Origin of the sequence: Bacillus sp. KICET-1, from assembly GCF_027721405.1 — a bacterium.
Taxonomy (GTDB): Bacteria; Bacillota; Bacilli; order Bacillales; family Bacillaceae; genus Bacillus; species Bacillus velezensis.
Genome location: NZ_CP113515.1, coordinates 787,501 through 845,171, shown reverse-complemented (window position 1 = coordinate 845,171; position 57,671 = coordinate 787,501). Strand labels below are relative to the sequence as shown.

The following is a 57,671-nucleotide window of genomic DNA, read 5'->3' as shown; positions in this document are numbered from 1 at the left end:
AAGATGCAGGTTACCCGCGACAGGACGGAAAGACCCCGTGGAGCTTTACTGCAGCCTGATATTGAATGTTGGTACAGCTTGTACAGGATAGGTAGGAGCCTTGGAAACCGGAGCGCCAGCTTCGGTGGAGGCATCGGTGGGATACTACCCTGGCTGTATTGACCTTCTAACCCGCCGCCCTTATCGGGCGGGGAGACAGTGTCAGGTGGGCAGTTTGACTGGGGCGGTCGCCTCCTAAAAGGTAACGGAGGCGCCCAAAGGTTCCCTCAGAATGGTTGGAAATCATTCGCAGAGTGTAAAGGCACAAGGGAGCTTGACTGCGAGACCTACAAGTCGAGCAGGGACGAAAGTCGGGCTTAGTGATCCGGTGGTTCCGCATGGAAGGGCCATCGCTCAACGGATAAAAGCTACCCCGGGGATAACAGGCTTATCTCCCCCAAGAGTCCACATCGACGGGGAGGTTTGGCACCTCGATGTCGGCTCATCGCATCCTGGGGCTGTAGTCGGTCCCAAGGGTTGGGCTGTTCGCCCATTAAAGCGGTACGCGAGCTGGGTTCAGAACGTCGTGAGACAGTTCGGTCCCTATCCGTCGCGGGCGCAGGAAATTTGAGAGGAGCTGTCCTTAGTACGAGAGGACCGGGATGGACGCACCGCTGGTGTACCAGTTGTTCTGCCAAGGGCATCGCTGGGTAGCTATGTGCGGACGGGATAAGTGCTGAAAGCATCTAAGCATGAAGCCCCCCTCAAGATGAGATTTCCCATTCCGCAAGGAAGTAAGATCCCTGAAAGATGATCAGGTTGATAGGTCTGAGGTGGAAGTGTGGCGACACATGGAGCTGACAGATACTAATCGATCGAGGACTTAACCAATTTGAATGTATGCTTACTGTTATCTAGTTTTGAGAGAACACTCTCAATGGTTTGGTGGCGATAGCGAAGAGGTCACACCCGTTCCCATGCCGAACACGGAAGTTAAGCTCTTCAGCGCCGATGGTAGTCGGGGGTTTCCCCCTGTGAGAGTAGGACGCCGCCAAGCTATCATTACGGTAAAGGCAGCTCATCATGAGTTGCCTTTTTTGTTTTTGAATAAAAACAAAACAAACACCGAAATACGGAAACGCCCATATACTAATTGCAAACTTCAAAAAGGTCCAAATTGTGTATACAATCAACAGCTTAAGGGAAGGCTATTCATACGGAGGTGGGCAAAATGAATGAAACGTCCAGCCATGAAGAAACATGTATTGTGTGTGAAACCAAAAAAAGCAGGGGAATCCATATTTATACGAAATTTATATGTTTAGAGTGTGAGAAGAAAGTAGTTTCCACTCCGACCTCTGATCCGAATTATGAATTTTTCGTTCGTAAACTGAAAAGCCTTCATACACCGACGTTATATTCTTAACCCTGAAAAGGGTCTTTTTTTTGCCTGAAATCAGAGGAGTTTTTACACTTTTTATAAAAGAACTGATACGATAAGAAGAGAAACTTGTTTAGACATGGAATGTAATAGATAATACTGATAAAAGTGAATAAATAGGAGTCGATCAAGTATGAAACCGTTTATTCAATATATGAAATGGACGCTTTGCGGCAGCACAGTTTTTGTATTAGCGGGGATAACCTTCTTTACGATAGGGCATCAGCCTTTTCTGTATTCGCTTTTATACGGGGCAGCCAGCGGAGCCGCAGTCAGTGCGGCCGGTCTGTGGAATGCGAAGCGTCTCTTTTTAAAAAAACACCGGCTGACAAGAAAAGAATATGCTTATATCAAGGAAAATCTTGAGGAAGCAAAGGGCAAAATCATTCGATTACGCAGGGCGCTTTTTCGCTCTAAAAGTATACAAATGCTGAAGCAGAATGCAGAGATACTGCGGATAACCCGACGAATATATCTGCTCACAAAGCAGGAGCCGAAGCGTTTTTATCAGGCAGAGCGTTTCTATTATCAAACGCTTGATTCTGTTGTGGAACTGACGGAAAAGTATGCTCTGCTCTCCTCACAGCCGCGAAAAAATAAAGATTTATCAATGTCCTTGAGTGAGACGAGGATGACTCTAGCAGAGCTTTCCAGAAGGCTGGAAGAGGATCTTCATGAACTGATGAAGGAGGACATCGACGACCTGCACTTTGAATTAGATATGGCAAAGCATTCACTGAGAAAATAAGAAAGGAAGAAGGAAATGGCCAAAGACCGTTCCGACGACAGCATGGGCGCCCAAAATGACCAGACTCATCTAAAGCTTGCAGATACGCTGCCGGAAGAAAAAAGAGAAGCGGCACTTCAGGTCGCTGAAAAACTGGATCCTGGGAACATGCAAAGCATTGTTCTGTTTGGTTCACAGGCGCAGGCGAATCTTCTGGAATTTTCCCACACGATGATAGAGCACGTGCAAAGAAAAGATGCAGGAGAGATGGGACAGATACTGGCTGATTTGATGCTGAAGCTTGACCAGGTAAACCCCAATGATCTGCAGATGAAGAACAAAGGGTTTTTCGCCCGGCTGTTTAAAAGGGTATCCGGTTCTGTGCAGGAAGTGCTTTCGAAATATCAAAAGACAAGTGTGCAGATTGACCGTATCAGCAGAAGGCTGGAACATTCTAAAAATGTGCTGTTGAGTGACAATAAATTGTTAGATCAGCTGTACGCCCAAAATAAACAATACTTTTCTGATTTAACTATGTATATAGCAGCGGGGGAATTAAAATTAGATGAGCTGAAAACAAAGCTGATACCCGAAGCGGCAAGAAAAGCCGAATTACAAGAACACAATCAAATGGCCGCGCAGGAAGTGAATGATCTTCGCCAGTTTGCCGACCGTCTGGATAAGAGGGTGCATGATCTGCTGCTGAGCAGGCAGATTACGCTTCAGAGTGCGCCGCAAATCCGCCTGATTCAAAACACGAATCAGGCACTGGCAGAGAAAATTCAGTCCTCCATTGTTACGGCTATTCCTTTATGGAAGAATCAAGTCGCTATCGCGCTGACGCTTATGAGGCAGCGGAGTGCGGCAGATGTGCAGCAGAAGGCGGCGGATACGACAAATCAATTGCTGCTGAAAAACGCCGAACTTCTGAAAACAAGCACAGTCGAGACCGCCAAAGCCAATGAGCGCGGACTTGTTGAGGCAGAGACCCTCAAAAAAGTGCAGGAAAGCTTAGTCAGCACACTTGAAGAAATCATGTCTATTCAAGAAGAAGGCAGGATGAAACGCAGGCGTGCCGAGGAGGAGCTTGTTATCATGGAAGGCGATTTAAAAAAGAAGCTGCTTGATATGGGGACCGGCCGGGATAACGGCTAGATGGCAAAAAGTCTTAGCTTTAAGTTGGCTCGCAGGCACGATATAATAAGAAAGACAGGCAAAGGATTTGTTTAAAAATGGACACACCTTTATATACAGCGCTGATGAAGCATGCGCACCGAAATACGTACTCTTTTCATGTTCCGGGACATCACAATGGAGATGTCTTTTTTGATGAAGCCAAATCTGTATATCAATCTCTTTTATCTATTGATATGACTGAGATCACGGGTCTTGATGACTTGCATCACCCGACGGGGGTCATTAAGGAAGCGCAGGATTTGGTGAGCAGATTTTACGGCTCTCAGGAAAGTTTCTTTCTCGTCAATGGAACGACCGCCGGCAATCTGGCGATGATTTTAGCTGTTTGTGAACCGGGAGAACCCATTCTGATCCAGCGTAATTGTCACAAGTCTGTTTTCCATGCGGCGGCATTGGCCGGAGCCAAGCCGGTTTATTTGTCGCCGGAAATCGATGAAAACATGCATGTGCCGGCACATGTATCCCTTTCAGTCATCGAAAAAGCGCTGGCGTCATATCCGAACGCGAAAGGACTTGTTCTGACCAATCCGACTTACTACGGGCATGCCGCCGATTTGACTGCGGCAGTTAAAAAAGCCCATTCATACGGCGTTCCTGTACTGGTGGATGAGGCTCATGGAGCTCACTTTGTGTTAGGGCAGCCTTTCCCGCCCTCATCATTGGCTATGGGGGCGGACGCCGTTGTTCAATCGGCTCACAAAACGCTTCCGGCTATGACGATGGGATCTTACTTTCATTTAAACAGCACCCGAATTGACAGAGATCGATTAACTTATTATGTAAGCAGTTTGCAAAGCAGTAGCCCGTCATACCCGATTATGGCATCTTTAGATACGGCGCGCGCTTATGTGCAGGACATTGCTGAAAAAGGGAAACTTCCCGTCCATATGGAGCACATTGAGAAAATCAAACGAAGGTTCGCATCAATTTCTTCTATTGAAATAATCGAGCCTTCCGGATATGGGCTGCGGGCGGACCCGTTAAAATTAATACTTCGGTCAAAGCTCGGACATTCCGGCTATTCATTACAACGCATTTTGGAGAGTGAAGACATTGTTGTCGAGCTGGCTGACGAGTACCAAGTATTGCTCGTCCTGCCGATAGGCGGCCGGCGGATGATAGAACAGGCAACCGTAAGAAACATACAGCAGAAACTGGAGAATACACCGCCCGATAAATTGCCGGATGCCGTGAATTGGACATTTCCGTCCATATCGACACTTGAATACCCGCAAAATGAGATGCGGAAGTTTACAAAAGAGCCTGCAGATATAAATAAGGCGGCCGGGCGCTTGCATGCGGGGAACATTATTCCTTATCCGCCGGGAATTCCGCTGATCATGGACGGAGAACGGATAACAGAAGAGATCGTACAAAAGCTTTCCCGTTTAATCGGCATGGACGCGCATATTCAAGGCTTATTAAACGGGGAACAATTACTTGTCTATATAGAAGAGGAGAAATCATGAGCGGTTTATTTATAACATTTGAAGGTCCTGAAGGTGCAGGGAAAACGACTGTGCTTCAGGAAATGAAAGAGATTCTGTCGGCAGAGGGGCTCCCGGTGACAGCGACAAGAGAACCGGGCGGCATCGATATTGCGGAACAGATCAGAGAAGTGATCTTAAATAAAAACAATACACTGATGGATGCAAAAACGGAGGCGCTGCTTTATGCTGCGGCGAGAAGACAGCATTTAGCCGAAAAGGTGCAGCCTGCATTGAAAGAAGGCCGCATTGTGCTGTGCGATCGTTTCATCGACAGTTCGCTGGCTTATCAAGGCTATGCGAGAGGGCTCGGCATTGATGAAGTCCTTTCTATTAACCAGTTTGCAATCGGCGATACGATGCCTGATGTCACCATCTATTTTTCTATTGAGCCGGAAGAAGGGTTGAAACGGATTACGTCGAATGATTCAAGAGAAAAGAATCGTCTCGATCTTGAGGCCCTGCACTTTCACACGAAAGTACGGGAAGGATACCAAAAGGTCATGCAGCGTTTTCCGGAAAGATTCCATACAATCGACGCATCGAAAAAGAAGGAACTCGTCATTCAGGACGCACTTCAAGTGATAAATGAAGCATTGAAAAAAATTCAGTTGTGACCTGTTTCTCATAAGTTGCTATAATGAATGTAACGACAATGTTCTTTCCAACCTAAAGGGGGCCTAGAGAATGAAACTAATAGTGGCAGTGGTGCAGGATCAGGACAGCAACAGGCTTTTGAAAGTATTAACCGACCACAACTTCAGGGTGACGAAGCTTGCGACAACAGGCGGATTCCTTAAATCAGGCAATACGACGTTTATGATCGGGGTGGAAGATATCCGTGTCGATAAAGCGCTCAGCCTCATTAAAGAGAATGGCTGTAAACGTGATCAGATGATTGCCCCGGTATCCCCGATGGGCGGGAATGCGGATTCCTACGTTCCATATCCCGTCGAAGTGGAAGTCGGCGGAGCGACGGTCTTTGTCCTCCCGGTCGATGAATTTCATCAATTTTAAGGATTTGACGACGTGAAAATAAATTCTGACTTACGTACATTTATTGAGAAAAAGCAGCAGCCTGCTTATAAAGCGGCAGAGCTGTCCGGAACGTTTAAAAGTTCAATGGACAGCCAAAGCAGCAAGCTGAAATTTGATCAGCTGAGCAGGTTCTTAACGGATATAGAAACGTTCGGGAAAAGGCTGACGAAGTCGAGAAACTTCAAAGACTTAGCGAAATTCAAAGGATTGGTAAAACGTTTTGTAAAAGAGGCCGTAGACAGCGGATTATCGCATGAGACGGAGAAAAGCTTTGACCTGTACGGCAGCAGCCGGACTCTGGGGCTTGTGAAAGAAATAGATGAAAAACTGCTTCAGCTGACGGAAGAAATGTTAGATCAGGAAAAACCGGCAATTGATTTGCTGGATCGAATCGGAGAAATAAAAGGTTTATTGATTAACCTTTACACATAGAGAGTGATACAATGGCAATATCATGGAAGGAAATGACCGGGCAGCAGCCCAGAGTGATGAGGCTTTTGCATAACAGCATTGAAAAGAAAAGGCTTTCTCACGCATATCTGTTTGAAGGCAAAAAAGGTACGGGCAAATTGGATGCCGCACTGCTTCTCGCAAAAAGCTTTTTTTGCCTTGAAGACGGGACTGAGCCTTGCGGGGAATGCCGGAACTGTAAGCGTATCGAATCCGGAAACCATCCCGACCTGCATGTGGTTCAGCCCGACGGATTATCCATTAAAAAGGCTCAGATCCAATCGCTTCAGGAAGAGTTTTCTAAAACAGGACTGGAATCGCATAAAAAGCTGTACATTATATCCCATGCGGATCAAATGACGACAAATGCGGCAAACAGTCTGCTGAAATTTTTAGAGGAGCCGAGTCAAGACACCATCGCAATTCTTATTACTGAGCAGCTCCATCGAATACTGGATACCATCGTTTCGAGATGTCAGGTTCTTCCGTTCCAGCCGCTTCAGCCGAAAGCCATAGAAGAAAGGCTGATTGAACAGGAAGTGAGCCCTCACATGGCCCGGCTCTTAGCAAATATGACAAATAATATTGCGGAAGCAGTCGAATTAAGTCGAAATGATGAGTTTGCAGAGTCCAGAGCGAAAGTGATAAAATTGTATGAAGTCTTACATCAGCGGAAAGGACATGCCTTTTTCTTCATTCAGGATCAGTGGGTGCCCTTTTTCAAAGAAAAAACCCATCAAGAAATGGGTCTTGATATGCTCTTATTGATATACCGTGATGTATTATCCATCCAAATTGGAAATGAAGATAAACTGATTTATCAAGACTTATTCCAATCAATAAAACAGCATGCGCTGCAATTTACACAACAAAGCGTTACGAACCAAATTCTCGCTGTTTTAGAAGCAAAAAAACGGCTTCATTCCAATGTGAATGTGCAGGGATTAATGGAGCACTTGGTGTTAACGTTGCAGGAGGGATAAGCTTGTACAACGTAATAGGCGTCCGCTTTAAAAAAGCGGGAAAAATTTATTATTTTGATCCGAACGGATTTGATATAGAACAAGACAGCTGCGTCATTGTTGAAACCGTAAGAGGTGTCGAATACGGGCAGGTTGTCATCGCAAATAAACAAGTGGACGAGCATGATGTTGTGCTTCCGCTTCGAAAGGTCATACGCGTTGCTGATGAACGCGATCTTCTCATTGTAGAAGAAAACAAACAGGAGGCCCTGTCCGCTTTTGAAGTCTGTCAGAAAAAAGTGGCTGACCACGGCTTAGATATGAAGCTGGTTGATGTTGAGTTTACATTTGACCGCAATAAAGTCATTTTTTACTTTACAGCAGACGGACGGGTTGATTTCAGGGAATTGGTCAAAGACTTGGCTTCTATCTTTAAAACGAGAATCGAATTGCGCCAAATCGGGGTGAGGGACGAGGCGAAAATGCTCGGCGGTATCGGACCATGCGGGAGAATGCTTTGCTGCTCCACGTTCCTCGGTGATTTTGAACCGGTGTCCATCAAAATGGCGAAGGATCAAAATTTATCGTTGAACCCAACGAAGATTTCCGGTCTGTGCGGCCGTTTGATGTGCTGTTTGAAGTACGAAAATGATGAGTATGAGACGGCAAAAGAACAGCTGCCGGATTTAGGCGAAATGATTACGACGGCAAACGGCCCCGCAAAGGTTGTCGGTCTTAATATTCTGGAACGGGTGCTTCAGGTGGAACTGAAGAATCGTGAAAAAGTGATAGAATATACTTGGGAAGAGCTCTTGGAAGAGGGCGTCGTATCCGCACAAACCACAGATTAACGAGGTGTGGAACCTTGGATAAAAAAGAGTTATTTGATACTGTCATAAACCTGGAGGAACAAATCGGTTCGCTGTACCGTCAGCTGGGTGACTTAAAGCAGCATATCGGCGAAATGATTGAAGAGAATCACCATCTTCAGCTTGAAAATAAGCATTTGCGTAAGCGGCTTGATGACACGACAGAGCAAATTGAGAAATTCAAAGCCGATCAGAAAGAAACAAAAACACAGAAGGCAGAGCAGAGTGATATAGGAGAAGGGTACGACAATCTGGCCCGGCTGTATCAAGAAGGCTTTCATATTTGCAACGTCCATTATGGGAGCGTCCGCAAGGGAGATTGCCTTTTTTGTCTGTCCTTCTTAAATAAAAAATAAGGAAAAGGCTTCCGCTGATGTCGGAAGCCTTTTTCAAAGAGTGCCGAAAGGAATAAGATTATGGTTTCATTACGTGATGATGAAAGATTGGATTACTTATTAGCAGAGGATATGAAAATAGTACAGAGTCCGACGGTTTTCGCTTTTTCATTAGATGCCGTGCTGCTGTCTAAGTTTGCATACGTTCCGATTCAAAAGGGGAACATCGTTGATTTATGTACGGGGAACGGCATTGTGCCGCTTTTGCTCAGCACAAGGTCAAAAGCCGATATCACCGGGGTTGAAATTCAGGAACGCTTGTATGATATGGCGCTCCGAAGCGTGGAATACAACGGGCTGGGCGGTCAGATCAGTCTCATTCATGATGATCTGAAAAATATGCCGGAAAGACTCGGACATAATAAATATGATGTTGTCACCTGCAATCCGCCTTATTTTAAAACACCGAAAGAAGCGGAGCAGAACCTGAACGAGCATCTCAGAATCGCAAGGCACGAAATCCTTTGCACGCTTGAAGATGTGATTTCCGTCAGCAGCAAACTGCTGAAGCAAGGCGGAAAAGCGGCTCTCGTTCATCGGCCGGGGAGGCTTTTGGAAATCTTTGAATTAATGAAAGCGTACCGAATAGAACCGAAACGGGTTCAGTTTATTTATCCGAAACAAGGTAAAGAAGCGAATACCATTTTGGTTGAAGGAATTAAAGGCGGCCGCCCTGATCTCAAAATTCTTCCCCCGCTGTTCGTATACAATGAACAAAATGAATATACGAAAGAGATCCGAACGATTTTATATGGAGACAAATAGTCATTTCTTTTATGTGCTGCTGTGCAATGACAACAGTCTGTATGCCGGTTATACAAATGATCTGCAAAAACGGCTGAAAACCCACAATGAGGGAAAGGGCGCGAAGTACACAAGGGCGCGGAGGCCGGTTTCGTTATGCCATGCGGAATCATTTGAAACAAAACGGGAAGCGATGCAGGCGGAATACCGTTTTAAACAGCTGACCCGAAAGAAAAAAGAGCAATATATAGAAGAAAAACAACGCAGCAAGGAGGCTGTATATGTTAAGACGCCAGATGAGTTTTAACGGAAAATCTGAAATGGGAACTCTGTACCTTGTTCCTACACCGATCGGCAATTTGGAGGACATGACCTTTCGTGCAGTAGAGACGCTGAAATCGGCCGATGTCATAGCTGCCGAAGATACGAGACAGACGAAAAAGCTGTGCCATGTTTATGCCATAGAAACATCTCTCATCAGCTATCATGAACATAATAAAGAAAGCAGCGGCCATAAAATCATTGAATGGCTGAAAAGCGGAAAGAATGTGGCATTGGTCAGTGATGCCGGCATGCCGACAATTTCCGACCCGGGGGCTGAGATTGTGAGAGATTTCACCCAAATCGGCGGATATGTCGTTCCGCTTCCGGGTGCAAATGCGGCATTAACCGCGCTGACCGCATCAGGCATCACCCCGCAGCCGTTTTTCTTCTACGGATTTTTAAACAGACAGAAAAAAGAAAAGAAGAAAGAACTCGAAATCCTGAAAAAACGGCAGGAAACGATGATATTTTATGAAGCGCCGCACAGATTAAAAGAAACATTAACAGCAATGCATGACGTTTTGGGTAATCGAACCATCGCCGTCACGAGAGAATTAACGAAAAAGTACGAGGAATTCATCAGAGGAACCATCGCCGAGGTGATTGAATGGGCAAATGAAGATCAAATCCGCGGTGAGTTCTGTCTCGTTGTCGAAGGAAATCAAACCGCTGAACCGGATGAAGAGGAAAAGCCTTGGTGGACGGAGCTTTCTGAGAAAGAACATGTGGAGCATTACATAAATGAAGGATCTTCTTCCAAACAGGCCATAAAACAAACAGCGGTAGATCGGGACGTGCCGAAACGCGAGATTTATGACGCTTATCACATTCAATCATAAAAAAAACCGTTCTTGTGTCGTAACAAGAACGGTTTTTGTATGAAATAGCTTATTTTTGGTTTTGAAGCTGGTTTTGAATTTCAGAGATGATTTGCTCAGCGCCTTCTTTGCTGAGTACCAATTTGCCGCCGGCAAGTTTAAGGTTATCATCAGAAACTTCACCAGTTACTTGGCAAGTCATGTTTGGTTTATATTTTTTAAGGATGATTTTTTCATCATCAACATAAATTTCAAGAGCGTCTTTTTCTGCGATGCCCAGTGTACGGCGAAGTTCGATAGGGATAACTACGCGTCCAAGTTCATCAACTTTACGTACGATACCAGTAGATTTCATTAACAGTCTCCTCCCGAGAGATAATTATTTGTAGTTTATATTTTTCTTCGTCATTATTCGACAAAATTCCTTACATTCCTAGCATAACAAGGTTTCCAATAATCGTCAATCTTTTTGTTTGCTATTGTTTGTAAGAATTAGTTCTTATAGTAAGTAAAGCCTTGGAAATCCTGAAATAACAGGCTTTTTGACTGCTTTTTCGAACCTATTATCCTACTGAAAATCCTTTTAAATCAAGACTTTCGAACCAAGATGTTTTATATTAGTAGATTATATACGACAAATTTCGACATGTTAAGACTTTTTTTAATTTCAATAAAAATTTTTAATTTTATTTACTCTTTTACGCGCAGTACGTATATATCCTTGATCTTAAAGGCTAAGATGGTATCATAGATAGAGGACAAATATCAATATTGTATATCAAATAAAACCGCTCTCGTCCTTTGGGCGTGAGCTTTTCGACATTCTGAATGGGAGGTTGCAACATGCCGCAAGACAATAATACTTTTTATATTACAACCCCGATATATTATCCGAGCGGAAAATTACATATCGGCCATGCTTATACTACCGTGGCCGGCGATGCGATGGCGCGTTACAAAAGATTAAAAGGATTTGACGTACGCTACTTAACCGGAACGGATGAGCACGGACAGAAAATCCAGCAGAAAGCGGAGGAAGAGAATATCACGCCTCAAGCTTATGTGGATCGTGCAGTTGCTGAAATCCAAAAACTATGGAAGCAGCTCGACATTTCTCACGATGATTTCATCCGGACGACGGAAAGCCGGCATAAAGAAATTATCGAGAAAGTGTTTCAAAATCTTCTTGATAATGGTGACATTTACCTGGATGAGTATGAGGGCTGGTACAGCATCCCTGATGAAACATTCTATACGGAAACACAGCTGGTGGATGTGGAACGAAATGAGAAGGGTGAGGTTGTCGGCGGAAAAAGCCCTGACAGCGGACACCCGGTCGAATTAATCAAAGAGGAGTCATACTTCTTCCGCATGAGCAAATACGCAGACCGCCTGCTGAAGTTTTATGAGGAAAATCCTTCTTTCATTCAGCCTGAATCACGCAAAAATGAAATGATTAACAACTTCATTAAACCGGGGCTTGAAGATTTGGCCGTTTCCAGAACGACGTTCGACTGGGGCGTAAAAGTACCGGGAAATCCGAAGCATGTCGTGTATGTATGGATTGACGCACTGTTCAACTATATTACAGCGCTCGGTTACGATACGGAAAATGATGAGCTTTACAAAAAGTACTGGCCGGCGGACGTCCATCTTGTCGGTAAAGAAATTGTCCGTTTTCATACCATTTACTGGCCGATTATGCTGATGGCGCTTGATCTCCCGCTGCCTAAGCAAGTATTCGCGCATGGCTGGTTATTGATGAAAGACGGAAAAATGTCGAAATCAAAAGGAAATGTCGTTGATCCGGTAACGTTAATTGAACGCTACGGCTTGGATGAACTTCGCTATTACCTGCTTCGCGAAGTACCGTTCGGTTCAGACGGTGTCTTTACGCCGGAAGGTTTCGTAGAACGGATTAATTATGACTTGGCGAACGACTTAGGAAACCTTCTGAATCGTACAGTCGCAATGATCCAAAAATATTTTGACGGCGAGATTGGTTCATATGAAGGAAATGTGACAGATTTTGATTCAGAGCTTTCTTCTGTAGCCGGTGAAACGGTTAAAGCTTATGAAAAGGCAATGGAAAACATGGAGTTTTCAGTCGCTTTATCAACGCTATGGCAATTAATCAGCCGTACGAACAAATATATTGATGAAACTGCTCCGTGGGTGCTTGCTAAAGATCAGGAAAAAGAAAAAGAATTACGTTCTGTCATGTATCATTTAGCTGAATCATTACGTATCTCAGCCGTATTGCTCCAGCCTTTCTTGACACAAACGCCTGAAAAAATGTTTGCCCAGCTAGGAGTTGAGGATCAGTCTCTTAAAGCATGGGACAGCATTCAGACATTCGGCCAATTGAAGAACACGAAAGTGAAAAAAGGGGAACCGCTTTTCCCTCGTCTTGAAGCTGAAGAAGAAGTAGCTTACATCAAGCAAAAAATGCAAGGAACTGCTCCTGCTAAAGAAGAAAAGGCGGAAGAGCCGCAAGAAGCAGAGCATCTTCCTGAAATTACGTTTGATCAATTTATGGATACAGAACTTCGCGTCGCAGAAGTCTTGTCCGCAGAGCCGGTGAAAAAAGCAGATCGGCTGCTGAAATTGCAAATTGATCTGGGCTTTGAACAGCGCCAAGTTGTATCAGGTATCGCGAAGCATTACACACCGGATCAGCTTGTGGGAATGAAGATCATTTGTGTAACGAATTTAAAACCGGTAAAACTGAGAGGCGAGCTTTCTCAAGGAATGATACTGGCAGGAGAATCGGACGGCGTTCTCAAAGTTGTAGCTGTCGACCAGTCATTACCGAAAGGCACTCGAATTAAATAAATAGATGCAAAAGGTGTTTCACGTGTAACATTCCGTCGAACACCTTTTGTTTTTCAACAAGAAAGGAGTTTTTATGATGCTTTTTGATACACATGCGCACTTAAATGCCGAGCAATTTGACACAGACTTAGAGGAAGTCATTGCGCGTGCAAAGGCTGAAAAAGTTGAACGAATCGTCGTTGTCGGATTCGATAAACCCACTATCACGCGTGCGATGGAGTTGATTGAGGAATATGACTTTATATACGCTGCGATCGGTTGGCATCCGGTAGATGCAATTGACATGACAGAGGAAGATTTATCATGGATTAAGGAACTGTCCTCTCACGAAAAAGTCGTGGCAATCGGAGAGATGGGCCTTGATTACCACTGGGATAAATCACCAAAAGACGTTCAGAAAGAAGTATTCCGGAAACAAATCGCTCTCGCCAAAGAAGTGAACCTTCCAATCATCATTCATAATCGTGATGCAACGGAAGATGTTGTCACGATTTTGAAAGAAGAGGGGGCGGAAGAAGTCGGCGGCATTATGCACTGCTTTACGGGGAGCGCGGAGGTTGCCCGGCAGTGTATGGATATGAATTTCTATATTTCATTCGGCGGACCGGTTACCTTCAAAAATGCGAAGAAACCAAAAGAAGTGGCAAAGGAAATTCCGAATGACCGTTTGCTGATTGAAACGGACTGTCCTTTCCTGACACCGCATCCTTTCCGCGGTAAACGAAATGAGCCAAGCTATGTAAAATATGTTGCTGAACAGCTCGCTGAATTAAAAGGGCTGACATATGAAGAAATTGCCTCAATTACAACCGAAAACGCAAAAAGACTTTTCCGCATGAACTGACAGAATGCGCTGTCGTAACGTGTAAAGGCTTGTCCGATTCAGTGGATATGTAAAACCGTTCTACAAGCTTCCTTCTCCTCATAAGATAGGTTGTCGATATGTCTCTCTTCCTTTTTTTGCTTTGTTTTTGCATAATGAGGGATACGCTGAAGGTTTTTCATCTTCGAGATGGGAGGGTTGACAGCATTTTAGATACTCTATATAATCTCTCCGAGGAGAAGGAGGCGTTTTTCATCACACAAAAAATGAAAAAACTGTTTTCCGTAAAGCTTGGTAAAAGCAAGGTTATTCTTATTGCAGCTATTATTCTGCTGGGCGGAACCGGGACTGCATACGGGTCACATGAGCTCTCAAAACAATCAGTTTCTGTTTCCATCAACGGCAAGAAAAAGCAAATACGCACTCATGCAAAAACGGTTGGGGAACTTCTGGAAGATTTACATATAGAGACGAGAAATGAAGACCGGATTACCCCGTCTAAGCAGACAGCATTGGCAGACAACATGAATGTCGTGTATGAAGCTGCAAAGCAGATCCGTGTGACAAGAGGCGGAGAAGAAAAGACTTTATGGTCAACGGCAAAAACAGTCGGCGCATTTCTGAACGAACAGCATACACCTGTGAATCAGCACGATAAAATAGATCCAGCAGCAGATACGAAAGTGACAAACGGCATGAAAGTCACGGTCGACCCGGCTTTTCAGGTCACTGTAAATGATGCGGGAAAGAAAAAGAAAATATGGACGACTTCGACTACGGTCGCTGACTTTTTAACGCAGCATAAGATGGACATGAAAGACGAAGATAAAGTAAAACCGGCATTACACGAAAAGCTCACAAAAAATCAGGCCGGTATACAAATCACTCGTATCGAAAAAGTCACCGATGTAGTTGAGGAAAAAATAGCGTATCAAGTGAAAGAAAAAGAAGATGCGTCTCTCGACAGCGGGAAAGAAAAGATCGTTCAAAAAGGAAAAGAAGGCAAACTTAAAAAGCATTTTCATGTTGTCAAAGAAAATGGAAAAGAAGTTTCAAGAAAGCTTGTTAAAGAAGAAACATCTGAAAAAAGCAAAGATCAGATCATTGCGGTCGGCACAAAGCGGCACAGTCCCAAGATTGAGCAGCTCAGTGCACCTGTGAAGGCATCTTCGGGCGAAACCGGATCTTCCGGTAAAGTGATTACCGTGTCTTCCACGGCTTATACCGCAAGCTGCAGCGGCTGTTCCGGCCATACGGCTACAGGCGTTAACCTGACAAGCAATCCGAATGCCAAAGTCATTGCGGTAGACCCAAGCGTCATCCCGCTCGGCACAAGAGTCCACGTAGACGGATACGGGGATGCCGTGGCCGCTGATACAGGCTCAGCCATTAAAGGAAGACGGATTGATGTCTTTTTCCCTGAAAAATCTTCAGCTTACCGCTGGGGAAAGAAACAGGTCAAAATAAAAATCTTAAATTAATTCCGATTCACTCAGAGGGTTTTGCGCCCTCTGTTTTTTTCGTTATAATAGGTAAAGTGTATTTTCAGTATATTAGACGTGACATGTAAGCAAAGGTTTCGTTTTGGATATAAAAAGTTTTTTTGGAGGAAGTAATGAAAATTAAAGAAATTATTGTAGTCGAGGGACGCGATGACACTGCGCGCATAAAACTTGCCGTTGATGCGGATACGATCGAGACAAACGGTTCCGCAATCGGAGACGAAGTCATCAGACAGATTCGGCTGGCGCAGGAAACGAGAGGGGTCATCGTGCTGACGGACCCGGATTTTCCGGGGGAAAAGATCCGGAAAACCATTTCTGAAGCAGTACCCGGTTGTAAACACGCATTTCTGCCCAAACATCTTGCCAAACCGAAAAACAAGCGCGGCATTGGCGTTGAGCACGCATCCATTGAAAGCATCAGAGCATGTCTGGAAAATGTGCATGAAGAGATGGAGGCAAAGCCGAGTGAGATTTCAGCTGAAGATGTCATACAGGCCGGTCTGATCGGCGGACCGGCTGCCAAAAGACGCCGCGAACGATTGGGCGACCTGCTGAAGATCGGCTATACAAACGGCAAGCAGCTTCAAAAACGGCTGCAAATGTTTCAAATCAAAAGAAGTGATTTTATTGATGCGCTCGATGCTATGAGGCAGGAGGAACAGGATGAACAATAAAGATATCGCGACACCTATCAGAACGAAGGAAATTCTGAAAAAGTACGGTTTCTCTTTTAAAAAGAGTCTGGGACAGAATTTCTTAATTGATACAAATATATTGGACAGAATTGTGGACCATGCGGAAATTACGGATCGGACCGGAGTCATTGAAATCGGGCCCGGAATCGGCGCGCTGACAGAGCAGCTTGCCAAACGGGCGAAAAAGGTCGTCGCGTTTGAAATTGATCAGCGCCTGCTGCCCATTCTCAATGATACGCTGTCTCCGTATGACAATGTAACGATCATTCATCAAGATGTGCTGAAAGCAGACGTCAAATCTGTCATTGAAGAGCAGTTTCAGGATTGTGATGAAATTATGGTGACGGCGAATCTCCCATATTATGTGACGACGCCGATCATCATGAAGCTCTTGGAAGAACATCTTCCGTTAAAAGGGATTGTCGTGATGCTGCAAAAAGAGGTCGCTGAGCGGATGGCCGCTGATCCTTCCTCTAAGGAGTACGGATCGCTTTCCATTGCGGTTCAGTTCTATACGGAGGCCAAAACCGTCATGACCGTCCCGAAAACGGTGTTTGTGCCTCAGCCTAATGTCGATTCAGCCGTCATCCGTCTCTTGCTTCGTGACGGCCCGGCGGTTGACGTCGATAATGAACCGTTTTTCTTCCAGCTGATTAAAGCAAGCTTCGCACAGCGCCGGAAAACCTTGCTGAACAACCTTGTGAACAATCTTCCGGGCGGAAAAGAGAAAAAAGCTCAAATTGAAGAAGTTCTTCAAGAAACGAATATTGACGGAAAGCGGCGCGGTGAATCCCTGTCCATAGAAGAATTCGCGCTCCTGTCCAACGGATTGCATAAAGCCCTTTTCTAAGAGGGCTTTTTGTTTTGCGTCACCACTTGGACTGCCGCTACATAGGCTAGAGGAGAACCTTATTCATTCAACTGCAAGAAAAGCTTGAAACATCAAGCGCCGCAGCGGAAAGAGGTGTATTTGCCAAGACTTCTTTCATGATGAGGCTTAGTCTATTTGTGGAGTGGGTAACGTGCAATTTCAAATAGGAGATATGGTAGCCAGGAAATCCTATCAAATGGATGTTTTATTTCGCATTATCGGTATAGAGCAAACAAGCAATGGGAATTCAATTGCCATCCTGCATGGTGACGAAGTCAGATTGATTGCGGATGCTGATTTTTCTGATTTGGAGCCTGTCAGAAAAGACGAACAGGCCATGAGAAAGAAAAGAGATGAAAGCAGGATGAATGAATCTCTCGAGCTGCTCCGCCAGGATTATAAGCTGCTTCGGGAAAAACAGGAATATTATGCGACAAATCAATATCAGCATCAGGAGCACTACTTTCATATGCCCGGAAAGGTATTGCATCTGGACAGCGATGAGGCCTATTTGAAAAAGTGCCTGAACTTTTATGAAAAAATCGGTGTGCCGGTATACGGAATTCATTGCCATGAGAAAAAAATGCCGGCATCAATTGACGAGCTGCTTGATAAATACAGGCCGGATATTTTAGTCATCACCGGCCATGATGCATATTCCAAGCATAAGGGAGGCGTGAACGATTTAAGCGCCTACAGGCATTCCAAACACTTTGTCGAAACCGTTCAAAGAGCGAGGCGTAAAGTACCTCATTTGGATCAGCTGGTCATATTCGCGGGGGCGTGCCAATCTCATTTCGAGTCTTTAATCAGGGCAGGCGCGAATTTTGCAAGTTCGCCGTCACGCGTCAATATCCATGCGCTTGACCCGGTATATATTGTCGCGAAAATCAGCTTCACCCCGTTTATGGAGCGGATCAATGTATGGGATGTCCTGAGAAATACGCTGACGAGAGAGAAAGGGCTGGGAGGAATTGAAACGAAGGGTGTGCTGCGTGTCGGTATGCCGTATAAATCAAATGGATGAGTGATAAAACCCGCATATATTTCGCTATGCGGGTTAATTATTTTACATATTGATACATAAATTTCCGGAACTTGTGAAAAATAACGCAGAAATCAATAGAATTTTGTCAAAATAATTTTGTTGACAATGACTTATTAACGTTGATATAATTTAAATTTTATTTGACAAAATTGGGCTCTTGTTGTACAATAAATGTAGTGAGGTGGATGCAATGGCGAAGACGTTGTCCGATATAAAAAGATCGCTTGATGGGAATTTAGGTAAACGGCTTACGTTAAAAGCAAACGGCGGCCGCCGAAAAACGATTGAGCGTTCGGGCATTTTAGCTGAGACGTACCCTTCTGTTTTTGTGATACAACTAGATCAAGACGAGAATTCGTTTGAAAGAGTTTCATACAGTTATGCTGATATTCTGACTGAGACTGTTGAATTGACATTCAATGACGATGCGGCAAGCTCAGTAGCATTTTAATGGGCAGTGAACCTTTTGTTTACTGCTTTTTGTTTTGCCTTCTAAAGCTCTTCTAATTATTCCCTCGAAAGTTTCAGCCGATTAAACGGAAGCTATAAGTGTCACATGTTTTATCGTGGCGTGCACGAATGGTGATCAATTCTATAAAAGGGGTTGTTTCGTTTGGGCAGACGTCGTGGAGTTATGTCAGATGAGTTCAAATATGAGCTGGCGAAGGACCTTGGTTTTTACGATACGGTGAAAAACGAGGGCTGGGGAGGCATTCGGGCGCGTGACGCCGGGAATATGGTAAAGCGCGCGATTGAGATTGCCGAACAGCAGATGGCGGCTCAGAACCAAAATAACCGATAATGCAGTGGCCCGGGGGACAATCCGTTCCCCGGTTTTTTCTATCGGCTGTCAAAACCGGCGTCAATTTCGGATAAGTACCTCCGGGTCTCCAAATGTGATACAATGTTCATACTTATGTTTAGATGGAGAAGTAGGTGAAAGCTATGCGTATTTTAGAAAAAGCGCCGGCCAAAATCAATCTGTCCCTCGATGTGACGAGTAAACGCCCGGATGGTTATCACGAAGTGGAGATGATCATGACGACAATTGATTTGGCAGATCGGATTGAACTGACAGAACTGCCCGAAAACGTTATCAGAGTGGCGTCGCATAATCGCTTTGTTCCGGATGATCAAAGGAATCTGGCTTATCAGGCAGCCAAACTGCTTAAAGAACGGTTTCAAGTCAAAAAAGGCGTTTCCATTATGATTACAAAAGTGATCCCTGTTGCGGCAGGCCTTGCCGGCGGAAGCAGCGATGCGGCAGCCACGCTCAGAGGGCTGAACAGGCTTTGGGATTTAAAGCTTTCTGTCGAAGAGCTCGCGGAGCTTGGAGCTGAAATCGGTTCAGACGTGTCCTTCTGTGTATACGGAGGCACTGCCTTGGCAACCGGACGCGGTGAGAAGATCAGGCACATTAGTGCTCCGCCTCATTGCTGGGTCGTGCTCGCCAAACCGACGATCGGGGTATCGACTGCCGAAGTGTACCGCCGGCTGAACTTACAGCAGGTTCGGCATCCTGATGTGCAGGCGATGATTGACGCGATTGAAGAAAAAAGCTTCCAAAAGGTATGCGGACAATTAGGAAACGTATTGGAGTCGGTTACGCTCAGCCTCCATCCCGAGGTGGCGATGATTAAAAATCAAATGAAACGCTTCGGCGCTGATGCGGTGTTAATGAGCGGAAGCGGACCGACTGTATTCGGTTTGGTTCAATACGAATCGAAGGTGCAGCGGATTTATAACGGGTTAAGAGGTTTCTGTGATCAAGTGTACGCGGTGCGGATGATCGGCGAACAGAATGCTCTTGATTAAATCCGTATGTTAAGTTATATTATTTTTAAATTATTCGGATTTTGGGGGTAAGTTCATGAAGTTTCGTCGCAGCGGCAGATTGGTGGACTTAACAAATTATTTGTTAACCCATCCGCATGAATTAATACCGTTAACGTTTTTCTCAGAACGGTATCAATCAGCAAAGTCATCAATCAGTGAAGATTTAACGATTATTAAACAGACCTTTGAACAGCAAGGCATTGGGACGCTGCTTACAGTGCCGGGAGCTGCCGGAGGCGTCAAATACATTCCGAAAGTGAAACAGGCTGAAGCAGAAGCGTTTATACAGGAGCTGGGACAGTCTTTAGTAAATCCTGAGCGTATCCTTCCGGGCGGTTATGTATATTTAACGGATATCTTAGGAAAACCATCTGTCCTCTCTCATGTAGGCAGGCTTTTTGCTTCCGTTTTTGCGGAGCGGGAGATTGATGTGGTGATGACCGTTGCGACAAAAGGAATCCCTCTTGCTTACGCAGCGGCCAGTTATCTGAACGTTCCGGTTGTCATCGTGCGAAAGGACAATAAAGTGACGGAAGGCTCCACGGTGAGCATCAATTATGTATCAGGGTCATCTAACCGCATTCAAACGATGTCGCTTGCGAAAAGAAGTTTGGCTACGGGTTCGAACGTTTTGATTATTGACGACTTTATGAAAGCCGGCGGCACCATTAACGGCATGATCAGCCTGCTTGATGAGTTTAATGCAAACGTCGCGGGAATAGGCGTCTTGGTTGAAGCCGAGGGAGTGAATGAACGGCTTGTCGATGAATACATGTCACTGCTCACGCTTTCAACCATCAATATGAAAGACAAAACGATTGAGATTCAAAACGGCAATTTTCTGCGATTTTTTAAAGAACAGCATTTAAAGAATGGGGAGACAGAAAAATGACAAAAGCAATCCATACAAAACACGCGCCGGCAGCGATCGGGCCATATTCACAGGGAATCATCGTAAACAACATGTTTTACAGCTCAGGCCAGATTCCTCTTACTGCTGAAGGAGAAATGGTAAACGGTGATATCACAGAACAAACGCATCAGGTGTTCAGCAATTTAAAAGCTGTGCTGAAAGAAGCGGGCGCTTCGCTCGAGACGGTTGTAAAAGCAACGGTGTTTATTGCTGATATGGAGCAGTTTGCGGAAGTGAATGAAGTGTACGGACAATACTTTGATGTACATAAGCCGGCAAGGTCTTGTGTGGAAGTGGCGAGACTGCCGAAAGACGCTCTCGTGGAAATTGAAGTCATTGCGCTGGTGAAATCTTAAATCTCAGAAAAGTGGTTCCGGTCTCCGGGATCACTTTTTTTATGCAGTATATGATCCCCAAATATGGTTTATCACCTAATTGTGTATGTATATCCTATATTTTCAAAAAAACTTTTTGAAACGTGCAGGAATTTAAAAAGAATCGTGGAATTGTTAGACTAATGCTTTTATATAGGGAAAAGGTGGTGAACTACTGTGGAAGTTACTGACGTAAGATTACGCCGCGTGAATACCGATGGTCGCATGAGAGCGATTGCATCCATCACGCTGGATCACGAATTTGTCGTACATGATATTCGTGTGATTGATGGAAACAATGGTCTTTTCGTTGCGATGCCGAGTAAACGCACCCCTGATGGAGAATTCCGCGATATTGCTCATCCTATTAATTCCAGCACGCGGGGCAAGATCCAGGATGCTGTTTTAAATGAGTATCATCGTTTGGGTGACTCTGAAGCATTAGAATATGAAGAAGCCGGGGCTTCTTAAACATAACAAAATGTAAGGACTGCTGATAAAGGCTGACACAAGGCCTTTTCCGGCAGTCCTTTTTTAAATCTGATTTTTCAGTAATAAAGCGATTACATAGAAAATTCTTGCACTTTTTGATGTCTTCTTGAAATCAACAGCTATTTAGGATATATTTTTCTATGGATAAAAGGGATATTGGAGGCCATTAAATGGATAAGCGGTTTGCAGTGATTTTAGCTGCCGGAAAAGGAACGAGAATGAAATCGAAGCTTTACAAGGTCCTTCATCCGGTATGCGGAAAGCCTATGGTAGAGCACGTCGCAGACGAAGCTCTGAAATTATCTTTAGCGAAGCTTGTCACCATCGTAGGACACGGCGCCGAAGATGTGAAGAAGCAGCTCGGACAGAAAAGCGATTACGCTCTCCAAGCAGAACAGCTCGGTACGGCTCATGCGGTCAAACAGGCGAAACCATTTCTTCACGGGGAAAAGGGTGTCACGATCGTTATTTGCGGCGATACACCGCTTCTGACGGCGGAGACGATGGAAGCCATGCTGAATGAACATACAGACAAAGGTGCAAAAGCCACGGTGTTAACGGCCGTTGCTGACGATCCCGCCGGATACGGAAGAATCATCCGCAGTGAAGACGGCGCCGTTCAAAAAATCGTGGAGCACAAGGATGCTTCGGAGCAAGAACGTCTTGTGAAAGAAATTAACACGGGAACGTACTGTTTTGATAACGAGGCTCTTTTTCGTGTCATCGAACAGGTTTCGAATGAAAATGCCCAAGGCGAGTATTATCTGCCGGATGTGATCGAAATCCTCAAAGACGAAGGCGAAACTGTTGCCGCTTACCAGACTGGTAACTTCCAAGAGACGCTCGGAGTGAATGATAGAGTCGCTCTTTCTCAGGCTGAAATGTATATGAAAGAGCGTATTAACAAACGGCATATGCAGAACGGAGTCACTTTAATCGATCCGATGAATACGTACATCTCACCTGACGCACGTATCGGACAAGATACAGTTATTTATCCCGGAACTGTGTTAAAGGGACAAGCTGAAATCGGCGATGAATGTGTCATCGGCCCTCACACTGAGATAGAGGACAGCTCAATCGGCAGCCGCACTGTGATTAAACAATCCGTTGTCAATCGCAGCAAAGTTGGGAATGATGTAAATATCGGTCCTTTTGCTCACATCAGACCCGATTCCGCAATCGGCAATGAAGTGAAGATCGGAAACTTTGTTGAAATCAAGAAAACACAATTCGGCGACCGAAGCAAAGCATCTCATTTAAGCTATATCGGTGATGCCGAAGTGGGCACGGATGTGAATCTGGGCTGCGGCTCCATCACGGTCAATTATGATGGGAAGAAAAAGTATTTAACCAAAATTGAAGACGGCGCCTTTATAGGCTGCAACTCCAATCTGGTCGCTCCTGTTACAGTGGGAGAAGGCGCGTACGTCGCTGCGGGTTCAACCGTAACTGAAGATGTGCCGGGCGAAGCGCTTGCCATTGCCAGAGCAAGACAAGTAAATAAAGAAGATTATGTGAAAAACATTCATAAAAAATAATCCTAAAATCGGAGGTTTACCATGTCTAACGAATACGGAGATAAGAATTTAAAGATTTTTTCTTTGAATTCAAATCCAGAACTTGCAAAAGAAATCGCGGATAATGTAGGGGTTCAATTAGGAAAGTGCTCTGTTACAAGATTCAGTGACGGAGAGGTCCAGATCAACATAGAAGAAAGTATTCGCGGCTGTGATTGCTATATCATTCAGTCTACAAGTGCGCCGGTTAATGAGCACATTATGGAATTGCTGATTATGGTTGACGCTTTAAAGCGCGCTTCCGCGAAAACAATCAACATTGTCATTCCGTACTACGGTTATGCGCGCCAGGACAGAAAAGCAAGATCACGTGAACCGATTACGGCAAAACTTTTTGCAAACCTGCTTGAAACAGCGGGTGCGACACGCGTGATCGCGCTTGATTTACACGCGCCGCAAATTCAAGGTTTCTTTGATATTCCGATTGACCACTTAATGGGTGTTCCGATTTTAGGCCATTACTTTGAAGGTAAAGACTTGAAAGATATCGTCATTGTTTCTCCTGACCACGGCGGTGTGACGCGCGCCCGCAAACTTGCGGACCGTCTGAAAGCGCCGATCGCGATTATCGACAAACGCCGTCCTAGACCGAATGAGGTAGAAGTGATGAATATCGTCGGTAACGTGGAAGGTAAAACAGCGATTCTGATCGATGATATTATTGATACGGCCGGCACAATCACACTTGCCGCTAACGCGCTGGTTGAAAACGGAGCTGCAGAAGTGTATGCATGCTGTACGCACCCTGTACTGTCAGGCCCTGCCGTTGAGCGGATCAATAACTCTAAAATCAAGGAGCTTGTCGTAACGAACAGCATTAAGCTTCCTGATGAGAAAAAAATCGACCGCTTTAAGCAGCTTTCTGTCGGACCGCTTCTGGCTGAAGCGATTATCCGCGTTCACGAGAAACAATCTGTCAGCTATTTATTCAGCTAAACCGAAACTTTAAGGTTTAAATCCCAGTTATTGTGGGTATTGTTCTAATAGGACGATAAAACGATAATTAGGATGGTGCTGAATATGGCAACTTTAAAAGCAAATGAAAGAACAGATTTTAAACGTTCGACGCTTCGGAAAATCCGTCATTCAGGACATGTTCCAGGGATTATATACGGTAAAGAAACAACGAATACGCCTGTCTCTTTAGACAGTGTCGAATTGCTTAAAACATTGCGGGACGAAGGAAAAAACACGATTATCACAATTGATGTCAACGGAAATCAGCAATCGGTTATGGTGACTGATCTTCAGACAGACCCGCTCAAAAACGAATTGACGCACGCCGATTTTCAAGTCGTGAATATGAGTGAGGAGCTGGAGGCCGAGGTGCCGATTCAGCTGACGGGAGAGGCGAAGGGAGTCAAAGACGGAGGCGTCATCCAGCAGCCGCTGCATGAGCTTTCGATTAAGGCCAGACCGAAGGACATCCCTCAGACAATCAATGTTGATATTTCAGGACTTGAAATGAATGATGTGCTGACCATCGCAGATCTGACTGCTGACGGCAATTATACATTTACAAACGACCCGGAAGAAGTCGTGGCTTCCATCCTTCCTCCTAAGCAGGAAGCATTCGAAGAAGATGCAGAACCGTCTCCTGGGGAAGAGCCCGAAGGAGAAAATCAATAAGCGCTTTAAGACGTAACCCGCCCGAGGTTACGTCTTTTGTGCTAGAATGAGAAGAATTACAGCGATGTTGAGGGAGGATTTACGATGCTTGTGATTGCCGGTCTCGGTAACCCGGGAAAAACCTATGAGAACACGAGACATAATGTCGGCTTTATGGCCATTGACGAGCTTTCTAAAGAATGGAATATTGAACTGAATAAAACGAAATTCAACGGACTTTACGGAATGGGGTTTGTTTCCGGAAAAAAAGTTCTACTTGTTAAACCGCTTACATATATGAATTTATCAGGGGAATGTTTGCGGCCGCTGCTGGATTATTATGATGCCGATCATGAAGATCTGAAAGTCATATACGATGACCTTGATCTTCCGACGGGAAAAATCAGGCTCCGGACGAAGGGGAGCGCAGGCGGACATAACGGGATTAAATCGCTTATACAGCACCTCGGAACCCCTGAATTTGACCGGGTCAGAATCGGAATCGGCCGCCCCGCTGGCGGAATGAAAGTCGTTGACTATGTACTGGGAGCTTTTACGAAGGAAGAAGCGCCGCATATCAACGATGCCGTCTCAAAAACCGTAAAAGCCTGCGAAGCTTCCTTAACGAAACCATTTTTAGAAGTCATGAACGAATTTAATGCAAATGTATAAGATAAATAATGGGAGACCATACTAGGGAAAAATGATTTTTTCACATCAGGAGGTCCAACGTATGGCTTTGCATTATTTCTGCCGCCACTGCGGCTTTAAGGTAGGGAGCCTGGAATATTCGACGGTGCCGACACAGTCACTTGGATTTCAGCACTTAACAAATGAGGAAAGAAACGATATGATTTCATATAAAGACAATGGAGATGTCCATGTTCTTACAATTTGTGAAGACTGCCAAGAGGCGCTGGAACGCAATCCGCACTACCATGAACACAACACATTTATTCAATAAGAAGCTTTGGTGTAGATTCTAGACCAAAGCGTTTTTCTGTTCTTGCAGAAAATAGAGAGGAGGGCCCATATGGACAACATTCAAACCTTTATTAAAGAAAGCGATGATTTTAAATCCATTGTCAACGGTTTACATGAGGGGCTGAAGGAACAGCTGCTTGCGGGTCTGTCAGGTTCCGCGCGTTCTGTTTTTACCTCCGCCCTTGCACAGGAAACGAAAAGGCCGATTTTCTTTATCACCCATAATTTATATCAGGCCCAAAAAGTGACGGAAGATCTGACGGCGCTTCTCGGGGATCAATCTGTTTTTTTATACCCCGTAAATGAATTGATTTCTTCAGAAATTGCGGTAGCGAGCCCTGAACTGCGCGCTCAGCGGCTTGATGTCATTAATAGATTAACAAACGGAGAAGCGCCGGTCGTTGTGGCGCCCGTTGCGGCAGTGAGAAGAATGCTTCCGCCGAAGGAGCTGTGGAAAAGCAGCCAGCTCGTCATTTCACTCGGAGACGAAATAGAACCGGATCAGCTGTCCGCGCGCCTTGTAGAGGTGGGGTATGAGCGTTCCGATATGGTTTCTGCACCCGGTGAATTCAGTATTCGCGGCGGAATTATCGACATTTATCCGCTGACGTCGGAGCATCCGGTGCGAATTGAACTGTTTGATACGGAGGTCGATTCCATCAGAAGCTTCAATTCTGATGACCAGAGATCAATTGAGACGCTCAAACATGTGGCGATAGGACCGGCGAAGGAATTGATCATCAGGGCGGAAGAAAAAGCCCGTGCGATGGAAAGGCTCGATAAAGGGCTTGCCGACAGTCTGAAAAAGCTGAAGCAGGACAAACAAAAGGAAATGCTTCATATCAATATCTCACATGATAAAGAACGGTTATCAACGGGACAGACTGATCAGGAACTTGTGAAGTATCTCTCGTACTTTTACGAAAAGCCTGCTAGTTTGCTAGATTATACACCGGCAGACACGTTGTTACTGTTAGACGAGGTCAGCCGCATTCATGAAATGGAGGATCAGCTGCAAAAAGAAGAGGCCGAATTTACGACAAGTCTGCTCGAGGAAGGGAAAATTCTGCACGACATTCATTTATCCTTCAGCTTTCAGGAGCTTATGAGCGAAAAGCGGCGCCCGGCTATTTATTATTCATTATTTTTGCGTCATGTCCAGCATACAAGCCCTCAGAATATCGTGAATGTGACAAGCAGGCAGATGCAGAGTTTTCACGGGCAGATGAATGTGCTTGCAGGTGAAATGGAGCGCTTTAAGAAATCAAACTTCACCGTCGTCTTTTTAGGCGCGAATAAGGACAGAACCGACAGATTGGCATCCGTGCTGGCTGATTACGAAATTGAAGCCGCAAAAACGGACAGCTCCAAAGCGCTTGTGCAAGGACAGGTCTATGTCATGGAAGGCGAGCTGCAATCCGGTTTTGAACTGCCGCTGATGAAGCTGGCCGTCATTACGGAGGAAGAGCTGTTCAAAAACCGAATTAAGAAAAAGCCGAGAAAGCAGAAGCTGACAAATGCCGAACGGATCAAAAGCTATTCCGAGCTTCAGGTCGGTGACTATGTCGTCCACGTCAACCACGGGATCGGTAAGTATTTGGGGATCGAAACACTAGAAATCAAAGGCATTCATAAAGATTACCTCAACATTCATTATCAGGGCAGCGATAAGCTGTACGTCCCTGTAGAACAAATCGACCAGGTGCAGAAGTACGTCGGCTCTGAAGGAAAAGAACCGAAGCTTTATAAACTGGGCGGCAGTGAATGGAAACGGGTGAAGAAAAAAGTTGAAAACTCCGTTCAGGATATTGCCGATGATCTGATTAAGCTTTATGCGGAACGGGAAGCAAGCAAAGGCTATGCGTTCTCGCCGGATCATGAAATGCAGCGGCAGTTCGAATCTGCTTTCCCTTATCAGGAAACAGAGGACCAGCTCCGTTCCATTCAGGAGATTAAAAAGGACATGGAAAGAGAGCGCCCGATGGACCGTTTGCTTTGCGGTGATGTCGGTTACGGGAAGACGGAGGTAGCCATCCGAGCGGCTTTTAAAGCGATCGCAGACGGAAAGCAGGTCGCGCTTCTTGTGCCGACGACAATACTCGCGCAGCAGCATTATGAAACCATTATGGAGCGTTTTCAGGACTATCCGATTAACATCGGTCTTCTCAGCCGATTCAGAACGAGAAAAGAATCCAATGAAACGATTAAAGGCCTGAAAAACGGAACGGTAGACATCGTAATCGGAACCCACAGGCTCTTATCTAAAGACGTCGTCTATAAAGATCTCGGCTTGCTCATCATTGATGAAGAGCAGCGCTTTGGCGTAACGCATAAGGAAAAAATCAAACAGATCAAAGCCAATGTCGATGTGCTGACTCTTACAGCGACGCCGATACCGCGTACGCTTCATATGTCCATGCTCGGTGTGCGGGACTTATCTGTTATTGAAACGCCGCCGGAAAACCGTTTCCCTGTTCAGACATATGTCGTGGAATACAATGGCGCGCTTGTGCGGGAAGCCATCGAAAGAGAACTGGCGCGCGGAGGACAGGTATATTTCTTGTACAACCGCGTGGATGACATCGAGCGGAAGGCTGATGAAATTTCCATGCTTGTTCCCGATGCGAAAGTGGCATATGCCCACGGAAAAATGACTGAAAATGAATTGGAAAGCGTCATGCTCAATTTTCTGGAAGGGGAATCAGACGTCCTTGTCAGCACGACTATTATTGAGACAGGCGTAGATATACCAAATGTCAATACCTTGATTGTGTTCGACGGAGACAAAATGGGGCTGTCTCAGCTGTATCAGCTGAGAGGACGGGTCGGCCGTTCCAACCGCGTCGCTTACGCGTATTTTACGTACCGCAGAGACAAAGTGCTTACTGAGGTGGCGGAAAAACGGCTGCAGGCGATTAAAGAATTTACCGAGCTGGGATCAGGCTTTAAAATCGCCATGCGTGACTTGACGATCAGGGGAGCGGGGAACCTTCTCGGCGCCCAGCAGCACGGCTTTATCGACTCAGTCGGCTTTGACCTGTACTCGCAAATGCTCAAGGAAGCGATTGAAGAGCGGAAAGGCGATATTCCGAAAAGCGAACAGTTTGAGACAGAAATCGATATCGAGCTTGACGCGTATATTCCCGAAAACTATATACAAGACGGCAAGCAAAAAATCGACATGTATAAACGCTTCAGGTCAATCGCCACAATTGAGGAGAAAAATGAGCTCCAAGATGAAATCATCGACAGGTTCGGCAGCTATCCTAAAGAAGTTGAATGGCTGTTTACGGTTGCTGAGATGAAGGTATACGGAAAATATGAACGCGTCGAACTCATCAAGCAGGATAAAGACGCGATCAGATTTACCATTTCTGAAGAGGCCAGCGCACAGATTGACGGCCAGAAATTGTTCGAACTCGGCAATAAATACGGCCGGCAGATCGGACTGGGAATGGAAGGGAAAAAGCTGAAAATCTCAGTACAGACGAAAGGCCGCAAAACGGAAGAGTGGCTGGAGACCGTGCTCGGCATGCTGAAAGGCCTTCAGGATGTGAAGAAAGAAACAATCCCGTCTTCATAAAAATTGTTACTCTCTGGTGTATATTACATTTGATGTGACGGATACTAATTTCAAGCGAGTGGCGGAAGCTACATAAAGTAAAGAGCTTTAGTACTTTCCCTTAAATATCATCACATGAAAGAGAGGCACCAGAGAGATGAAAGCTACAGGTATCGTACGTCGTATTGATGATCTAGGACGGGTCGTCATTCCTAAAGAAATTCGGAGAACACTGCGAATCAGGGAAGGAGACCCGCTTGAAATATTCGTTGACCGCGACGGAGAAGTTATATTGAAAAAATATTCTCCTATCAGTGAGCTTGGCGATTTTGCGAAGGAATATGCAGATGCTTTGTATGACAGTCTCGGCCATTCCGTTTTGATTTGCGACCGTGACGCGTATATTGCCGTTTCAGGCAGTTCGAAAAAAGAATTTCTGAACAAAGCCATCAGCGATTTGCTCGAAAAAACGATGGATCAGCGCAGCTCAGTGGTAGAAAACGACGTGAAGTCCGCGCAGCTTGTTAATGACATTGATGAAGATATGAGCTCCTATACAATAGCCCCGATCGTGGCAAATGGCGATCCTATCGGCGCCGTGGTCATCTTTTCCAAGGAACAGGCGCTTGGAGAAGTAGAACATAAAGCGGTAGAAACGGCAGCCAGTTTTTTGGCGAGACAAATGGAGCAGTAGGTCTTATTACCATTATTGAAATAAGAAACGGGGAAAGAACAGCTCTTATACAAGTGCTGTTCTTTTTCATATTCATATGTGCTCTCTATCGGTTCGGCCGTTAGGATTGTGATATAATAAGCTCGTTTTATAGACGTAATTTTCTAGCGGCTGGAAGGAGCTTTTGGATGAACGATTCAGTTGGCGCCAAGCGGCAATCGGCATGGAAAGGTGCTTTTGTGCTCGTCGTTGCGGGCATCGTGACGAAGATATTAAGCGCCGTGTACAGGGTTCCTTTTCAGAATATTGTCGGTGACGTCGGATTTTACATTTATCAGCAGGTGTATCCGTTTTTAGGGATCGCGGTCATGCTGTCAACATCCGGTTTTCCGGTGATCATCTCAAAATTAATGAACGATTATAGCGGTCATAAACAAAAAATAATGAAAATTTCCGCCCTTTATGTCACGGCGGCCGGACTTGTTCTGTTTGCGCTCATGTATGCCGGCGCGGCGCCGTTGGCCGGTTTTATGGGTGACGCCCGCCTTGTGATGCTGATAAGGGTCGCGGCGTTCGCTTTCATACTGTTTCCGTTTACGGCGGTTATCCGGGGGTATTTCCAAGGCGTGCATGATATGATGCCGTCAGCCTTATCCCAGATTACGGAACAGCTTCTTCGCGTGGCGGTGCTTCTCGGTTTATCCTTCTGGCTTTTGAAAAGCGGCCGTTCATTATACGCGGCGGGTGCGGGGGCGGCCTCGGGATCAATAGCCGGGAGCTTTGCGGCCCTTTGTGTATTGGCTGTTTTCTGGTATAAGCGGGAAGAAACAAAGAAAGACGGCGGACATATCGAAACGGCCGTCATTGTAAAAAAGCTGCTGCTTTATTCAGTCACCATCTGTATCAGCAGTGTACTCATGCTTTTGATTCAGCTTGTAGACGCCTTAAACTTATATTCGCTGCTTTCAGACGGGACGGAGAGCCATGCTGCTAAACAGCTGAAAGGCATATATGACCGCGGACAGCCGCTCCTTCAGCTGGGAACCGTGTTTGCCGTCAGTATCGCTGCGTCCTTGGTTCCTTCAATTTCAAAAGCGGTGCATGGGAACAAGCCGTTTATCATAAAAGAGAAAGCGACATCAGCCGTCAAGCTCTGCCTTGCGGTAGGGATCGGTGCATCGGCCGGGCTTTTTTGCATTTTAGAACCGGTGAATATCATGCTTTTCCAAAACAGTGAGGGGACGCAGACCTTACAAATATTCAGCTTATCTATCTTTTTTGCCTCAATTGCGCTTACGGCAGCCGCGATTCTGCAAGGAGCGGGACATACCGTTTTCCCCGCCGTATCCGTTTTGACGGGAGGGGCGCTGAAATGGGTGCTGAATGTTTGGTTGGTCCCCGGCTGGGGTATTACAGGAGCGGCACTGGCGACCGTCTTGGCATTTGCCGCAGTTGCGTGCTTGAATCTCCGGAGAATTTGGTCGAAGGGCTGGCTGACGAATATCGGCGGCGTGATTGTCCGTCTGTGCTGGTGCAGTCTGCTGATGGTCTTCTTTTTGCTCGTATATATGAAGCTTTGGCAGTTATTTGTTCCTGTCAGCAGGGTCGGAGCTGTATGTGAGAGTCTGTCTGCGTCAATCATCGGAGGGCTATTGTTTATTTATTGTATGATAAGAATGAAGATTTTCACGGACGAAGAGCTGAGCGGCCTTCCTTTTGGCAGTGCTTTAAGCAAATTGAAAAAGAGGAGAGAAAAACATGGCAGGTAATATTACGGTCGTCGGCCTCGGCGCCGGAGACATGGATCAGTTGACAGTGGGCGTACATAAGCTGCTGACTCAGGCGAAGCATTTATATATAAGAACGAAAGACCACCCTTTGATTTCGGAATTAGAGCAAGAGACGGAAGCGGACATCCGGTATTTTGATGATATTTATGAAAAACATGATCAGTTTGAAGCAGTCTATGAAGAGATCACGGACATTCTGTTTGAAAAAGCGAAGCAAGAAGATGTCGTCTACGCTGTACCCGGGCATCCGTTTGTCGCTGAGAAAACCGTTCAGCTGTTATTTGAACGCCGGGAAGAACAACAGATAGCTGTTCATACTGCCGGAGGGCAAAGCTTTCTGGATGCCACTTTTAATGCATTGCGAATTGATCCGATTGAAGGGTTTCAATTTACGGATGCGCAAACAATGACGCCGGATGAGCTCGAACTCCGCCATCACCTGATCATTTGCCAGGTTTATGACCAGATGACGGCCTCTGAGGTAAAGCTGACGCTTATGGAGAAATTGCCTGACGATTATGAAGTGGTCATCGTCACGGCAGCCGGAAGCAAGGGAGAAAAGATGACCAAGGTGCCTTTGTTTGAACTTGACCGCAATGTAGAAATAAATAACTTAACAAGCGTGTATGTTCCGCCGATTAAAAAAGAAGAACTCCTTTACCAGGAATTTTCTGCATTCCGAAGTATTATTCGCGAGCTTCGCGGGCCGAACGGCTGTCCGTGGGATCAAAAGCAGACACACCAGTCATTAAAGAAATATATGATTGAGGAATGCTACGAACTGCTTGAGGCCATTGACGAAGAGGACACGGATCACATGATAGAAGAACTCGGGGACGTCATGCTTCAGGTTATGCTGCACGCCCAGATCGGAGAAGACGAGGGGTATTTCTCAATTGATGATGTCATCAGAGACATCAGTGCGAAGATGGTCAGACGGCACCCGCACGTGTTTAAGGATGTTAAGGTTCAGGATGAACATGATGTCGTCGCCAACTGGGAAGAAATCAAAAAGGCGGAAAAGCAAACAACATCCTCTTCATTGCTGGATGCCGTGCCGAAAACACTGCCTTCTCTTGCGAAAGCCGCCAAGCTTCAGAAAAAAGCCGCAAAAACCGGCTTTGACTGGGATAACGTTCAGGACATATGGGATAAAGTAAATGAAGAGCTGAAGGAATTTTCTGCAGAGGCTTCCGCCGAATCAGCAGATGAAATCAGCTTAAAAGCTGAATTCGGCGATGTTTTATTTGCATTGGTCAATATCGGCCGATACTATAAAATTGAGCCTGAGGAAGCGCTCGCCATGACAAATGACAAATTCCGCAGACGCTTTGCTTATATTGAGAAAGAAGCGGCAGCAAAGGGACTTGAATTGACCGCAATGTCACTTGAAGAAATGGACAAATTGTGGGATGAAGCAAAAGAAATGGAGAGGAGATTCTGATATGAGACTTGATAAGTTTTTAAAAGTATCCAGATTAATTAAACGCCGCACATTGGCAAAAGAGGTCGCCGATCAAGGGAGAATCACCGTTAACGGGAATCAGGCGAAAGCCAGCTCAGACGTAAAAGCCGGTGATGAACTGACGGTCCGCTTCGGCCAGAAGCTTGTCACCGTGAAGGTAAACGAATTGAAAGAAACAACGAAAAAAGAAGAAGCCGCGGGCATGTATACAATCGTCAAAGAAGAAAAACTCGGCGAATAGGCTTGTTCTAAACAAGGCTCCCGCCTCATACAATGCAGTAATAATGCTAAAAGTATCGAGGATATGGGGGCTGAATAGATGAATTCATATTATGAGCAAAAAGGTTCTTCTTCTGTTCCGGAACAGCATGATGTAACGATGAAAGGGAGAAAGCATTTAGACATTTCGGGCGTCAAGCATGTAGAAAGTTTTGACAACGAAGAGTTTTTGCTGGAAACAGTTATGGGAATGCTTTCCGTCAGAGGCGAGAACCTGCAGATGAAAAACCTTGATGTGGAAAAAGGGATTGTATCTATAAAAGGCAGGGTATTTGACCTTGTATATTTAGACGAGCAGCAAGGGGATAAAGCTAAAGGGTTTTTTAGCAAGTTGTTTAAATGACACTGACGACCCAATTTTATACGATGCTGGCAATGACCGGTATGGGCGCCTGGCTCGGAGCGTCGCTTGATACATACAGGCTGTTTGTCAGCCGCGCCAAAACGGCCAGATGGCTGTTATTCATTCATGACATTCTCTTTTGGATTGTACAAGGTCTGATGTTTTTCTATGTGCTGCTCAACGTGAATGAAGGAGAACTCAGGGTATACATTTTCTTGGCTGTCTTACTGGGTATTGCGACGTACCAAAGCCTGTTTAAACGAATGTATATAAAAATACTGAAATTTTCCATTCATCTTGCGGTGTCTCTTTACCAATTCGCAAAAAAGCTCATTCAGCACGTGCTGTTCCGTCCGGTGCTTCTGCTCTTTAAGCTGCTCATCGGGCTGATCACGGTTATTTCTTTATACTCCTATCGGGTGAGTGCCTTTTTTGCGAAGTGTCTTTTTAAGATCGTAGCGTTTTTGCTGTATCCGCTGTTCTTCCTGTTGAAACAATTATTGAAACTTCTTCCTGAAAAATGGCGTCTTACTTTCAAACGATATTTTCAAAAAAGTGCAGGATTTTCACAAAAGAGCAAGAAACTAATCATAACAATCAGATCGACCATGATACGTATTTTGAAAAGGTGAAAGGAGGACCGTCTGGTTTGAATCTATCTAGAGAACGTACAATAACTGAAATTCAAAACGACTATAAAGAGCAGGTTGAACGGCAATCCCAGCTTATGAAAAGAAGGCGGAAAGGGCTTTTCAGACGGTTGATCGTATTCGGCGCCCTTGTGTTGTTGACGGCTATTGTCTTAGCGGGTTCTCTGTGGTCACAGACCTCTTCCCTTAGCGCAAACGAAGAAAAGAAAGCTCAGCTGGAAAAACAAGTGAAAAAATTGAACGCGAAACAGGCTGATTTAAAAGATGAAATTTCCAAATTAAAGGATGAGGATTACGTCACAGAGCTTGCCAGAAGAGACTTGTTTATGTCAGGAAATGGTGAGATTCTCTTTAATGTAGAAAAGAAGAGCAAGTAGCCTTGTTGACACTTAAATTTTTATTTAGGTATAATTAAACAAACGATCTTTTTATAAGCCTAAGGAGGAGCACTTTTTTTATGTCGATTGAAGTTGGCAGCAAGTTGCAAGGGAAAATAACAGGTATTACAAATTTCGGAGCATTTGTTGAATTGCCTGGAGGCTCAACCGGTCTCGTTCATATCAGTGAGGTAGCCGATAATTATGTAAAAGACATTAACGAGCATTTAAAAGTCGGCGATCAAGTTGAAGTGAAAGTCATCAACGTTGAAAAAGACGGGAAAATTGGTTTATCAATTAAAAAAGCTAAAGACCGTCCGCAAGCCAGACCTAGAAATGATTTCCGTCCGAAAGAATCTTTTGAACAGAAAATGAACAAGTTTCTTAAAGATAGCGAAGACCGCTTATCATCTTTAAAACGAAACACGGAATCAAAACGTGGAGGGCGCGGAGCAAGAAGAGGATAACTTGCTGCTTTCTATAAATACATGGAGCATCCGTCTATCCCAGCGGGTGCTTTTTTTGTATGCGCGCATGTAGTCAGAAAATTAAAACTTTAAAGTTTCTGTTGACGGAATGAAGAAACCTTTGTATTATATAACTTGTGCTTATAAGCACCTATATGGCGGTGTAGCTCAGCTGGCTAGAGCGTACGGTTCATACCCGTGAGGTCGGGGGTTCGATCCCCTCCGCCGCTACCATATATATATGGCCCGTTGGTCAAGCGGTTAAGACACCGCCCTTTCACGGCGGTAACACGGGTTCGAATCCCGTACGGGTCATCAAGCGAATCGGCTTCTGTTGCAGAAGCCGATTTTTTCATATTTAGACAACTTTTTGAGAAATGTCGGAGGAAATACGAAAGGAAAGGGGAACAAGGGAGAAAGCGTCGAAGAGTTCTTTGGAATTGTTACCTTCTTTTGACAAAATCCTATCTGTGCTTTCATTTATAATGACAAGCAACGAATAAAACAGGTGGGGGATGAGAGCAATGGAAAAAGCGGAAAGAAGAGTGAACGGGCCGATGGCGGGACAAGCTCTGGAAAAACTGCAATCGTTTTTTGAAAAGGCGGCAAAGCTTACAGTCCATCAAGCGCATTCACTTTTTTTCTATAAGGGGTTCATTTATGTCGTGATCGGTTTTTTACTTGGACGGGCTTTCATATTATCTGAGGTTCTTCCGTTTGCGCTGCCGTTTTTCGGAGCGATGCTGTTGATCAGAAGAGATAAAGCCTTCTATGCTTGTCTGTCTTTACTTGCGGGCGCTTTAACCATTTCGCCGAAACACTCTTTATTGATTCTCACAGCTTTGGCCGTCTTCACTCTATTTTCAAAAATCAGTACATATATCGTGCAGGACCGGGTGAAGATGCTGCCGATCGTGGTGTTTTTCTCTATGGCTGCCGCGAGAATCGGATTTGTTTATGTTGAAAGCGGCGCTTTTACCACCTATGATTATGTGATGGCTGTTGTCGAGGCGGGCCTGGCCTTTATTTTGACGCTGATCTTTTTACAAAGCCTGCCGATCTTCACGATCAAAAAAGTGAAGCAATCGTTAAAAATAGAAGAAATCATCTGTTTTATGATCTTGATCGCATCTGTTTTAACCGGGCTTGCCGGTGTTTCATTTCAGGGAATGCAGGCTGAACATATCCTGGCCCGCTATGTCGTGCTGAGTTTTTCCTTTGTCGGCGGGGCAAGCATCGGCTGTACGGTCGGTGTTGTGACCGGACTGATCCTCGGGCTTGCGAATATCGGGAATCTCTATCAAATGAGTCTGCTTGCGTTTTCCGGGCTTCTTGGCGGGCTGCTGAAAGAAGGAAAGAAAGCCGGCGCCGCAGTCGGATTGGTGATCGGCTCACTGCTGATTTCATTATATGGAGAAGGATCTGCCGGATTAATGACCACTCTTTATGAATCTTTGATTGCCGTTGTTTTGTTTTTGATTACGCCCCAATCGATTACGAAAAAGGTGGCGCGATACATACCGGGCACTGCTGAGCACAGTCAGGAACAGCAGCAGTACGCGAGGAAAATCAGAGATGTCACCGCCCAGAAAGTAGACCAGTTCTCCAATGTGTTTCATGCCTTGTCGGAGAGCTTCGCCACCTTTCATCAGACGTCTTCCGATGAGCAGGCTGAAGAAGGGGAAGTGGATCTCTTTTTAAGCAAAATCACCGAGCATTCCTGCCAATCCTGCTATAAGAAAAGCAAATGCTGGGTTCAAAACTTTGATAAAACATATGACTTAATGAAACAAGTTATGCATGAAACAGAGGAAAAACAGTATGCCTCAAACCGCAGATTAAAAAAAGAGTTTCAACAGCACTGTTCCAAATCCAGACAGGTGGAAGAACTGATTGAGGACGAACTTGCCCACCATCACGCCCATCTGACACTGAAGAGAAAAGTTCAGGACAGCAGGAGGCTTGTTGCCGAGCAGCTGTTGGGGGTTTCTGAGGTCATGGCGGACTTTTCTCGGGAAATAAAACGGGAGAGGGAGCAGCATTTTATTCAGGAAGAACAAATGATAGAGGCGCTTCAGCATTTCGGAATCGAGATTCAGCATGTCGAGATATACAGCTTGGAGCAGGGCAATATTGATATCGAAATGACAATCCCGTTCAGCGGAGGACACGGTGAGAGTGAGAAAATTATCGCCCCGATGCTGTCTGACATTCTTGAGGAGCAGATACTTGTCAAAAGCGAACAGCACTCGGCTCATCCGAATGGCTACAGCCATGTTGCGTTCGGTTCGACCAAATCGTACCGGGTATCGACAGGCGCGGCTCATGCGGCTAAAGGCGGCGGCCTTGTCTCCGGCGACAGCTACAGCATGATGGAACTGGGGGCGAGAAAATATGCGGCCGCGATCAGTGACGGCATGGGCAATGGGGCGAGGGCCCATTATGAGAGCAACGAAACGATTAAGCTGCTCGAAAAAATTCTCGAATCAGGTATTGATGAAAAAATAGCGATCAAAACGATCAACAGTATTCTGTCTTTACGGACGACAGATGAAATCTACTCAACTCTCGATCTTTCTATCATTGATCTTCAGGATGCAAGCTGCAAATTCTTGAAGGTCGGTTCAACGCCGAGTTTTATCAAGCGGGGAGATCAAGTCATGAAAGTGCAGGCCAGCAATCTGCCGATCGGTATCATCAATGAATTTGATGTGGAGGTTGTAAGTGAACAGTTAAAAGCGGGAGATCTGCTCGTCATGATGAGTGACGGTATTTTTGAAGGGCCGAAGCACGTTGAAAACCACGACCTGTGGATGAAACGGAAAATGAAAGGGCTGAAAACCGAAGATCCGCAGGAAATCGCTGATATATTAATGGAAGAGGTCATCAGAACGCGTTCCGGCCAAATCGAAGACGATATGACGGTGGTTGTTGTCCGGATTGATCACAACACGCCGAAATGGGCTTCCATACCGGTGCCGGCGGTATTCCAAAATAAAAAGGAGATTTCTTAATCCTTTCGTATAAATCACTTTCCTTCTGGCGAAGATGGGACTAATCGTATCACCGGGAGGAATGTATGTGAATAAGGGACATTTAAATCAAGTTCTGCTGATTACAGATGGCTGCTCCAATCATGGTGAAGACCCGATTGCAATGGCGGCTTTCGCCAAGGAGCAGGGGATTACGGTGAATGTTATAGGAATTATGGAAGAAAATGCGATTGACCAAGAGGCAATGAAGGAAGTTGAAGGCATCGCCATGGCCGGTGGCGGCGTCCATCAAGTTGTGTACGCGTCACAATTGTCTCAGACGGTTCAAATGGTAACGAAAAAAGCAATGACCCAGACGCTGCAAGGTGTCGTCAATCAAGAGCTAAAACAAATCTTAGGGAAAAACGTTGAAATGGAAGAGCTTTCTCCTGAAAAACGGGGCGAAGTGATGGAAGTGGTTGATGAACTCGGAGAAACAGTTCATCTGCAGGTGCTTGTGCTGGTTGATACGAGTGCGAGTATGGCGCCGAAACTGCCGACGGTGAAAGAAGCGCTGATCGATCTTTCCATCAGTTTAAATTCCCGGGCCGGACAAAATGAATTTGCCATGTGTATATTTCCCGGGAAAAGCCAGGAAGTTGAGCTTGTGCTGAATTGGACGCCGAAGCTTGAATCCCTTTCTGCACTCTTTGCGAAGCTGTCGACCGGCGGTATCACCCCTACGGGCCCCGCTATCCGGGAAGCGACGCAGCAGTTTGAGAGAATCCGCTCAAGAAGGAGCATGTTGGCAGATGATGAACGACGCTTTAACGAGTTTGGCATGTAGTCTGGCACCGGGGACGGCAATTCAGGGCAAATGGAACGGCAAATCCTACAGATTGCTCAAACAGCTTGGAAAAGGGGCTAACGGTATTGTATATCTGGCAGAAGCATCAGGCGGACAGGTCGCTTTGAAAATAAGCAGCGACAGCATGTCTGTTACCTCTGAAGTGAATGTCTTAAAATCCTTTTCAAAGGCCCGGTCGCAAACGATGGGGCCTTCTTTTTTTGATGCGGACGATGCGTTTATTCCGCAGCTGAATAAAAATGTCTCTTTTTACGTGATGGAGTACATAGAAGGGCCGCTTCTTCCGCAATATATCAGCAGTAAGGGAGCGGAGTGGATTCCGGTGCTGATGGTGCAGCTTCTTTCCAGCCTGTCAGTCCTTCATCAGCAAGGGTGGGTTTTTGGCGACCTCAAACCGGACAATCTCATTGTAACCGGACCTCCGGCTGCCATCCGCTGCATTGATGTAGGGGGAACGACAAAACAAGGCCGCGCGATTAAAGAGTATACGGAGTTTTACGACAGGGGCTATTGGGGGTATGGAACAAGAAAAGCAGAACCATCCTATGACCTGTTTGCTGTCGCAATGATCATGATCCACTGTGTCCAGAAGAAAGAGTGCAAAAAGTCAGGACAGCCGAAAGAACAGCTTCGTTCTATCATTGAAGGCCACCCGTTTCTGAATAAGTATAAGAAGGTTCTGTTTTCTGCTTTAAACGGCCAATATCCGTCTGCGGAAGCCATGAAGCATGACATCCTGACGGCGGGGCAGAGCGCCGGGAGTAAAAGGAAAGCCGCCGCCAAGCCTAAGCCGCCGCAATCAAAACCGCGGCAGGGCGCTGTATCTCAAACGCGGTATAAACCTAAACAAAAACCCGCAAAGCACAATGGTTTGTTTGAAACAACACTTATTTTAATCAGCGTTCTCGCCCTTTATTTCGCTTACATCGTCTTTTTTCTCATCTAATGCCGGCCGGACGCCTGCGCTCATGCTTCTTCTTTGCTTGGAGGGAATGAAAGTGATAGGATATGTATATCTTTAAAAAACCTGCTCATTGTGAGGGGGACATTGTGAAAAGCGTGGAAGATTTTTTCAAAACATATCATCTTCAGGCGGAGGGAGAAACGATTATTGCCGGGGTCTCCGGAGGCCCTGATTCAATGGCGCTTCTCAGTATGCTGAATAAGCACTTCGGGCATTCTTCCGTTATCATAGCGGCGCATGTCGACCATCAGTTCAGGGGTCCTGAATCTGAAGAAGATATGAAGTTTGTGCAGTCATATTGCGAAGCGGAACACATCCTCTGCGAAACGGTACAGATTGATGTTTCTGCATACGCAAAAAAGAATAAGCTGAACAAGCAGGCTGCCGCGCGTGATTGCAGATATCAGTTTTTCGAAGATCTGATGGCAAAACACCAAGCGAAGTTTTTGGCGCTGGCTCATCACGGCGATGACCAGGTTGAGACAATGCTCATGAGGCTTGCGAAAGGTACGCTCGGCGCAGGGCTCGCGGGAATGCAGCCCGTCCGCGAATTTGCATCCGGCTGGCTGATCAGGCCTTTCCTCTATGCGGCAAAGGATGAAATCCTAGAATACTGCCGTCAAGAAGGGCTCAGCTACAGAACGGATGAGAGCAATGCAAAAGACGATTATACAAGAAACAGATTCAGAAAGACCGTGCTTCCTTTTTTAAAACAAGAATCACCTGACGTTCATAAAATGTTTCAAAAGGTGAGTGAAGCACTGACAGAAGACGAACAATACTTGCAGTCATTAACGAAAGAACGAATGAATAAGGTTATTACAAGCAAGTCTGACACATCGGTTGAAGTCGATTCCTCTCAATTGCTTGCCCTTCCGATACCTTTACAAAGAAGAGGAGTTCAACTAATATTAAACTATCTTTATGAAAACGTTCCATCGTCGTTTTCCGCCCGCCACATACAGCAGTTTCTGGAATGGGCGGAAAATGGAAGCGCCTCGGGAGTGCTTGATTTTCCGAAAGGGCTGAAGGTGGTCAAATCATATCAGACATGTTTGTTTACATTTGAACAATGGCAATGTGAAAAGGTTCCCTTTGAGCTGCAGCTGCAAGGAGCGGAAGGCGAGACTGCTGTTCTCCCCAACGGCTTTATGATAGAGGTGGCCGATCAGGCTGACCCTCATATCAAAAATGGGAATGCTGTTTTTATGACAAGCAGAAATAAGGTGCAATTTCCTTTAACAATCCGGACGAGAAAAATCGGCGACCGGATTAAACTTAAAGGGATGAATGGCTCGAAAAAGGTAAAAGATATATTTATTGATCATAAACTCCCTCTGCGGGATCGGGACGAATGGCCGATTGTAACGGATGCGAGCGGTGAAATTATCTGGCTGCCTGGCTTGAAAAAATCCATCTTTGACGATCTTGTGATTTCAAACAGTGACCGCATTGTATTACAATATAGACAGCATGAAAAGTGTAGGGGGCAAGCATTAACATGAAACAGGATATCGAAAAAGTGCTGATCTCAGAAGATGAGATCCAGCAGAAAGTAAAACAGCTTGGAGAACAATTAACAAGCGAGTACAGCGACACGTTTCCGTTGGCAATCGGTGTGTTAAAGGGAGCGCTCCCTTTTATGGCTGATCTTATAAAGCATATTGATACATATTTGGAAATGGACTTCATGGATGTATCAAGCTACGGAAATTCCACGGTTTCTTCCGGAGAAGTCAAAATCATCAAAGATTTGGATACATCTGTAGAAGGCCGGGACATCTTAATCATTGAAGATATTATCGACAGTGGGTTAACCTTGAGCTATCTCGTAGAACTCTTCCGATATCGTAAAGCGAAATCAATTAAGATTGTTACCCTGTTGGATAAACCAAGCGGAAGAAAAGCGGACATTAAAGCAGACTTCGTAGGCTTTGAAGTTCCTGACGCGTTTGTTGTGGGTTACGGACTTGATTATGCCGAGCGCTATCGCAATCTGCCTTACATCGGAGTATTAAAACCGGCGATTTATGAAAGCTGATCGGCTGCCTGCTTCCGAGATGGTTATCGGTTGTATTGGAATGATTTTCTATGGTACTATTGAACATAGTTGTGCTTACTGTGGGAGGAGGTAAGGAATGAATCGGGTCTTCCGTAATACCATTTTTTATTTACTTATTTTATTAGTAGTAATCGGGGTTGTGAGTTACTTCCAGACCTCAAACCCGAAAACAGAAAATATGTCGTACAGTACGTTTATCAAGAACCTCGATGAAGGGAAAGTTGATAGCGTATCGGTTCAGCCTGTCAGAGGTGTTTATGAGGTAAAAGGACAGCTGAAAAAATACGATAAAGACCAGTACTTTTTAACACATGTTCCTGAAGGAAAAGGAGCAGACCAGATATTTGACGCAATTAAAAAGACGGACGTAAAAGTTGATCCCGCACAGGAAACAAGCGGGTGGGTGACGTTCTTAACGACGATCATTCCGTTTGTCATCATCTTTATTCTGTTTTTCTTCCTGCTCAATCAGGCTCAGGGCGGCGGCAGCCGTGTCATGAACTTCGGAAAGAGCAAAGCGAAGCTGTATACGGAAGAAAAGAAACGCGTGAAGTTTAAAGATGTTGCCGGCGCGGATGAGGAGAAGCAGGAGCTCGTTGAGGTTGTTGAGTTTCTGAAAGATCCCCGCAAATTCGCCGAGCTTGGCGCCAGAATCCCTAAAGGCGTGCTGCTGGTCGGACCTCCGGGAACCGGTAAGACATTGCTTGCGAGAGCCTCAGCCGGTGAAGCGGGCGTTCCTTTCTTCAGCATCAGCGGATCTGACTTCGTTGAAATGTTTGTCGGTGTCGGTGCTTCCCGTGTGCGTGATTTATTCGAAAATGCGAAAAAGAATGCGCCTTGCCTGATCTTTATTGATGAGATCGACGCGGTAGGACGTCAGCGCGGCGCCGGTCTTGGCGGCGGGCATGATGAACGCGAACAGACGCTGAACCAGCTGCTTGTTGAGATGGACGGTTTCAGTGCGAATGAAGGAATCATTATTATCGCTGCGACAAACCGTGCGGACATTCTTGATCCTGCATTGCTCCGTCCGGGACGTTTTGACCGTCAGATTACGGTAGACCGTCCGGATGTCATCGGCCGTGAAGCCGTATTGCAGGTGCATGCGAGAAACAAACCGCTTGATGAGACGGTGAACTTAAAAGCAATCGCTTCAAGAACACCCGGTTTCTCAGGCGCAGATTTAGAAAACCTTCTTAACGAAGCGGCACTCGTTGCTGCCCGTCAAAACAAGAAGAAAATTGATATGCGCGACATTGATGAAGCAACGGACCGTGTCATTGCGGGTCCTGCGAAGAAGAGCCGTGTCATCTCGAAAAAAGAACGCAATATCGTGGCGTACCACGAGGGCGGTCACACCGTTATCGGACTTGTGCTGGATGAAGCCGATATGGTTCATAAAGTAACGATCGTTCCGAGGGGGCAGGCGGGCGGATACGCAGTCATGCTTCCGAGAGAAGACCGTTACTTCCAGACAAAACCTGAACTTCTCGATAAAATTGTCGGTCTTCTGGGCGGACGTGTTGCGGAGGAAATTATCTTCGGCGAAGTCAGCACGGGGGCTCACAATGACTTCCAGCGGGCAACGAACATTGCCAGAAGAATGGTGACAGAGTTCGGTATGTCAGAAAAACTCGGACCGCTTCAGTTCGGTCAATCTCAAGGCGGTCAAGTATTCCTGGGCCGGGATTTCAACAACGAGCAAAACTACAGTGATCAGATCGCTTACGAAATCGATCAGGAAATTCAGCGCATCATTAAAGAATGTTATGAGCGTGCGAAAACCATCCTGACTGAAAATCGTGATAAGCTTGAATTGATTGCTCAGACATTGCTTGATGTGGAAACATTAGATGCGGAACAAATCAAGCATCTCGTGGATCACGGAAAACTCCCTGAGCGCAATTTCTCAGATGACCATCTTCAAAAAGACGATGTGAAAGTAAACATCCTGTCTAAAACAGAAGACGAAAAGAAAGACGAGCCGAAAGAATAGTTCGCTTTCTGATATGAAAACCGCCGGCGTATACCGGCGGTTTTTTTACTGGTTTCGTTTTGTTTACAAAAGAGCCGCAGATCGTGTATGGTATTGTAGAATGTTGAAAATGTTATGATTAGAAACTATTCAAAAGTGGTGATAGAGGTTGTTACTGGTTATAGATGTGGGGAACACCAACACCGTGATTGGTGTATATCATGATGGGGAACTAGAATATCATTGGCGCATAGAAACGAGCAGGCACAAAACAGAAGACGAATTCGGCATGCTGCTCCGCTCCTTATTTGAACATTCCGGACTGATGTTTGAACAGATTGAAGGGATTATCATCTCATCCGTAGTGCCGCCGATTATGTTCTCTTTAGAAAGAATGTGCACAAAATACTTTCACATCGAGCCGCAGGTTGTCGGCCCGGGAATGAAAACAGGTTTAAATATAAAATATGACAATCCGAAAGAAGTGGGAGCTGACAGAATCGTCAATGCCGTTGCGGCGATTCATCAGTATGGCGGCCCCTTAATTGTTGTTGATTTCGGAACGGCGACGACGTATTGCTACATTGATGAAAACAAACAATATATGGGCGGCGCGATTGCTCCCGGCATTACAATTTCAACGGAAGCGCTGTACTCACGCGCGGCCAAGCTTCCGAGAATTGAAATCGCCCGACCGGACAATATCATCGGCAAAAACACGGTAAGCGCCATGCAGTCCGGCATCCTTTTCGGCTATGTCGGACAAGTTGAAGGCATTGTAAAGCGGATGAAATGGCAGGCCAAACAAGAACCGAAAGTCATTGCGACAGGCGGGCTTGCGTCATTAATCGCAAATGAATCAGACTGTATTGATATTGTTGACCCGTTTCTTACTTTAAAAGGGCTGGAAATCATTTATGAGCGAAATCGCGTGGGTCACGTATAGGAGGTAAACGATGGATTATTTAATTAAAGCAATTGCATATGATGGTAAAGTGCGGGCTTATGCAGCCAGAACGACAGATATGGTAAATGAAGCGCAAAGAAGGCATGACACGTGGCCGACGGCATCAGCCGCAATCGGCCGGACGATGACAGCGTCTCTGATGCTCGGAGCGATGCTTAAGGGTGAAGATAAGCTGACAGTCAAAATAGAAGGCGGCGGCCCGATCGGAGCCATTGTCGCAGATGCGAACGCAAAGGGTGAGGTAAGAGCATACGTATCAAACCCGCATGTTCATTTTGACCTCAATGAACAAGGGAAACTGGATGTCAGACGGGCGGTCGGAACTGACGGAACACTCAGTGTCGTAAAAGATTTGGGCTTGCGTGATTATTTTACGGGACAAGTAGAGATTGTCTCGGGTGAACTCGGTGATGACTTCACGTATTACCTTGTTTCTTCTGAACAAGTCCCTTCATCTGTCGGCGTAGGTGTTCTAGTGAATCCTGATAACACGATTCTCGCTGCGGGCGGGTTCATCATTCAGCTTCTTCCGGGGACTGATGAAGAAACCATTTCAACAATTGAAAAGCAATTATCTCAAATCGAACCGATTTCAAAATTGATTCAAAAAGGCCTGACACCGGAAGAAATCTTAGAAGAAGTTCTGGGTCAAAAACCGGACGTTCTCGAAACAATGCCGGTCAAATTTCACTGTTCTTGTTCAAAAGATCGATTCGAAACGGCCATTTTAGGACTAGGCAAAAAAGAAATACAAGATATGATAGAAGAAGACGGAAAAGCCGAAGCGGTTTGCCATTTTTGTAATGAGAAATATTTATTTACAAAAGAAGAACTGGAAGAGCTTCGTGACGAAACAACCCGCTAGCTCTTTAGCGGGTTGTTCTATTTTATAAAAGGGATGGGGTAGATTTTGAAATCGAGAACACTTTTAACGATTATTGTAGCGGCGCTGTTGGTATGCAGTGTGGCAGTGGCGTATAAGTTAACAAAATCCCAAGCTGCAGGGTCATCTGAAGAATCCATCGCGACAATCGGTGATAAACATATCACACGGCAGGACTGGATGAAAAAGATGGAAGACGAGTACGGAAAATCAACTCTGGAAGACATGATTAATGCACAAGTAGTGGAAGAACTTGCGAAAAAGAATAAACTCACAGTTTCAAACACCGAATTGGAACGTGAATTTCTTTTAATCAAAGCGGTGAATAATTCATTTTATGAAGACAGCCATATTACCGAAAAAGAATGGAGAGACCAGATCCGCTACAACATTCTTCTTGAAGAACTGCTGACGAAGGACATCGATATATCGGATAAGGAAATGCAATCATTTTATAATAAAAATAAAGAACTGTACCATTTCGATGATTCCTACAGAATCCGGCACATTGTCGTCAAAAACAAGGAAGAGGCGGACAGAGTGCTTGCTGATTTGAAAGGCGGTTCCGGCTTTGAAGCCGTCGCCGCTGAGCGTTCCACGGACAGATACACGTCTCAGTATGGCGGAGACCTCGGCTTTGTGACAGAAAACCAGGAAAATATCCCGCAGGCATATATCACAGAAGCTAAAAATCTCAAAGAAGATGAGTGGTCCGCTGAACCGATTAAAGTTTCTTCAGGATATGCCGTTATTCAGCTGAAAGAAAAGCTTAAAGCGAGAACTTTCTCATACAATGAAGTGAAGAGCCAAATCAGACGCCAGATCGCGATGGATCAATTAGGTGACAAGGCGACAGTCAAAACGCTGTGGAAAGAGGCGGGGGTCTCTTGGTTCTACGGGGAAAAAAGAACTAAATGATTGACAAAAAATTTTGAAATTGATAACTTATATTTATAATACCAATAAATTTAGTCGGAAATTGAGGTGTCCAACATGGTGCGTATTGCAAATTCTATTACTGAACTAATCGGAAATACTCCTATTGTGAAATTGAATCGCCTGACGGATGAAAACAGTGCAGATGTATATCTGAAGCTTGAATACATGAATCCGGGCAGCAGCGTAAAAGACCGGATCGGAGTGGCGATGATTGAAGCGGCTGAAAAAGAAGGAAAATTAAAAGCCGGCGACACAATCATTGAACCGACAAGCGGAAATACAGGGATCGGTCTTGCGATGGTGGCAGCGGCTAAAGGTCTCAGAGCCATTCTCGTTATGCCTGATACAATGAGTATGGAACGACGCAATCTGCTGCGCGCATACGGAGCGGAGCTTGTGCTGACTCCCGGCGCAGAAGGAATGAAGGGCGCCATTAAAAAGGCGGAAGAACTTGCCGAGGAACACGGATACTTTGTGCCTCAGCAATTCAACAATGCGGCAAACCCGGAAATTCACCGCCAAACGACGGGGAAAGAAATCGTCGAACAGTTTGGTGACGACCAGCTTGATGCGTTCGTGGCCGGAATCGGTACCGGCGGAACCATCACGGGAGCGGGCGAAGTGCTGAAAGAAGCATATCCATCCATCAAAATCTATGCGGTAGAGCCGGCGGATTCTCCAGTTCTTTCCGGCGGAAAACCGGGCCCGCATAAAATTCAGGGTATCGGAGCGGGATTTGTCCCTGAAACATTGAATACGGACATCTATGATCAGATCATTCCCGTCAAAAATGAGGATGCATTTGAGTATGCCCGTAAAACGGCAAAAGAAGAAGGGATTCTCGGCGGCATTTCTTCCGGAGCGGCCATTTACGCGGCACTGGAAATCGCGAAAAAACTGGGGAAAGGCAAGAAAGTGCTTGCGATCATCCCTAGTAACGGAGAACGTTACTTAAGCACACCGCTTTATCAGTTTGAATAGAGACATATACACGGCTCCCGGCTGTATCCGGGAGTTTTTTTGTGCTGAAGCATCGAAAATCCAAAAAACGTTTCGAATTTTATGGTTGGAAGCGAAATTCACTTTTTTCACCAGTGTGATTGCTTTAAAATAAAACTACAGTAAAACGAAGCAGAGGATTGATATGATGGCACAACGCAGACCGGCAGGAAGAAAAATACCTTTTACGAAACAAGCATTTTTACAGCGATATGAAAACCTTTCGAAATCGAGAAAACGGCATGTTCTGCTCGAAAGCGCGAGAGGGGGAAGATTCAGTATAGCCGGTCTAGATCCGATTGCGTCCGTCAGAGGGAAAGACGGAATTACAACGATCAAGCATGAGGGGGAAACACTGTTTAAAGAAGGTGACCCGCTGCGGGCCTTTCATGAATGGTTTGGAACGCTCGGAACGGAAACAAACGTTGAGTTTCCGGACTTTCAGGGCGGTGCGATTGGTTTTATCAGTTACGACTACGCCCGATATATTGAGAATTTTAAAATGCTGTCGTTAGATGATCTGGAAACACCTGATATTTACTTTCTTGTTTTTGATGATGTGGCCGTTTATGACCATGAGGAAGAGGCGTTATGGCTCATTACCCATACTGAAGCAGAAGAAGCGGATCTTGCGGAAGAAAAGCTGTCCGGCTTAGAGGACATGTGGTGTTCCCTCCAAACGGCGGACGAGCCTTTTTCACCGCTGGATCGGAATGGGGACGGATCGTACGCCGCTCCGTTCACTGAAGAAGGATTTTCGCAGGCTGTAGAACAAATTAAACAATATATCGCGAGCGGCGATGTGTTCCAGGTTAATTTGTCCATCAGGCAGTCTCAGTCCTTATCCGTTCATCCGTATGAGGTGTATAAACACTTGAGAAACGTCAATCCGTCTCCTTACATGGCCTATCTCGAGACACCGGGGTTTCAAGTGATATGCGGGTCGCCGGAGCTATTGGTGACAAAGAAGGGGAAGAAGCTTGAAACGAGACCGATCGCGGGTACGCGTTCAAGAGGAAAAGACGATGCTGAAGACAAGGCTTTGGCTGATGAATTAATTCACAACGAAAAAGAACGTGCGGAACACGTCATGCTTGTTGATCTTGAGCGCAATGACCTCGGGCGCGTATCGCGCTACGGCTCCGTGCGGGTTAACGAGTTTATGGCGATCGAAAAGTATTCCCACGTCATGCATATCGTGTCAAACGTACAGGGAGAGCTGCAGGACGGATATGACGCGACAGACATTATTCATGCGGTGTTCCCGGGGGGCACCATCACGGGAGCGCCCAAAGTGAGAACGATGGAAATTATAGAAGAGCTTGAGCCGACAAGACGGGGGCTTTATACTGGATCTATAGGCTGGTTCGGATTCAACGGAGATTTGCAGTTTAACATTGTGATCCGGACGATCTATGCAGCCGGCGGACATGCATTTATGCAGTCCGGAGCAGGAGTGGTTATTGATTCGGTTCCGAAGCATGAATACAAGGAATCGTTCAAAAAAGCTTTTGCGATGAAAAAGGCGTTAGAGCTGAGCGAAGAAGAGACAAAAAATCAGACGAGGTGAGCAGAGATGATTTTAATGATTGACAATTATGATTCATTTACGTACAACTTGGTTCAATATTTGGGTGAGCTCGGGGAGGAACTGATCGTCAGACGGAATGACGAGATTACGATTGAGCAGATTGAAGAGCTGGGTCCGGACTTCTTAATGATTTCTCCCGGGCCGTGCAGTCCTGATGAAGCGGGGATCAGCCTCGAAGCCATCAAACATTTTGCCGGCAGTATTCCTATTTTCGGCGTATGTCTCGGGCATCAGTCGATTGCGCAAGTATTCGGCGGCGATGTCGTCAGAGCAGAGCGGCTCATGCATGGCAAAACGTCAGAAGTTATGCATGACGGCCAGACGATTTTTAAAGGCCTGCAAAATCCGCTGGTCGCCACCCGGTACCATTCACTTATTGTCAAAGCGGACACGCTGCCGGATTGTTTTACGGTATCCGCTCAAACCAAAGAAGGAGAAATTATGGCAATCCGCCATCATGAGCTGCCTGTTGAAGGTGTTCAGTTCCATCCGGAATCCATCATGACCTCCTTCGGCAAAGAGATGCTCAGAAACTTTATAGAGACACACCGCAAAAAGGAAGTGTCGGTGTGATTATATATTTGAATGGTCAATATATAGAGGAGAAAGAAGCGGCGCTTTCTCCTTTTGACCATGGTTATCTGTACGGGATCGGCGCGTTCGAGACGTTCAGGCTTTACAGCGGCCGGCCGTTTCTGCCGGATGCGCATGTCGCCAGGCTCAACAGGGCGCTTCGGGATCTGCAGATTGCATATGAGGTGAACAAACAGGAGCTGCTTGATATGCTTCTGAGACTGTTGCTCCTCAATGACATCAAGGACGGCAGCGCGCGTGTCCGGCTTAACATCTCGGCAGGCGTCAGCGATAAGGGATTTGCCGCGCAGACTTATGAAAAGCCGACCGTCCTTTGTTTCGTCAACCGGCTCAATCCGGAAACTCTGCCTGTTCAAAAAGAAGGCAGGCTTCTCTCTGTCCGGAGAAACACGCCTGAAGGATCTTTTCGGTTAAAATCCCATCACTATTTAAACAACATGTATGCTAAACGGGAGATCGGGAATGACCCCAATCTTGAAGGCATTTTCCTGACCGGTGAAGGAGATGTCGCGGAAGGCATTGTCTCCAACGTGTTTTGGCGAAAAGGAGACAAGGTCTTTACGCCATCTTTGGATACGGGAATTCTCGACGGCGTAACGAGACAGTTTGTCATTGATGAATTGAAACGGCAGGGGACAGAAGTCACCGAAGGCCGATTCCGTTTTCAATCAATGCTTGAAGCGGATGAAGCATGGATGACAAACTCCGTGCTTGAAATCATCCCGTTTTCTAAAATAGAGGAAGTGCCGCTGCCCGGAATGAGCGGAAAAACGGTGCAATTGCTCCGTAAGCAGTATCAGCAGGAAATAAACAAAATGAATGTACAGGAGGAGGAACAAAATGGCGCAGCAAACAATTGAACAGCCTAAACTGATTCATACAAAAAAAGGCGCTCTGTCCTATAAAGAGAAGACGCTCGTTATGGGGATATTAAATGTAACGCCAGACTCCTTCTCTGACGGCGGTAAATACGACAGTACGGAAAGGGCGCTTCTGCGTGCGGTGAAGATGGCTGAAGAAGGGGCGCATATTATAGATATCGGCGGCGAATCGACAAGGCCCGGCGCATCACTCGTGTCGGCTGATGAGGAAATGTCACGAGTCATCCCCGTCATAGAACGGATTACAAGCGAGCTGGACATTCCGCTTTCAATCGATACGTACAAAGCGTCCGTGGCAGACGAAGCGGTCAAAGCGGGAGCCTCTATCCTTAATGACATCTGGGGGGCGAAAGGTGACCCTGACATGGCGTCAGTAGCCGCCGCACACGGGGTTCCGATTATCTTAATGCATAATCGTATGGAAAGAAACTACAACGATCTTATTCCTGATATGCTTGCAGACCTGATGGAAAGCGTAAAAATTGCCGCAGAAGCCGGCGTCACAGATGAAAACATGATTCTGGATCCGGGGATCGGCTTTGCGAAAAACTATGAGGACAATCTGGCTGTCATGAACAAGCTGGAGGTGTTCAGCGGGTTAGGTTATCCGCTGCTCCTGGCGACATCGAGAAAAAGGTTCATCGGCCGTGTACTTGACCTTCCCCCTGAAGAACGTGCCGAGGGAACGGGAGCGACAGTATGCCTTGGCGTCCAGAAAGGCTGCGACATTGTGAGGGTGCACGATGTCAAAGAGATCGCAAGAATGACTAAGATGATGGATGCTATGCTGAACAAAGGAGGCGCACATTATGGATAAAGTATATGTGGAAGGTATGGAGTTTTACGGATATCACGGCGTGTTCGAAGAAGAAAACAAACTCGGCCAGCGCTTCAAAGTAGACCTGACTGCCGAACTGGATTTGAGCAAAGCGGGAAAAACGGATGACCTTTCTTATACCATTAACTATGCGGAATTGTACAGTGTCTGCCGCGGCATCGTTGAGGGCGAGCCCGTTAATTTGGTCGAGACCCTTGCGGAACGAATCGCAGACACCGTCCTTAAGAAATTTGAGCCGGTGCAGCAATGTACGGTAAAGCTTGTTAAGCCTGACCCGCCGATTCCCGGCCATTATAAATCAGTAGCTATAGAAATGACGAGAAAGAAATCATGAACAATACGGCATATATCGGCCTCGGTTCCAATATGGGCGACCGTGAACATTATTTGCGCCAGGCAGTGGCCATGCTCAGCCGGCATCATGGCGTGACGGTGTCAAAGGTGTCCTCCATATATGAAACAGATCCCGTCGGCTATGAGGATCAAGATCAGTTTCTCAATATGGCGGTTGAAGTGAAAACGTCGTTATCTCCTTTTGAACTTCTTGATGTAACGCAGAGCATTGAAGCTGAATTAGGCAGAACGAGAGAGATTCGCTGGGGACCGCGGACGGCAGACCTTGACATTTTGCTGTATAATCGTGAAAATATTGAAACAGAGCGGCTGATTGTTCCGCATCCGAGAATGTTTGAGCGCTTATTTGTCCTTGCGCCGTTAAAAGAAATATGTCCGCAGGCGGATCATATCACGATAAGCGCTGAAACAAACCAAGAAGGTGTAAGAGTATGGAAGCAGAAATCTGGGGTAGGCGAATTCGTGCATTCAGAAAGCTGAAAGGTTATACTCAAGAAGGATTTGCAAAAGCATTAGGTATATCAGTTTCTATTGTCGGTGAAATTGAACGCGGAAACCGATTGCCGTCAGATGCCATCATTCAAGATGCGGCAGATGTTTTAAATATAAGTGCGGACGAATTGGCCCCGCCTGAAAAATAGACAGATGAAAGGAGGGGAAAAATGTTTAAAATCGGTGATATTCAATTGAAAAACCGGGTTGTGCTTGCCCCTATGGCCGGTGTCTGCAACTCAGCGTTCAGATTGACTGTAAAGGAATTCGGAGCCGGATTGGTATGCGCTGAAATGGTCAGTGACAAAGCGATACTTTACAACAACGCAAGAACAATGGGGATGCTTTACATTGATGAACGTGAAAAACCGCTCAGCCTTCAGATTTTTGGAGGAAAAAAGGAAACCCTTGTGGAAGCGGCGAAGTTTGTAGATCAAAACACGACTGCTGATATTATTGATATTAACATGGGATGTCCCGTACCAAAGATTACAAAATGTGATGCGGGCGCCAAATGGCTTCTCGATCCTGATAAGATTTATGAAATGGTATCCGCAGTAGTAGATGCTGTTGATAAGCCGGTTACAGTGAAGATGAGAATGGGTTGGGACGAAGATCACATTTATGCCGTGAAAAACGCCCAAGCCGTTGAACGTGCCGGCGGAAAAGCCGTTGCCCTTCACGGCCGCACAAGAGTGCAAATGTATGAAGGCACTGCGAACTGGGATATCATTAAAGAAGTGAAGCAATCCGTCTCCATTCCCGTCATCGGAAACGGTGATGTCAAAACGCCTCAGGACGCGAAACGCATGCTTGAGGAAACAGGAGTTGACGGCGTCATGATCGGCCGGGCCGCACTCGGCAACCCGTGGATGATTTACCGTACGGTGCAGTACCTTGAAACCGGTGAGTTAAAAGACGAGCCGAAAGTCCGTGAAAAAATGTCGGTATGCAAACTGCACTTAGACCGCCTGATTAAGTTAAAAGGCGAAAATGTGGCAGTCAGAGAAATGAGAAAACACGCCGCCTGGTATCTGAAAGGTGTCAGAGGCAATGCGAATGTACGCAATGAAATTAACCAATGTGAGACGCGTGAAGAATTTGTGCAGCTTTTAGATGCATTTACCGCCGAAGCAGAGGCAAAAGAGCTTCAAGATGCAAAAGTAGGTTAATATACACCCTCTATTGCTGCTCACTGCCAGCTTACCGCTGGCAGTTTTTCTGCTTTTTCGTGAAATCAAAATGTAACGGAGTGATACCAATGAGTCAAGAAGAGCAAAATCATGAGGAATTGAACGACCAGCTGCAAGTCAGACGAGATAAAATGAACCAGCTGAGAGAAAACGGCATTGACCCTTTCGGCGAACGTTTCGAGAGAACGCATCAATCTCAACAGATCATAGAAGCCTACCAGGAGCTTTCTAAAGAAGAACTGGAAGAAAAAGCGATCGAAGTGACCATTGCAGGCCGTATGATGACAAAGCGCGGAAAAGGGAAAGCCGGCTTTGCGCATCTGCAGGACTTAGAAGGTCAAATTCAAATTTACGTAAGAAAAGACAGTGTCGGCGAAGAACAATATGAAATCTTTAAATCTTCAGACCTCGGAGACGTTATCGGCATCACGGGGAAAGTTTTTAAAACAAACGTAGGCGAGCTTTCTGTCAAAGCGACATCTTTTGAACTGCTGACAAAAGCACTGCGTCCTCTTCCTGATAAATATCATGGGTTAAAAGACGTTGAACAGCGTTACCGCCAGCGCTATCTTGATCTCATCGTAAACCCTGACAGCAAACAAACGTTTATCACACGCAGCAAAATCATCCAAGCGATGAGAAGATACTTAGATGACCATGGATACTTAGAAGTTGAAACACCTACGATGCACAGCATACCGGGAGGAGCGTCTGCACGCCCGTTCATCACGCACCATAACGCGCTCGATATGCCTCTTTATATGCGTATTGCGATTGAACTGCACCTGAAACGCCTGATTGTCGGCGGATTGGAAAAAGTCTACGAAATCGGCCGTGTGTTCCGTAATGAAGGTGTTTCTACACGCCATAACCCTGAATTCACGATGATCGAGCTGTATGAAGCGTACGCCGATTATAAAGATATTATGAGTCTTACGGAAAACCTCGTAGCACATATTGCGCAGGAAGTGCTTGGAAGCACCACAATCCAGTACGGAGAAGAGCAGATTGATCTGAAACCTGAATGGAAACGACTCCACATGGTAGATGCGGTCAAAGAAGCGACAGGCGTAGATTTCTGGAATGAGATGACTGTTGAAGAAGCGCGCGGTCATGCAAAAGAGCATGGTATCGAGATCACAAACTCAATGACGGTGGGTCATATCATCAATGAATTCTTCGAACAAAAAATTGAAGAAACACTCATTCAGCCTACATTTATTTACGGCCACCCTGTAGAGATTTCTCCTCTTGCTAAGAAAAATCCGGAGGACCCTCGCTTTACAGACCGTTTTGAGCTGTTTATCGTCGGCCGTGAGCATGCTAATGCGTTTACGGAGCTGAATGACCCTATTGACCAGAGGGAACGCTTTGAAGCGCAATTAAAAGAAAGAGAAGAAGGAAACGATGAAGCGCATATGATGGATGAAGACTTCGTTGAAGCTCTTGAATACGGCATGCCGCCGACCGGGGGATTGGGTATCGGTATCGACCGCCTTGTCATGCTGTTAACAAATGCTCCGTCTATCAGAGACGTTTTATTATTCCCTCAAATGAGACAACGCTAATAAAAGGGAAGGCGCCGTTTCTGCTTATCGCAGTACGGCGCTTTTTTAGAAACAAGCCACTCGTAAAACTTTTTTGATTTTCTTTTAAAAAACTATTGCACTATTATTTGTGAGGTGGTATATTATTATTCGTTGCCGCTAAACAAGGCGCTGACGAAAAAAAGAAATTCAAAAAGTTGTTGACTTCAAGAGATTGATAAGATATAATAATAAAGTCGCTTGAACGAAAGACAAAATGATCTTTGAAAACTAAACAAGACAAAACGTACCTGTTAATTCAAAGTTTTAAATAAATCGCACAGCGATGTGTGTAGTCAGTCAAACACTTTATCGGAGAGTTTGATCCTGGCTCAGGACGAACGCTGGCGGCGTGCCTAATACATGCAAGTCGAGCGGACAGATGGGAGCTTGCTCCCTGATGTTAGCGGCGGACGGGTGAGTAACACGTGGGTAACCTGCCTGTAAGACTGGGATAACTCCGGGAAACCGGGGCTAATACCGGATGTTTGTTTGAACCGCATGGTTCAGACATAAAAGGTGGCTTCGGCTACCACTTACAGATGGACCCGCGGCGCATTAGCTAGTTGGTGAGGTAACGGCTCACCAAGGCGACGATGCGTAGCCGACCTGAGAGGGTGATCGGCCACACTGGGACTGAGACACGGCCCAGACTCCTACGGGAGGCAGCAGTAGGGAATCTTCCGCAATGGACGAAAGTCTGACGGAGCAACGCCGCGTGAGTGATGAAGGTTTTCGGATCGTAAAGCTCTGTTGTTAGGGAAGAACAAGTGCCGTTCAAATAGGGCGGCACCTTGACGGTACCTAACCAGAAAGCCACGGCTAACTACGTGCCAGCAGCCGCGGTAATACGTAGGTGGCAAGCGTTGTCCGGAATTATTGGGCGTAAAGGGCTCGCAGGCGGTTTCTTAAGTCTGATGTGAAAGCCCCCGGCTCAACCGGGGAGGGTCATTGGAAACTGGGGAACTTGAGTGCAGAAGAGGAGAGTGGAATTCCACGTGTAGCGGTGAAATGCGTAGAGATGTGGAGGAACACCAGTGGCGAAGGCGACTCTCTGGTCTGTAACTGACGCTGAGGAGCGAAAGCGTGGGGAGCGAACAGGATTAGATACCCTGGTAGTCCACGCCGTAAACGATGAGTGCTAAGTGTTAGGGGGTTTCCGCCCCTTAGTGCTGCAGCTAACGCATTAAGCACTCCGCCTGGGGAGTACGGTCGCAAGACTGAAACTCAAAGGAATTGACGGGGGCCCGCACAAGCGGTGGAGCATGTGGTTTAATTCGAAGCAACGCGAAGAACCTTACCAGGTCTTGACATCCTCTGACAATCCTAGAGATAGGACGTCCCCTTCGGGGGCAGAGTGACAGGTGGTGCATGGTTGTCGTCAGCTCGTGTCGTGAGATGTTGGGTTAAGTCCCGCAACGAGCGCAACCCTTGATCTTAGTTGCCAGCATTCAGTTGGGCACTCTAAGGTGACTGCCGGTGACAAACCGGAGGAAGGTGGGGATGACGTCAAATCATCATGCCCCTTATGACCTGGGCTACACACGTGCTACAATGGACAGAACAAAGGGCAGCGAAACCGCGAGGTTAAGCCAATCCCACAAATCTGTTCTCAGTTCGGATCGCAGTCTGCAACTCGACTGCGTGAAGCTGGAATCGCTAGTAATCGCGGATCAGCATGCCGCGGTGAATACGTTCCCGGGCCTTGTACACACCGCCCGTCACACCACGAGAGTTTGTAACACCCGAAGTCGGTGAGGTAACCTTTTAGGAGCCAGCCGCCGAAGGTGGGACAGATGATTGGGGTGAAGTCGTAACAAGGTAGCCGTATCGGAAGGTGCGGCTGGATCACCTCCTTTCTAAGGATTTTAACGGAATATAAGACCTTGGGTCTTATAAACAGAACGTTCCC

59 protein-coding genes, 2 tRNA genes and 3 rRNA genes (1 of these 64 running past the window's edge) are annotated in these 57,671 nt (G+C 45.9%); 63 read left to right on the top strand and 1 reads right to left on the bottom strand.

Features of this window, described 5'->3' with window-relative positions; genetic code table 11:
• The 15 genes from OVA33_RS04335 to rsmI form a co-directional block, all read left to right on the top strand.
• Positions 1 to 870 (top strand): 23S ribosomal RNA (locus tag OVA33_RS04335); it begins 2,060 nt to the left of the window's first position.
• A 50-nt stretch (positions 871 to 920) separates the two neighbouring features.
• Positions 921 to 1,036, top strand: a 5S ribosomal RNA gene (gene rrf / locus OVA33_RS04330).
• Between the two features lie 174 nt (positions 1,037 to 1,210).
• Complete coding sequence (locus OVA33_RS04325; RefSeq protein WP_007409914.1) at positions 1,211 to 1,405, top strand: sigma factor G inhibitor Gin; 195 nt, start codon at positions 1,211 to 1,213, stop codon at positions 1,403 to 1,405.
• Positions 1,406 to 1,553: 148 nt separating this feature from the next.
• A complete protein-coding gene (locus OVA33_RS04320; RefSeq protein ID WP_014416714.1) occupies positions 1,554 to 2,168 on the top strand; it encodes a 5-bromo-4-chloroindolyl phosphate hydrolysis family protein in 615 nt (204 codons plus the stop codon).
• Between the two features lie 15 nt (positions 2,169 to 2,183).
• Positions 2,184 to 3,302, top strand: a complete 1,119-nt coding sequence (locus OVA33_RS04315; RefSeq protein WP_063637082.1) for a toxic anion resistance protein — start codon at positions 2,184 to 2,186, stop codon at positions 3,300 to 3,302.
• A 77-nt stretch (positions 3,303 to 3,379) separates the two neighbouring features.
• Complete coding sequence (locus tag OVA33_RS04310; protein ID WP_063637081.1) at positions 3,380 to 4,813, top strand: aminotransferase class I/II-fold pyridoxal phosphate-dependent enzyme; 1,434 nt, start codon at positions 3,380 to 3,382, stop codon at positions 4,811 to 4,813.
• Positions 4,810 to 5,448 (top strand): dTMP kinase, encoded by a 639-nt coding sequence (gene tmk, locus OVA33_RS04305; RefSeq protein WP_007615155.1) that lies wholly within the window; start codon positions 4,810 to 4,812, stop codon positions 5,446 to 5,448. Before OVA33_RS04310 ends, tmk begins: the two co-directional genes overlap by 4 nt.
• Positions 5,449 to 5,518: 70 nt before the next feature.
• Complete coding sequence (darA, locus tag OVA33_RS04300; protein WP_004264734.1) at positions 5,519 to 5,848, top strand: cyclic di-AMP receptor DarA; 330 nt, start codon at positions 5,519 to 5,521, stop codon at positions 5,846 to 5,848.
• Positions 5,849 to 5,860: 12 nt separating this feature from the next.
• Complete coding sequence (locus OVA33_RS04295) at positions 5,861 to 6,301, top strand: YaaR family protein (RefSeq protein ID WP_004264730.1); 441 nt, start codon at positions 5,861 to 5,863, stop codon at positions 6,299 to 6,301.
• An 11-nt stretch (positions 6,302 to 6,312) separates the two neighbouring features.
• Positions 6,313 to 7,302 (top strand): DNA polymerase III subunit delta', encoded by a 990-nt coding sequence (gene holB, locus OVA33_RS04290; protein ID WP_007409919.1) that lies wholly within the window; start codon positions 6,313 to 6,315, stop codon positions 7,300 to 7,302.
• A gap of 2 nt (positions 7,303 to 7,304) precedes the next feature.
• Positions 7,305 to 8,132 (top strand): competence/sporulation regulator complex protein RicT, encoded by an 828-nt coding sequence (ricT, locus tag OVA33_RS04285; protein ID WP_004264723.1) that lies wholly within the window; start codon positions 7,305 to 7,307, stop codon positions 8,130 to 8,132.
• Positions 8,133 to 8,146: 14 nt separating this feature from the next.
• Positions 8,147 to 8,506, top strand: a complete 360-nt coding sequence (gene yabA / locus OVA33_RS04280) for a replication initiation-control protein YabA (protein WP_004264720.1) — start codon at positions 8,147 to 8,149, stop codon at positions 8,504 to 8,506.
• A 60-nt stretch (positions 8,507 to 8,566) separates the two neighbouring features.
• On the top strand, positions 8,567 to 9,310 hold the full coding sequence (locus OVA33_RS04275) for a tRNA1(Val) (adenine(37)-N6)-methyltransferase (protein WP_004264717.1): 744 nt from the start codon (positions 8,567 to 8,569) through the stop codon (positions 9,308 to 9,310).
• On the top strand, positions 9,297 to 9,596 hold the full coding sequence (locus OVA33_RS04270) for a GIY-YIG nuclease family protein (protein ID WP_063637080.1): 300 nt from the start codon (positions 9,297 to 9,299) through the stop codon (positions 9,594 to 9,596). The genes OVA33_RS04275 and OVA33_RS04270 overlap by 14 nt, the downstream gene beginning before the upstream one ends.
• Positions 9,571 to 10,452, top strand: coding sequence for a 16S rRNA (cytidine(1402)-2'-O)-methyltransferase (rsmI, locus tag OVA33_RS04265; RefSeq protein WP_017419497.1), 882 nt, complete (start codon positions 9,571 to 9,573; stop codon positions 10,450 to 10,452). The genes OVA33_RS04270 and rsmI overlap by 26 nt, the downstream gene beginning before the upstream one ends.
• A 49-nt stretch (positions 10,453 to 10,501) precedes the next feature.
• Here rsmI and abrB read toward each other — a convergent pair whose 3' ends face one another.
• Entirely contained in the window at positions 10,502 to 10,792 is a 291-nt protein-coding gene (gene abrB, locus OVA33_RS04260; RefSeq protein WP_169510469.1) for a transition state genes transcriptional regulator AbrB, read from the bottom strand.
• Positions 10,793 to 11,274: 482 nt separating this feature from the next.
• Between abrB and metG the strand changes: the two genes are divergently transcribed.
• From metG to OVA33_RS04020, 48 genes are all read left to right on the top strand, one after another.
• Positions 11,275 to 13,266, top strand: a complete 1,992-nt coding sequence (gene metG, locus OVA33_RS04255) for a methionine--tRNA ligase (RefSeq protein WP_017419496.1) — start codon at positions 11,275 to 11,277, stop codon at positions 13,264 to 13,266.
• A gap of 76 nt (positions 13,267 to 13,342) precedes the next feature.
• A complete protein-coding gene (locus OVA33_RS04250; protein ID WP_017419495.1) occupies positions 13,343 to 14,110 on the top strand; it encodes a TatD family hydrolase in 768 nt (255 codons plus the stop codon).
• 134 nt (positions 14,111 to 14,244) lie between these two features.
• Positions 14,245 to 15,570, top strand: coding sequence for a resuscitation-promoting factor (locus OVA33_RS04245; RefSeq protein ID WP_104843579.1), 1,326 nt, complete (start codon positions 14,245 to 14,247; stop codon positions 15,568 to 15,570).
• A 134-nt stretch (positions 15,571 to 15,704) separates the two neighbouring features.
• Positions 15,705 to 16,268 carry a ribonuclease M5 gene (gene rnmV, locus OVA33_RS04240; protein ID WP_004264696.1) on the top strand — a complete coding sequence of 188 codons (564 nt, stop codon included), beginning with the start codon at positions 15,705 to 15,707 and terminating at the stop codon, positions 16,266 to 16,268.
• A complete protein-coding gene (gene rsmA / locus OVA33_RS04235; protein ID WP_004264694.1) occupies positions 16,258 to 17,139 on the top strand; it encodes a 16S rRNA (adenine(1518)-N(6)/adenine(1519)-N(6))-dimethyltransferase RsmA in 882 nt (293 codons plus the stop codon). Before rnmV ends, rsmA begins: the two co-directional genes overlap by 11 nt.
• 172 nt (positions 17,140 to 17,311) lie before the next feature.
• A complete protein-coding gene (gene yabG / locus OVA33_RS04230) occupies positions 17,312 to 18,187 on the top strand; it encodes a sporulation peptidase YabG (protein ID WP_063637079.1) in 876 nt (291 codons plus the stop codon).
• Positions 18,188 to 18,398: 211 nt separating this feature from the next.
• On the top strand, positions 18,399 to 18,659 hold the full coding sequence (veg, locus tag OVA33_RS04225) for a biofilm formation stimulator Veg (RefSeq protein ID WP_003218330.1): 261 nt from the start codon (positions 18,399 to 18,401) through the stop codon (positions 18,657 to 18,659).
• Positions 18,660 to 18,821: 162 nt separating this feature from the next.
• Complete coding sequence (locus OVA33_RS04220) at positions 18,822 to 19,010, top strand: small, acid-soluble spore protein, alpha/beta type (protein ID WP_011996172.1); 189 nt, start codon at positions 18,822 to 18,824, stop codon at positions 19,008 to 19,010.
• 143 nt (positions 19,011 to 19,153) lie between these two features.
• Positions 19,154 to 20,023, top strand: coding sequence for a 4-(cytidine 5'-diphospho)-2-C-methyl-D-erythritol kinase (gene ispE / locus OVA33_RS04215; RefSeq protein ID WP_007409927.1), 870 nt, complete (start codon positions 19,154 to 19,156; stop codon positions 20,021 to 20,023).
• A gap of 55 nt (positions 20,024 to 20,078) precedes the next feature.
• Entirely contained in the window at positions 20,079 to 20,936 is an 858-nt protein-coding gene (gene purR / locus OVA33_RS04210; protein WP_004264666.1) for a pur operon repressor, read from the top strand.
• Entirely contained in the window at positions 20,933 to 21,313 is a 381-nt protein-coding gene (gene ridA, locus OVA33_RS04205) for a 2-iminobutanoate/2-iminopropanoate deaminase (protein ID WP_004264663.1), read from the top strand. Before purR ends, ridA begins: the two co-directional genes overlap by 4 nt.
• Before the next feature lie 195 nt (positions 21,314 to 21,508).
• Positions 21,509 to 21,802: a septation regulator SpoVG gene (gene spoVG, locus OVA33_RS04200; RefSeq protein ID WP_004264660.1), complete on the top strand. Its 294-nt coding sequence runs from the start codon at positions 21,509 to 21,511 to the stop codon at positions 21,800 to 21,802.
• 191 nt (positions 21,803 to 21,993) lie between these two features.
• Positions 21,994 to 23,364: a bifunctional UDP-N-acetylglucosamine diphosphorylase/glucosamine-1-phosphate N-acetyltransferase GlmU gene (glmU, locus tag OVA33_RS04195; protein WP_004264658.1), complete on the top strand. Its 1,371-nt coding sequence runs from the start codon at positions 21,994 to 21,996 to the stop codon at positions 23,362 to 23,364.
• Positions 23,365 to 23,385: 21 nt separating this feature from the next.
• Complete coding sequence (locus tag OVA33_RS04190) at positions 23,386 to 24,339, top strand: ribose-phosphate diphosphokinase (RefSeq protein ID WP_004264656.1); 954 nt, start codon at positions 23,386 to 23,388, stop codon at positions 24,337 to 24,339.
• A gap of 84 nt (positions 24,340 to 24,423) precedes the next feature.
• Positions 24,424 to 25,032 carry a 50S ribosomal protein L25/general stress protein Ctc gene (locus tag OVA33_RS04185; RefSeq protein WP_014416724.1) on the top strand — a complete coding sequence of 203 codons (609 nt, stop codon included), beginning with the start codon at positions 24,424 to 24,426 and terminating at the stop codon, positions 25,030 to 25,032.
• An 84-nt stretch (positions 25,033 to 25,116) separates the two neighbouring features.
• Positions 25,117 to 25,683, top strand: coding sequence for an aminoacyl-tRNA hydrolase (pth, locus tag OVA33_RS04180; protein ID WP_025650338.1), 567 nt, complete (start codon positions 25,117 to 25,119; stop codon positions 25,681 to 25,683).
• A gap of 61 nt (positions 25,684 to 25,744) precedes the next feature.
• Complete coding sequence (locus OVA33_RS04175; protein ID WP_004264650.1) at positions 25,745 to 25,975, top strand: anti-sigma-F factor Fin; 231 nt, start codon at positions 25,745 to 25,747, stop codon at positions 25,973 to 25,975.
• Positions 25,976 to 26,044: 69 nt separating this feature from the next.
• Positions 26,045 to 29,578 carry a transcription-repair coupling factor gene (gene mfd / locus OVA33_RS04170; protein WP_063637078.1) on the top strand — a complete coding sequence of 1,178 codons (3,534 nt, stop codon included), beginning with the start codon at positions 26,045 to 26,047 and terminating at the stop codon, positions 29,576 to 29,578.
• A gap of 136 nt (positions 29,579 to 29,714) precedes the next feature.
• Positions 29,715 to 30,251 (top strand): stage V sporulation protein T, encoded by a 537-nt coding sequence (gene spoVT / locus OVA33_RS04165; RefSeq protein ID WP_004264646.1) that lies wholly within the window; start codon positions 29,715 to 29,717, stop codon positions 30,249 to 30,251.
• A gap of 167 nt (positions 30,252 to 30,418) precedes the next feature.
• Positions 30,419 to 31,999, top strand: a complete 1,581-nt coding sequence (locus tag OVA33_RS04160; RefSeq protein ID WP_063637077.1) for a putative polysaccharide biosynthesis protein — start codon at positions 30,419 to 30,421, stop codon at positions 31,997 to 31,999.
• Positions 31,989 to 33,464 (top strand): bifunctional methyltransferase/pyrophosphohydrolase YabN, encoded by a 1,476-nt coding sequence (gene mazG, locus OVA33_RS04155; RefSeq protein ID WP_063637076.1) that lies wholly within the window; start codon positions 31,989 to 31,991, stop codon positions 33,462 to 33,464. The genes OVA33_RS04160 and mazG overlap by 11 nt, the downstream gene beginning before the upstream one ends.
• Position 33,465: 1 nt before the next feature.
• Positions 33,466 to 33,726: an RNA-binding S4 domain-containing protein gene (locus OVA33_RS04150; protein WP_007409934.1), complete on the top strand. Its 261-nt coding sequence runs from the start codon at positions 33,466 to 33,468 to the stop codon at positions 33,724 to 33,726.
• A 78-nt stretch (positions 33,727 to 33,804) separates the two neighbouring features.
• Positions 33,805 to 34,107 (top strand): sporulation protein YabP, encoded by a 303-nt coding sequence (gene yabP / locus OVA33_RS04145; protein ID WP_004264638.1) that lies wholly within the window; start codon positions 33,805 to 33,807, stop codon positions 34,105 to 34,107.
• Positions 34,104 to 34,739 (top strand): spore cortex biosynthesis protein YabQ, encoded by a 636-nt coding sequence (gene yabQ / locus OVA33_RS04140; protein WP_025650343.1) that lies wholly within the window; start codon positions 34,104 to 34,106, stop codon positions 34,737 to 34,739. The genes yabP and yabQ overlap by 4 nt, the downstream gene beginning before the upstream one ends.
• A gap of 17 nt (positions 34,740 to 34,756) precedes the next feature.
• A complete protein-coding gene (gene divIC / locus OVA33_RS04135) occupies positions 34,757 to 35,134 on the top strand; it encodes a cell division protein DivIC (protein WP_014416730.1) in 378 nt (125 codons plus the stop codon).
• An 80-nt stretch (positions 35,135 to 35,214) separates the two neighbouring features.
• On the top strand, positions 35,215 to 35,601 hold the full coding sequence (locus OVA33_RS04130; RefSeq protein ID WP_004264630.1) for a S1 domain-containing RNA-binding protein: 387 nt from the start codon (positions 35,215 to 35,217) through the stop codon (positions 35,599 to 35,601).
• Positions 35,602 to 35,758: 157 nt separating this feature from the next.
• Positions 35,759 to 35,835, top strand: a tRNA-Met gene (locus OVA33_RS04125).
• 9 nt (positions 35,836 to 35,844) lie between these two features.
• Positions 35,845 to 35,916 (top strand) — tRNA-Glu (locus OVA33_RS04120).
• Positions 35,917 to 36,125: 209 nt separating this feature from the next.
• Positions 36,126 to 38,615, top strand: coding sequence for a stage II sporulation protein E (gene spoIIE, locus OVA33_RS04115; RefSeq protein WP_025650389.1), 2,490 nt, complete (start codon positions 36,126 to 36,128; stop codon positions 38,613 to 38,615).
• Between the two features lie 67 nt (positions 38,616 to 38,682).
• Positions 38,683 to 39,420: a vWA domain-containing protein gene (locus tag OVA33_RS04110; RefSeq protein WP_004264624.1), complete on the top strand. Its 738-nt coding sequence runs from the start codon at positions 38,683 to 38,685 to the stop codon at positions 39,418 to 39,420.
• Complete coding sequence (locus OVA33_RS04105) at positions 39,386 to 40,387, top strand: protein kinase domain-containing protein (protein ID WP_025650390.1); 1,002 nt, start codon at positions 39,386 to 39,388, stop codon at positions 40,385 to 40,387. Before OVA33_RS04110 ends, OVA33_RS04105 begins: the two co-directional genes overlap by 35 nt.
• 104 nt (positions 40,388 to 40,491) lie before the next feature.
• A complete protein-coding gene (tilS, locus tag OVA33_RS04100; protein WP_025650391.1) occupies positions 40,492 to 41,910 on the top strand; it encodes a tRNA lysidine(34) synthetase TilS in 1,419 nt (472 codons plus the stop codon).
• Complete coding sequence (gene hpt / locus OVA33_RS04095; protein ID WP_004264611.1) at positions 41,907 to 42,446, top strand: hypoxanthine phosphoribosyltransferase; 540 nt, start codon at positions 41,907 to 41,909, stop codon at positions 42,444 to 42,446. Before tilS ends, hpt begins: the two co-directional genes overlap by 4 nt.
• A 97-nt stretch (positions 42,447 to 42,543) precedes the next feature.
• Positions 42,544 to 44,463: an ATP-dependent zinc metalloprotease FtsH gene (ftsH, locus tag OVA33_RS04090; RefSeq protein WP_004264608.1), complete on the top strand. Its 1,920-nt coding sequence runs from the start codon at positions 42,544 to 42,546 to the stop codon at positions 44,461 to 44,463.
• Positions 44,464 to 44,611: 148 nt separating this feature from the next.
• Positions 44,612 to 45,388 carry a type III pantothenate kinase gene (locus OVA33_RS04085; RefSeq protein ID WP_025650393.1) on the top strand — a complete coding sequence of 259 codons (777 nt, stop codon included), beginning with the start codon at positions 44,612 to 44,614 and terminating at the stop codon, positions 45,386 to 45,388.
• Positions 45,389 to 45,398: 10 nt separating this feature from the next.
• Positions 45,399 to 46,274: an Hsp33 family molecular chaperone HslO gene (gene hslO / locus OVA33_RS04080; protein WP_004264606.1), complete on the top strand. Its 876-nt coding sequence runs from the start codon at positions 45,399 to 45,401 to the stop codon at positions 46,272 to 46,274.
• A 45-nt stretch (positions 46,275 to 46,319) separates the two neighbouring features.
• Positions 46,320 to 47,210: a peptidyl-prolyl cis-trans isomerase gene (locus OVA33_RS04075; protein ID WP_025650394.1), complete on the top strand. Its 891-nt coding sequence runs from the start codon at positions 46,320 to 46,322 to the stop codon at positions 47,208 to 47,210.
• Positions 47,211 to 47,285: 75 nt separating this feature from the next.
• Complete coding sequence (cysK, locus tag OVA33_RS04070) at positions 47,286 to 48,212, top strand: cysteine synthase A (RefSeq protein ID WP_007615206.1); 927 nt, start codon at positions 47,286 to 47,288, stop codon at positions 48,210 to 48,212.
• Positions 48,213 to 48,378: 166 nt separating this feature from the next.
• The gene (gene pabB / locus OVA33_RS04065) at positions 48,379 to 49,800 is read left to right on the top strand and encodes an aminodeoxychorismate synthase, component I (RefSeq protein ID WP_025650395.1); all 1,422 of its coding nucleotides are present in this window, start codon (positions 48,379 to 48,381) and stop codon (positions 49,798 to 49,800) included.
• A gap of 6 nt (positions 49,801 to 49,806) precedes the next feature.
• Positions 49,807 to 50,394, top strand: a complete 588-nt coding sequence (gene pabA / locus OVA33_RS04060; protein ID WP_063637075.1) for an aminodeoxychorismate/anthranilate synthase component II — start codon at positions 49,807 to 49,809, stop codon at positions 50,392 to 50,394.
• Positions 50,391 to 51,275: an aminodeoxychorismate lyase gene (gene pabC, locus OVA33_RS04055; RefSeq protein ID WP_017419483.1), complete on the top strand. Its 885-nt coding sequence runs from the start codon at positions 50,391 to 50,393 to the stop codon at positions 51,273 to 51,275. The genes pabA and pabC overlap by 4 nt, the downstream gene beginning before the upstream one ends.
• Positions 51,256 to 52,113, top strand: coding sequence for a dihydropteroate synthase (gene folP / locus OVA33_RS04050; protein ID WP_014416737.1), 858 nt, complete (start codon positions 51,256 to 51,258; stop codon positions 52,111 to 52,113). Before pabC ends, folP begins: the two co-directional genes overlap by 20 nt.
• Positions 52,106 to 52,468: a dihydroneopterin aldolase gene (folB, locus tag OVA33_RS04045; RefSeq protein WP_017419481.1), complete on the top strand. Its 363-nt coding sequence runs from the start codon at positions 52,106 to 52,108 to the stop codon at positions 52,466 to 52,468. The genes folP and folB overlap by 8 nt, the downstream gene beginning before the upstream one ends.
• A complete protein-coding gene (gene folK, locus OVA33_RS04040; protein WP_017419480.1) occupies positions 52,465 to 52,968 on the top strand; it encodes a 2-amino-4-hydroxy-6-hydroxymethyldihydropteridine diphosphokinase in 504 nt (167 codons plus the stop codon). The genes folB and folK overlap by 4 nt, the downstream gene beginning before the upstream one ends.
• Positions 52,920 to 53,129, top strand: a complete 210-nt coding sequence (locus OVA33_RS04035; protein ID WP_003150668.1) for a helix-turn-helix domain-containing protein — start codon at positions 52,920 to 52,922, stop codon at positions 53,127 to 53,129. Before folK ends, OVA33_RS04035 begins: the two co-directional genes overlap by 49 nt.
• Before the next feature lie 21 nt (positions 53,130 to 53,150).
• On the top strand, positions 53,151 to 54,152 hold the full coding sequence (dusB, locus tag OVA33_RS04030; RefSeq protein WP_014304210.1) for a tRNA dihydrouridine synthase DusB: 1,002 nt from the start codon (positions 53,151 to 53,153) through the stop codon (positions 54,150 to 54,152).
• A gap of 89 nt (positions 54,153 to 54,241) precedes the next feature.
• A complete protein-coding gene (gene lysS, locus OVA33_RS04025) occupies positions 54,242 to 55,741 on the top strand; it encodes a lysine--tRNA ligase (protein WP_014304211.1) in 1,500 nt (499 codons plus the stop codon).
• 327 nt (positions 55,742 to 56,068) lie between these two features.
• Positions 56,069 to 57,618 (top strand): 16S ribosomal RNA (locus tag OVA33_RS04020).
• The last annotated feature ends 53 nt before the right edge of the window (positions 57,619 to 57,671 follow it).

Coding starts and splice junctions, on each gene's coding strand:
- OVA33_RS04325 (WP_007409914.1), top strand. CDS start 1,211: ATGAATGAAACGTCCAGCCATGAAGAAACATGTATTGTGTGTGAAACC.
- OVA33_RS04320 (WP_014416714.1), top strand. CDS start 1,554: ATGAAACCGTTTATTCAATATATGAAATGGACGCTTTGCGGCAGCACA.
- OVA33_RS04315 (WP_063637082.1), top strand. CDS start 2,184: ATGGCCAAAGACCGTTCCGACGACAGCATGGGCGCCCAAAATGACCAG.
- OVA33_RS04310 (WP_063637081.1), top strand. CDS start 3,380: ATGGACACACCTTTATATACAGCGCTGATGAAGCATGCGCACCGAAAT.
- tmk (WP_007615155.1), top strand. CDS start 4,810: ATGAGCGGTTTATTTATAACATTTGAAGGTCCTGAAGGTGCAGGGAAA.
- darA (WP_004264734.1), top strand. CDS start 5,519: ATGAAACTAATAGTGGCAGTGGTGCAGGATCAGGACAGCAACAGGCTT.
- holB (WP_007409919.1), top strand. CDS start 6,313: ATGGCAATATCATGGAAGGAAATGACCGGGCAGCAGCCCAGAGTGATG.
- OVA33_RS04275 (WP_004264717.1), top strand. CDS start 8,567: ATGGTTTCATTACGTGATGATGAAAGATTGGATTACTTATTAGCAGAG.
- OVA33_RS04270 (WP_063637080.1), top strand. CDS start 9,297: ATGGAGACAAATAGTCATTTCTTTTATGTGCTGCTGTGCAATGACAAC.
- rsmI (WP_017419497.1), top strand. CDS start 9,571: ATGTTAAGACGCCAGATGAGTTTTAACGGAAAATCTGAAATGGGAACT.
- metG (WP_017419496.1), top strand. CDS start 11,275: ATGCCGCAAGACAATAATACTTTTTATATTACAACCCCGATATATTAT.
- OVA33_RS04250 (WP_017419495.1), top strand. CDS start 13,343: ATGCTTTTTGATACACATGCGCACTTAAATGCCGAGCAATTTGACACA.
- OVA33_RS04245 (WP_104843579.1), top strand. CDS start 14,245: ATGAGGGATACGCTGAAGGTTTTTCATCTTCGAGATGGGAGGGTTGAC.
- rnmV (WP_004264696.1), top strand. CDS start 15,705: ATGAAAATTAAAGAAATTATTGTAGTCGAGGGACGCGATGACACTGCG.
- rsmA (WP_004264694.1), top strand. CDS start 16,258: ATGAACAATAAAGATATCGCGACACCTATCAGAACGAAGGAAATTCTG.
- veg (WP_003218330.1), top strand. CDS start 18,399: ATGGCGAAGACGTTGTCCGATATAAAAAGATCGCTTGATGGGAATTTA.
- ispE (WP_007409927.1), top strand. CDS start 19,154: ATGCGTATTTTAGAAAAAGCGCCGGCCAAAATCAATCTGTCCCTCGAT.
- purR (WP_004264666.1), top strand. CDS start 20,079: ATGAAGTTTCGTCGCAGCGGCAGATTGGTGGACTTAACAAATTATTTG.
- ridA (WP_004264663.1), top strand. CDS start 20,933: ATGACAAAAGCAATCCATACAAAACACGCGCCGGCAGCGATCGGGCCA.
- glmU (WP_004264658.1), top strand. CDS start 21,994: ATGGATAAGCGGTTTGCAGTGATTTTAGCTGCCGGAAAAGGAACGAGA.
- OVA33_RS04190 (WP_004264656.1), top strand. CDS start 23,386: ATGTCTAACGAATACGGAGATAAGAATTTAAAGATTTTTTCTTTGAAT.
- OVA33_RS04185 (WP_014416724.1), top strand. CDS start 24,424: ATGGCAACTTTAAAAGCAAATGAAAGAACAGATTTTAAACGTTCGACG.
- pth (WP_025650338.1), top strand. CDS start 25,117: ATGCTTGTGATTGCCGGTCTCGGTAACCCGGGAAAAACCTATGAGAAC.
- OVA33_RS04175 (WP_004264650.1), top strand. CDS start 25,745: ATGGCTTTGCATTATTTCTGCCGCCACTGCGGCTTTAAGGTAGGGAGC.
- mfd (WP_063637078.1), top strand. CDS start 26,045: ATGGACAACATTCAAACCTTTATTAAAGAAAGCGATGATTTTAAATCC.
- spoVT (WP_004264646.1), top strand. CDS start 29,715: ATGAAAGCTACAGGTATCGTACGTCGTATTGATGATCTAGGACGGGTC.
- OVA33_RS04160 (WP_063637077.1), top strand. CDS start 30,419: ATGAACGATTCAGTTGGCGCCAAGCGGCAATCGGCATGGAAAGGTGCT.
- mazG (WP_063637076.1), top strand. CDS start 31,989: ATGGCAGGTAATATTACGGTCGTCGGCCTCGGCGCCGGAGACATGGAT.
- OVA33_RS04150 (WP_007409934.1), top strand. CDS start 33,466: ATGAGACTTGATAAGTTTTTAAAAGTATCCAGATTAATTAAACGCCGC.
- yabP (WP_004264638.1), top strand. CDS start 33,805: ATGAATTCATATTATGAGCAAAAAGGTTCTTCTTCTGTTCCGGAACAG.
- yabQ (WP_025650343.1), top strand. CDS start 34,104: ATGACACTGACGACCCAATTTTATACGATGCTGGCAATGACCGGTATG.
- OVA33_RS04130 (WP_004264630.1), top strand. CDS start 35,215: ATGTCGATTGAAGTTGGCAGCAAGTTGCAAGGGAAAATAACAGGTATT.
- spoIIE (WP_025650389.1), top strand. CDS start 36,126: ATGGAAAAAGCGGAAAGAAGAGTGAACGGGCCGATGGCGGGACAAGCT.
- OVA33_RS04105 (WP_025650390.1), top strand. CDS start 39,386: ATGATGAACGACGCTTTAACGAGTTTGGCATGTAGTCTGGCACCGGGG.
- hpt (WP_004264611.1), top strand. CDS start 41,907: ATGAAACAGGATATCGAAAAAGTGCTGATCTCAGAAGATGAGATCCAG.
- ftsH (WP_004264608.1), top strand. CDS start 42,544: ATGAATCGGGTCTTCCGTAATACCATTTTTTATTTACTTATTTTATTA.
- hslO (WP_004264606.1), top strand. CDS start 45,399: ATGGATTATTTAATTAAAGCAATTGCATATGATGGTAAAGTGCGGGCT.
- cysK (WP_007615206.1), top strand. CDS start 47,286: ATGGTGCGTATTGCAAATTCTATTACTGAACTAATCGGAAATACTCCT.
- pabB (WP_025650395.1), top strand. CDS start 48,379: ATGGCACAACGCAGACCGGCAGGAAGAAAAATACCTTTTACGAAACAA.
- pabA (WP_063637075.1), top strand. CDS start 49,807: ATGATTTTAATGATTGACAATTATGATTCATTTACGTACAACTTGGTT.
- folP (WP_014416737.1), top strand. CDS start 51,256: ATGGCGCAGCAAACAATTGAACAGCCTAAACTGATTCATACAAAAAAA.
- folB (WP_017419481.1), top strand. CDS start 52,106: ATGGATAAAGTATATGTGGAAGGTATGGAGTTTTACGGATATCACGGC.
- folK (WP_017419480.1), top strand. CDS start 52,465: ATGAACAATACGGCATATATCGGCCTCGGTTCCAATATGGGCGACCGT.
- OVA33_RS04035 (WP_003150668.1), top strand. CDS start 52,920: ATGGAAGCAGAAATCTGGGGTAGGCGAATTCGTGCATTCAGAAAGCTG.
- dusB (WP_014304210.1), top strand. CDS start 53,151: ATGTTTAAAATCGGTGATATTCAATTGAAAAACCGGGTTGTGCTTGCC.
- lysS (WP_014304211.1), top strand. CDS start 54,242: ATGAGTCAAGAAGAGCAAAATCATGAGGAATTGAACGACCAGCTGCAA.